The sequence below is a fragment of the Cupriavidus sp. GW823-FHT06D04 genome, from assembly GCF_058795055.1.
Map to the genome: position 1 here is coordinate 55,710 of NZ_JBXAHL010000014.1, position 54,929 is coordinate 110,638.

The window sequence follows — 54,929 nt, forward strand, 5'->3', positions numbered from 1 at the left end:
TGCTACGACCTGCGCTTCCCCGAGCTTTACCGCGGACTGGCCGCCGGCGACGGCACCAGCTTGATTCTGATGCCGGCCGCCTTCACCTACACCACGGGGCAGGCGCACTGGGAGATCCTGCTGCGCGCCCGCGCCATTGAAAACCAATGCTATGTGCTGGCCGCGGCACAGGGCGGCAAGCATGAGAACGGCCGGCGCACCTGGGGCCATTCGATGCTGGTCGATCCGTGGGGCGAGGTCCTGGCAACGCTGCCTGAAGGCGAAGGCGTGGTCGGCGGCGTGATCGACCCCGCGCGCCTGGCAGAGGTCCGGCAGAACCTGCCGGCACTGCGACACCGGGTGCTGTAGCATGTACGCAACCGCGGGGGCCGCCACCGGCGCCCGCCCAGAGAATTTTTTGCCGCGCCGGCCGCAAGCCGGCGCGTTCCCAGGAAGAAAGGACATCTCATGAACGCCGGCGATCTCGGAATCCGCAACCTGGCCACTGCGCAGCAACTGCTGCTGACACCGTACGGCCTGGACGAGGCTAAGCTCCAGCGCGTGCTGGCCGATATCTTCACGCACAAGGTCGACTATGCCGACCTGTACTTCCAGTACACCCGCAACGAGGCCTGGAGCCTGGAAGAAGGCATCGTCAAGTCGGGCAGCTTCAGCATCGACCAGGGCGTGGGCGTGCGCGCGGTCTCGGGCGACCGCACCGCCTTCGCCTATTCGGACGACATCAGCCTGGCGGCGCTGTCGCAGGCCGCGGCGGCCACGCGCACCATCGGCCGTGCCGGCAGCGGCCGCGTCAAGGTGGCCGGCGAGCTGGCCACGCACGCCGGGCGCAACCTGTACACGCCCAACGACCCGCTCGACTCCATGAGCGCGGCCGAGAAGGTGGCGCTGCTGGAGCGCGTCGAGCGCATGGCGCGCGCCAAGGATCCGCGCGTGGTGCAAGTGATGGCAGGCCTGGCCGGCGAATACGACGTGGTGCTGGTGGCGCGCAGCGACGGCGTGATCGCCGCCGACGTGCGTCCGCTGGTGCGGGTCTCGGTCACGGTGATCGCCGAACACGGCGGGCGCCGCGAGGTCGGCTCTTCCGGCGGCGGCGGCCGCTATGCCTATGGCTACTTCACCGACGAGCTGCTGCAGAAGTATGTGGACGAGGCCGTCTCTTCGGCCCTGGTCAACCTGGACGCGCGCCCGGCCCCGGCCGGCGCGATGACCGTGGTGCTGGGCCCGGGCTGGCCTGGCGTGCTGCTGCATGAAGCCGTCGGCCACGGCCTGGAGGGCGACTTCAACCGCAAGGGCTCGTCGGCCTTTGCCGGCCGCATGGGCGAACGCGTCGCGGCCAAGGGCGTGACCGTGGTCGACGACGGCACGCTGGCCAACCGCCGCGGCTCGCTCAACCTGGACGACGAAGGCAACCCGACCCAGTGCACCACGCTGATCGAGGACGGCATCCTGCGCGGCTATATCCAGGACACGCTCAACGCGCGCCTGATGAAGATGCCGGTCACCGGCAACGCGCGCCGCGAAAGCTATGCCGCGCTGCCGATGCCGCGCATGACCAACACCTACATGCTCAACGGCGACAGGGATCCGCAGGAAATCATCGCCAGCGTCAAGCGCGGCCTGTATGCGGTCAACTTCGGCGGCGGCCAGGTGGACATCACCAACGGCAAGTTCGTGTTCTCGGCCAGCGAGGCCTACATGATCGAGGATGGCAAGATCACCTATCCGGTCAAGGGCGCGACGCTGGTCGGCAACGGCCCGGAATCGCTGAAGGACGTCACCATGATCGGCAACGACATGCGCCTGGACTCGGGCGTCGGCGTCTGCGGCAAGGAGGGCCAGAGCGTGCCGGTGGGCGTGGGCCAGCCGACGCTGCGCATCGAGAACATGACGGTGGGCGGCACCGCCTGAGCGGTCCGGCGATGACGAAGACGGGACCCCGCGGGGTCCCGTTTTTCATGGGATCGTCCCAGCCTTACGGCCGCACTTCATACACCAAATTGAACGGCGTCTGCGCCGCGCGGCGAAAACTGCGGAAGCCGGCCTGCTCAACCACCGCGCGCATGCGCGTCTCGCCCGCCTGCGCGCCCAGGCACAGGCCAACTTCCTGCGCGCGCGACGCCGGCGTGCAGATGAAGGTGGACGCGGAATAGAACACCCGGCCGACCGGGTTGAGGTTCTGCTCCAGCGTGTCGTTGGCAAACGGCTCCACGATCATCCAGGCGCCATCGGCACGCAGGGTCTCGCGCACGTGGCGCGCCGCGCCGACCGGATCGCCCATGTCGTGCAGGCAGTCGAACACCGCCACCAGGTCATAGTCCTTGCCGCCGTAGTCCTTGGCGGTGGCCACTTCGAAGCGCACGCGCTCGGCCACGCCGGCGCGGCGCGCGGCTTCGGCGGCATGGCGCACCGAAGGCTCGTGGTAGTCGAAACCGACAAAGCGCGAGGCCGGATACGCCTGCGCCATGATGATGGTCGACGCGCCGTGGCCGCAGCCCACGTCCGCCACCGACGCGCCCGCCTTGAGCCGCGCCTCCACGCCGTCCAGCGCGGGAATCCATTCGGAGACCAGGTGCGCCGCGTAGCCGGGCCGGAAGAAGCGCTCGGTGCCGTGGAACAGCGCGGGATCGTGCTCGTGCCAGCCCAGCCCGCGGCCGTTGCGGAAGATATCGATCATCTTCGGGATGGCGCGGAACTGCGCCACCGCGATCTGGAACGCGCCCGGGATAAATGCGAGGCTGCCCTCCTGCGCCAGCGCATAGGCCTGCTCTTCGTTCAGGCTGAACTGCCCGGTTGCCGGGTCATAGTCGACATAGCCGCTGGCCGCCTGAGCCGACAGCCATTCGCGCAGGTAGCGCACGTCGGTATGGGTTTTTGCCGCCAGCACTTCTGCGGTCATGGCTTTTTCCGCCATCGCCTTGTACAGGCCGAGTTCATCGCCCACGACCACGGTCGCGGCATGCATCACCGCGCCGATATCGTTGATGAATTTTTCCATGAAGGCATTCAGCCTCGCTTCATCGACGCTCATGATGCACCTCCCCGTGCTCACCGCTCCCCGGTTCCAATATAGCCCCCGGTTATGTTGGGAAAAGCCGAAAAGCGGCGGCGGGACAAGGCTTGCGCGGCAAGGCTGCAAGCCGCCGGAGATCGGTGCGCCAGCGCACCGCATGGCCTCGTCGACACTTGCCAACCCTGGCAAAAGGCGCTATAAAGATGCTTCGCCGCGCGATAAGCAACGGACGCACGCCGAAAATTGACCGACCGGCGCGCAATTTCCTGCCTTTCTGCTACGCAGTGCAGCATAAATTCGGCGCCCACGACGATAATCGATTCAAGCTGACCCAAGCCAACGCCTTTTTCCGCCATGTCCGCCAAGTTTTACTTTTACTTTTTTAGCGATCTCACACCGCTGGCGGATAGGGAGGGACGGCTGTAAGCAGCGCCCCGAATACAAAAAAGACCGCCAGCGACCCTGGCGGTTTTTTTATACCTGTTTGTTACCCCACACACTCACGACCTCACAAGATTCCTGGAGCCATCATGCTGAAGAACACCGACGACCTGCGCATTCGCGAACTCAAGGAACTGCTGCCGCCCGCGCACCTGATCCGCGAGTTCGGCTGCTCCGAACAGGCTTCGGACGTGATCTACGGCGCGCGCCAGGCCATGCACCGCATCCTGCACGGCATGGATGACCGCCTGATCGTCATCATCGGCCCGTGCTCGATCCACGATACCCGCGCCGCGCTGGACTACGCCAAGCTGCTCAAGGTCCAGCGCGACCGCTTCGCCGGCGAGCTGGAGGTGGTGATGCGCGTGTACTTCGAGAAGCCGCGCACCACGGTGGGCTGGAAGGGGCTGATCAACGATCCGCACATGGATGGCAGCTTCAAGATCAACGATGGCCTGCGCACCGCGCGCGAGCTGCTGCTGAACATCAGCGAGATGGGCGTGCCCACCGGCACCGAGTACCTCGACATGATCAGCCCGCAATACATCGCCGACCTGGTCAGCTGGGGCGCGATCGGCGCCCGCACCACCGAGTCGCAGGTGCACCGCGAACTCGCTTCCGGGCTGTCGTGCCCGGTGGGCTTCAAGAACGGCACCGACGGCAACGTCAAGATCGCGGTCGATGCGATCAAGGCCGCGTCGCAGCCGCACCATTTCCTGTCGGTGACCAAGGGCGGCCACTCGGCAATCGTGTCGACCTCGGGCAACGAGGACTGCCACGTGATCCTGCGCGGCGGCAAGGCGCCCAACTACGACGCAGCCAGCGTGCAGGAAGCGTGCGACGCCATCGCCAAGGCCGGCCTGGCCTCGCGCCTGATGGTCGATGCCTCGCACGCCAACAGCAGCAAGCGGCATGAGAACCAGATCCCGGTGTGCGAGGACATCGGCCGCCAGATCGCCGGCGGCGACCAGCGCATCATCGGCGTGATGGTGGAATCGCACCTGGTGGCGGGCCGCCAGGACCACGTGCAGGGCCAGCCGGTCGAGGAACTGACCTACGGCCAGTCCGTGACCGATGCCTGCATCGGCTGGGACGACTCGGTCAAGGTGCTCGAGGGCCTGGCCGAGTCGGTGCGCCAGCGCCGGCTGGCCTCGGGCAGCGGCAACTGATGCCGCGGCGGGGCCCGGGCCCCGCGCTGCCGCACACAACAAAAAGCCGCTTCCAGGGAAGCGGCTTTTTGGCATCGGCACGGCAGCCGCCGCGCGTTCTTACTTCTTGAGCACCAGGTCGCCAGGCAGCGACTCGATGTAGGCGGCGATGTCCTTCAGCTCCTTGCGGGTGAACGGGCGCGGCTTGCCGTCCTTGTCGGTCACGGCCGGATTGGCGTTGACCTGACCGGCCATGATGGCGTTGGAGCGGCCCACCAGGGCGTTGCCCGACACCTGGTACGACGCCAGCGCGTGGTACAGGTAGTCGGCGTGCTGACCCGCCAGCTTGGGGTAGTCCGGCGAGATCGGGGCGTTCAGGCCCGCGCCATGGCAGGCCACGCAGGCGCCCTTTTCCACCAGCGCCTTGCCGGCGGCAAGGTCGGCGGCCGAGGCCGGCATCGCGGCAGCACCCAGCACGAGTGCGCCGAGCGCGAACGAAAGCGTCTTGAGCGTATTCATGAGGGTCTCTTACTTGAGGGAATTGTTCTGCGTACCGGCCTTCTGCTGCGAGTAGTAGGCCGCCACGTTGGCGATGTCCTGCTCGGTCAGCGTCGCGGCGATGCTGCGCATGGTCGGGTGCTTGCGCTCGCCCTTCTGGTAGGCCTTGAGCGCGTTCTCGATGTACTTGGCGCTCTGGCCGCCCAGCATCGGCACTTCATAGATTTCGGGGAATGACGCACGGTAGCCCGGAATGCCGTGGCATCCGATGCACATTGCAACCTTGTCCTTGGCAGCGTCTCCATTGCCCTTGACTTCCTGTGCCTGCGCAGCCGTTGCAGCCGCGCCCAGCACCACCATCGTGAGGAGCTTTTTCATTGTCTTTGCGGATTGGAAGTTAAACCGTGTGACCTGCCCTGCCGGGCGGAGACGGTTTCAGAATGCTTCTGCGGGGAAAACCAGGGCAGCCGGACGGATTGCCGAGGTGCAACCCGCCAGACATGTCGCATCCGCTCTGTTGCAGGGATGTGGAACACCATTCTGGAACCACCTCTCGCAATCGCCGCGACCCGGAAGGGCCGCTGGGACTTCTGAACGCGGACTGCCGGATGCTGGAGAACTGGACGTGGGGGCGCGTCAAACCGCCGCATTGTACCGCAGCCGGCACCTGCCAGTCCAGCAACCGGCCCGGACCACCGACGGCCTGTCAGCGTGCCCCAACACGAACCGCAAAGGTCTTTTATACTGGCTGATCCCGGGAATCTGCACGACCGTTCGCGAATGCTGCCGCCAGCAGCTTGCGGGCGCCCTGCACCGGACCCTGTTTCCATAATGAAAGCGCGCATGACAGCGCGAAGAGACCGCGCCAAGCACGCCAACCCGGCCCTCGATCCGAGGCCGTCACCTCAGGTTGCCTCATGTCAAACACCGCCAACGCTTCCGCCCAAGCTTCCATCGCCCAGCAGGCCCGTTTCGAGGGCAGCGACCAGTATGTCGCCACCGACGACCTCAAGCTGGCCGTCAATGCCGCGCGCACGCTGCAGCGCCCGCTGCTGATCAAGGGCGAGCCCGGCACCGGCAAGACCATGCTGGCCGAGGAAGTCGCCGCCGCGCTGGGCATGCCGCTGCTGCAGTGGCATATCAAGTCGACCACCAAGGCGCAGCAGGGCCTGTATGAGTACGACGCGGTGTCGCGCCTGCGCGACTCGCAACTGGGCGATGACCGAGTCCACGACATCCGCAACTACATCGTCAAGGGCGTGCTGTGGCAGGCCTTTGATGGCGACGAGCAGGTCGTGCTGCTGATCGACGAGATCGACAAGGCCGACATCGAATTCCCCAACGACCTGCTGCGCGAACTCGACCGCATGGAGTTCTATGTCTACGAGACGCGCGAACTGGTCAAGGCGAAGCATCGCCCGCTGGTGATCATCACCTCGAACAACGAGAAGGAGCTGCCCGACGCCTTCCTGCGCCGCTGCTTCTTCCACTACATCAAGTTCCCCGATGCCGAGACGATGCAGCAGATCGTCGACGTGCACTACCCCGGCATCAAGCGCGAGCTGGTAGCTGCCGCGCTGGAATCGTTCTACGAGATGCGCAACCTGCCGGGCCTGAAGAAGAAGCCGTCCACCTCCGAACTGATCGACTGGCTCAAGCTGCTGATGTCCGAGGACATCCCGCCCGAGGCGCTGAAGAGCCCGGACAAGAAGGCCGCGATTCCGCCGCTGCATGGCGCGCTGCTGAAGAACGAGCAGGACGTGCACCTGTTCGAGCGCCTGGTGTTCATGAACCGCGCCAACCGCTGAGGCACCGCCCGCCATGACTGCGTTCGTCAAACCCGTCACGCTGGTGGGCCGGCACGTCACGCTGGAGCCGCTGCGCGCCGAGCATGCGGATGGCCTGCGCAGCGCCTGCGCCGACGGCGAGCTGTGGAAGCTCTGGTACACCAGCGTGCCCGCGCCCGAGCGGATCGAAACCGAGATCGCGCGGCGCCTGGCGCTGCAGGAACAGGGCTCGATGCTGCCGTTCGCGGTGCGCGACGCCGCCGGCGAGCTGGCGGGCATGACCACCTACATGAATGTCGACGCGACCCACCGGCGCGTGGAGATCGGCTCCACCTGGTATGCGCGCCGCGTCCAGCGCACGCCGCTGAACACGGAATGCAAGCTGATGCTGCTGGGCCATGCCTTCGAGCATCTCGACTGCATCGCCGTGGAATTCCGCACGCACTGGATGAACCAGCAGAGCCGCGCCGCCATCGCGCGCCTGGGCGCCAAGCAGGACGGCGTGCTGCGCAACCACCAGCGCATGCCGGACGGCTCCTTGCGCGACACCGTGGTGTTCTCGATCATCGCCAGCGAATGGCCGGCGGTGCGGCAACACCTGCAATTCCAGCTCGACCGTCCGCGCTGAAGCGGCCGCCGACTGAAAGCGAGGCATCATGCTGATCGATTTCTTCTTCTCGCTGCGCCACGCCAAGCTGCCGGTCTCGGTCAAGGAATACCTGACCATGCTGGAAGCACTCAAGGCGCAGGTCATCTCGCCGTCGATCGACGAGTTCTACTACCTGTCGCGCATGACGCTGGTCAAGGACGAGAAGCACTTCGACAAGTTCGACCAGACCTTCGCCGCCTACTTCAAGGGGGTCGAGAGCCTGGTCGACTGGAAGTCCGACATCCCGCTCGACTGGCTGCAGAAGACGCTGGAGCGCGAACTCTCGCCCGAGGAAAAAGCCAAGATCGAGGCCATGGGCGGCCTCGACAAGCTGATGGAGCGCCTCAAGCAGCTGCTGGAGGAGCAAAAGGAAAAGCACGAGGGCGGCAACAAGTGGATCGGCACGGGCGGCACCTCGCCCTTCGGCCACGGCGGCTACAACCCCGAGGGCATCCGCATCGGCGGCCCGTCCAAGGGCAACCGCACCGCCATCAAGGTGTGGGAGGCGCGCGCCTACAAGGACTATGACGACCAGGTCGAACTGGGCACGCGCAATATCAAGGTGGCGCTGCGCCGGCTGCGCCGCTTCGCCCGCGAAGGCGCCGACACCGAGCTGGACCTGGACGACACCATCCACTCCACCGCGGCCAACGCCGGCCTGCTCGACATCAAGCTGCGGCCCGAGCGCCACAACAAGGTCAAGGTGCTGATGCTGATGGACGTGGGCGGCTCGATGGACGACCACATCAAGCGCGTGGAAGAGCTGTTCTCGGCCACCAAGACCGAGTTCAAGCACCTGGAGTACTACTACTTCCACAACTGCCTGTACGACTACGTGTGGAAGAACAACCGCCGCCGCCACGCCGAGAAGCTGGCCACGTGGGACCTGCTGCACAAGTACACGCCCGACTACAAGATCATCTTCGTCGGCGACGCCACCATGAGCCCGTATGAGATCCTGCAGCCGGGCGGCTCGGTGGAGTACAACAACACCGAGGCCGGCGCGGTATGGCTGAACCGGATGACCGAGCAGTTCCCGCACTTCGTCTGGCTCAACCCGGAGCCGGAAGGCCTGTGGCAGTACCGGCAGTCGATCACGGTCATCAACCAGCTGATGAAGGGACGGATGTATCCGGTGACGCTGGCGGGGCTGGAACAGGCGATGAAGGTGCTGTCGAAGTAAGGCGGCGCTGGCTGCTGAAGCGCGCAAAGGGCGGCATCGACATGCCGCCCTTTTTCATGGGTCAGTCCACGGTGATGCCCGCCTGCCGGATGAACCTGCCATAGCGCGCGCGATCCACGTTCTGCCGCTCGGCAAACGCCTGGATGCTCAGCGGCGCCACCGCACCGCCCAGCTTGTTGACGTTGTCCTGCAGCTGCACGCCGGCGAGCGCGCGGTTGATCTCGCGGTTCATGCGCTCGACGATGGCCGGCGGCGTGCCGGCGGGCGCATAGACGCCGAAGGTCGAGTCGCCGTCGACGTCCTGCAGGCCGGCCTCGGCCAGCGTCGGCACGTCCGGGTATTGCGCCGCGCGCTTGGCGCTGGCCACCGCCAGCAGCCTGAGCTTGCCGCTGGCCACGTGCTGCAGGCCGGGGCCGGGATCGAACATGAACTGCACCTGCCCTGCCAGCAGGTCGCTCAGGGCCGGGGCCGCGCCCTTGTACGGCACGTGCACGGCGTCCAGCTTGCCGGCGCGCTTGAACATCTCGGCAGCGATATGCGGCGTGCTGCCGTTGCCGGCCGAGCCGTAGCTGAGCTTGCCCGGATGCTCGCGCACATAGGCGATGAACGCGTCCAGCGTCTTCGCCGGCACCGACGGATGCACCAGCAGGTAGACCCGCACAAGCGCCACCGATGCGACCGGGGTCAGGTCCTTGAGCGGGTCGTATGGCATCTTCTTGTAGAGGAAGGGGTCGATGGCCACCGCGCCGCCCGAGGTCAGCAGGAAGGTATAGCCATCGGCCGGCGCCTTGGCCACGGCATCGCCGCCAACGATGCCGTTGGCGCCCGGGCGGTTGTCGATCACCACCGGACGCTTCAGCGCCTCGGACAGACCGGGCGAGATGCCGCGCGCCAGCGTATCCGCGGCCCCGCCGGCGGGGAAGTTGACGACCAGCCGGATCGGCTTGTCCGGCCACGGCTGCGCGGCGGCCGGCGCGCTCACGCCAGCCAGCAGGCCCGGCGCGCACAGTGCGGCGCAAAGGGCGCGCGCGATACGGTGGGGGAATCGCATAATGGTTGTCTCCTGTCTTATGTTTTGCTACTGCCTGCCGCAGCGCTCCGCGGCGCCACTCAGAACGGATATTGCCGTGGCGTGGTCTGCACCGTGATCCAGCGCAGCTCGGTGAAGGCATCGATCCCGGCCTTGCCACCGAAGCGGCCATAGCCACTCGCCTTGACGCCGCCGAACGGCATCTGCGCCTCGTCTTGCACGGTCGGGCCATTGACGTGGCAGATGCCCGATTCGATGCGGCCGGCCACCCGCATCGCGCGCGCCACATCGCCGCCGAACACGGCCGCCGACAGCCCATAGGCGGAATCATTGGCACAGGCAATGGCCGCTTCCACGCCATCCACGCGCACCACGGCCTTGACCGGCCCGAACGATTCCTCGCGATAGATCTCCATGTCCGGCATCACGTGATCCAGCACCGTGGCCCGCATCAGCGTGTCGGTCGCCTTGCCGCCGCAGACCAGCCGCGCGCCCTTGGCCAGCGCGTCGTCGATCATCACGTTGCAGCGCTCGACGGTGCTCATGTCGACCACGGAGCCCAGAACCGCCGGGCCGGTGCGCGGATCCGCCAGCGGCAAGGCGCCGGCACGCGCGGCAAAGCGTGCCACGAAGGCGTCCGCGATGCTGGCATCCACCACGATGCGCTCGGTGGACATGCAGATCTGGCCCGAGTTGGCGAAGGCGCCGAAGATGGCACCGTCCACCGCGGCGTCCAGGTCCGCATCGTCGAGCACCACCAGCGGCGCCTTGCCGCCCAGCTCCAGCACCACGGGCTTCAGGTGGCGCGCGCAGGTCTGCGCGATCAGACGCCCCACGCGCGTGGAGCCGGTGAAGTTGATGCGGCGCACGGCCGGGTGGGCGATGATGGTCTCGACCACCGCGGCGGCATCGGCCGGGGCGTTGGTGACAAAGTTGACCACGCCCGCCGGGAAGCCCGCCTCCGCCAGCGCATCGACGATCAGGCCATGCGTGGCCGGACAGATCTCCGAACCCTTCAGGATGACCGTATTGCCGCACGCCAGCGCCGTGGCCACAGCGCGCACGCCCAGGATCACCGGTGCGTTCCACGGCGCGATGCCCAGCACCACGCCCGCGCCCTGCCGCACCGCCATCGCCAGGCTGCCCGGCACGTCGGAGGGGATCACCTCGCCGTTGATCTGCGTGGTCAGCGCGGCGGCCTCCTGCAGCATGCCGACGGCAAGGTGCACATTGAAGCCGGCCCACATCGCCGACGCACCGGTCTCCGCCGCCATCGCGGCGGTGAGTGCCCCGGCCTTGCCTTCGAGTGCCTGCGCCGCGCGCATGAGCAAGGCGCGCCGTTCGCCCGGACCGGTGTCGCGCCAGGCCGGGAAGGCGCGCGCGGCAGCGTCGGCCGCGGCCAGCGCATCGGCGCTCGTGGCTGCCGGCGCCCGCGTGGCCACGCTGTGGTCAAGCGGGTTGCGGCGCTCGAAGGTGGCACCGTTGGCGGCCTGCGTGCGCTCGCCGTTGATCAGCATGGTGATGTTTTGCATCCTGGAGTCTCCTGGAAGGGGTACTTCGTCTGTCGTCTGGCGCTGCGGCTCAGGCCACCTCGATCTCCACCACGGTCGGCACACGCATGCGCAGGGCTGTCGCCAGCGCTTCGCGCAATGCAGCAGGATGAGTCACCCGTGATGCCTCGCAACCATGCCCGAGCGCAATCGACACGAAATCCAGATCGGGCAATGCCGTGCCGACCAGCGGATCATCGCTGCCAAAGCCGAAGGTCGGCGCAAACTCCTGCAGGGCGGCATAGCGCCGGTTGTTGAGCACGATGAACGTGATCGGCAGGCCCAGTTGCGCGGCGCTCCACAGCGCCTGGATCGAATACATGCTGGAGCCGTCGCCGACCAGGCCGATCACCTTGCGCCCCGGCTTGCCCAGCGCGACGCCCACTGCCGCGGGCAGGCCGTAGCCAAGCCCGCCGCTGCACATCGTATAGAAGGTCTCGCTGCGCAGGATGGGCAGGTAGCGATGCATCACCGGGCGCGCGCTGGGCGCTTCCTCGACCACGATGGAATCGGGGTCGCGCAGCTCCGCCAGCGTCTGCAGGACATAGGCGACGGTCATCGGCGTGCCGGGCTCGGCGCGCGGTGCCGGCACGCGCGGGCGCGGGGCTTCGCGCCGCGGCGGCGCCGGGCGCGCCAGCAGGTCGGCCACGCCCTGGCGGATGCTGCCGACTGCGGCAGTGCCCACCGGCGCCCATGCGGCGATATTCGGATCGTCGATCAGCTGCACCACCTGCGCCCCGGGCGGCGCATGGGGGCCAAACCCCTCGACGTGATAGGTGAAGGCCGCCGCGCCCAGCGCGAAAACAAGGTCGTGGCCCGTGAGCAGCCCGACGATCTTCTCGCGCATCGCCAGCAGAAAGCCGGCAAACAGCGGATGGTCTTCCGGAAAGCCGCAGCGCCCCGACATCGGCGCCACCCACACCGCCGCCTGGTGCCGTTCCGCCAGCCGCACCACGTCGTCCCAGGCGCCATCGCGGTCCACGGCCGCGCCCACCACGAACGCCGGCCGGCGGCTGGCATCGAGAGCGTCGCCGATCTGCGCCAGCAGTGCCGGCTGCACGCGGCTTTCAGTGCTGACCGTGCGCGGCAGCACCGGCTCGCATGGCCGGGCCCAGTCATCGGCGGGAATCGAGATCAGCACCGGCCCGCGCGGCGGCTGCATGGCGATGTAGTAACCGCGCGCAATCGCCAGCGGCACGTCTTCGGCCCGCGCCGGCTCGCAACTCCACTTCACGTAGGGCTTGGGCAGTTCGGTGGCCTGAGCCGAGAACAAGAAGGGCTCGAACGGCAGGATCGAGCGCGCCTGCTGCCCGGCCGTGATCACCATCGGGGTGCGGTTCTTGTGGGCGGTGAAGATGCTGCCCATGGCATGGCCGACGCCGGCCGCCGAGTGCAGGTTGACGAAGGCCGCATTGCGGGTGGCCTGGGCATAGCCATCGGCCATCCCCACCACCACGGATTCCTGCAGGCCGAGGATGTAGCGGAAGTCGTCGGGGAAATCGAGGAACAGCGGCAGCTCGGTCGAGCCGGGATTGCCGAAGATGGTGGTCATGCCGAACGCGCGCACCAGGTCCAGCACCGCGGTGCGCACGGTGGTGGGAGTGGCGGAGGCGGCAGGCGAGGCAGAACTGGCCATGGTCGAGGAAGCTCCAGTGCGGAATTAGAGACAAAGCTTGCCGACCAGTATGGACAATCAGGCCTTGCCCAGAAATTGCCGTTTCGGGGCAAAGTCATTACGATTCGGCATGACCCTCGATCTGCGCCAGCTTCTTGCCTTCCTTGCGGTGTGCGAACACGGCAGCCTGGGCCGTGCGGCCACACAGCTGAACGTGACCCAGCCGGCACTGAGCCGCACCATCCAGCGGCTGGAAGCCCAGCTGGACGCGCCGCTGTTCGAACGCTATGCCACCGGCATGGTGCTGACCGCCTGCGGCGAGGCCCTGCTGCCGCACGCCAACCTTTTGCGCCACGAGGCCGAGCACGCCACCGAGGCCGTGCGCGCGCTGCGCGGGCTGGCCGCCGGCACCATCCGCGTGGGCACCGTCGCCAGCGTGGCCAGCGTGGTGCTGCCGGAGGCGATCGAGGCGGTGCTGGCACGCTGGCCCGGGCTGCGCGTGCGCATCGTCGAAGGGGTGGGAGATTTCCTGGCCGATGCGCTGCTGCGCCGCGAGATCGACCTGGTTATCGGCATCGCCTTGCCGGAGAACGAGGAAATCTGCGCCGTGGCGGATGTGGGCTGGAGCGACAGCAGCTTCGTGGTCGCCGCCGCCGGGCATCCGCTGATGGGCCGGCCGGCGCTGCGGCTGGCGGATACGGTCGGCTGCCGCTGGGTCATGCCGCCGCGCGGCACAGCGCCATTCGACGAACTGCAGCGGCTGTTTGCACGGGCCGGGCTGCCGCCGCCGGAGATCGTCGCCGAAACCCGCTCGATCATTGCGCTCAAGGCGCTGGTGGCACGCGCGGGCTTCCTCAGCTGGATGGCCGCGCCGATGTACGAGGCCGAGCAAAAGGCGGGCATGATCCAGCCGCTGCCCATTGAAGGCGCCCAGGCGCCGCGCCGGCTGGCGGTGTACCGGCGCCGCCAGGGCATCCTGCCGGCGCCGGCAGCGAAGCTGCTGGAGCAGTTGCGCCAGTTGACATCGGACGTGGGCTGAACGTCAGGCGGGCCGCGCCAGGTCGGCCCCTTCCATCACCCATGCGCGGAATGTGCGCAGCGCCGGCAGGTGCTGCTTCTGCTCCGGATAGCACAGGTAATAGCCCTTCTTGGCCAGCACCTGGGCCGGATGCGCCACCACCAGCGCCCCGGTGGCCAGTTCTTCCTCGATCAGGCAGCGCGGGATCAGCGCGATGCCCAGACCCGACAGCGCGGCTTGCGTGAGCAGCGAAAACTGGTCGAAGCGCGCGCCGCTCCAGGCCTCGCGGGTCGGCACGCCCAGCGTGGCGAACCAGTCGGGCCAGGCTTCGGGAACGGTGGTGTGGTGCAGCAGCGGATAGCGCAGCAGCGCGGCGGGCGTGGGCGCCACGCCGCCGGGCTCGGACGCCAGCAGGCCCGGGCGGCACACCGGCAGCACCTCGCGCCCGGTCATGTAGTCGGCCAGGCTGCCGGGCCAGACGCCGTCGCCGAAACGGATCGCGGCGTCCAGGTCCGGCTCGGAAAAATCGTAGCCCTGCGCGTGCGGCACGAATTCCAGCGTCACCTCCGGATGGCGCGCGAAAAACTGCGGCAGGCGCGGGATCAGCCACTTGGCGCCCAGCGTCGGCATGCTGGCGATATGCAGCACGCCGCCCCGCCCCTGCCGCGCCATCAGCTCGACGGTGGCGGCCTCCAGCTCGTTCAGGCTGGGGCCGATGCGCTCGAGGTAGCGCTCGCCCGCCTTGGTCAGCATCAGGCGCTGGCGCACGCGCTGGAACAGCTCCACGCCCAGGTAAGCCTCCAGGCTGCGCACCTGCTTGCTGACCGCGCCTTGCGTGACATGCAGTTCACGCGCGGCTACGGTAAAACTGTTATGACGCGCCGCAGCCTCGAAGGCCTGCAACTCGGTCAGCGACGGACATAGGCGTCGCATAAATCACCTCTACTTTACGACCAAATGGAATGAGCTAAGGATTTTATTTCGTTTGCGGCACGCTTGCCCGGGCGCGCAGAATCGTGAAATCCACTTTATTCCTCCCCTTCCCCTGGACCCCGTCATGCAACGTCGCCATCTTCTCCGACTCCTGGCCGCCGCTTCGGCCGCCGCCGCTGCCGGCATCTCCTTCAGCGCCTTCGCCCAGGCCGGCTACCCGACCAAGCCGATCACGCTGGTGGTGCCCTTCCCCGCAGGCGGCACCACCGACATCGTCGCGCGCATCGTCGCCGACAAGCTCGGCCAGCAACTGGGCCAGGCCGTGGTGGTGGACAACCGCGGCGGCGCCGGCGGCAGCATCGGCACCGCTTTCCTGTCCAAGGCGGCGCCGGACGGCTACACGCTGGGCATTGCCACGGCCTCGACCCATGGCATCAATCCGGCGGTCTACCCGCGCCTGTCCTACGATGCAACCAAGGACTTCACCACCATCACCAACCTGGCCTCGGTGCCCAACGTGATGAGCATCAACCCGGCGGTCAAGGCCACCGACATGAAGTCCTTCATCGCGCTGGCGCAGTCGCAGCCCAACAAGCTTGCCTATGGCTCGGCGGGCAACGGCAGCGTCTCGCACATGATGGGGGAACTGTTCAAGATGAGCAGCAAGACTGAACTGCTGCACGTGCCCTACAAGGGCGTGGGCCCGGCGCTGAACGACGCGCTGGCCGGCCAGGTGCAGGTGCTGTTCGACAACCTGCCGTCGTCGCTGCCGTTCATCGAAGGCGGCAAGCTGCGTGCGCTCGCCGTGGCAGCGCCCAAGCGCGTGGCCGCGCTGCCCAACGTGCCGACCTTTGCCGAACTGGGCCTGGGCGAAGTCAACGACGCCGCCTGGTTCGGCCTGATCGCACCGGCCAACCTGCCGGCGGATATCCAGACCAGGCTCCACACCGCCGCGGTCAAGGTGCTGGCACTGCCGGAAGTGAAGGCCAAGCTCGAGAAGCTGGGCGCGACCCCGGTGGGCGATACGCCGGCGCACTTTGCCGCCCAGATCAAGAGCGAAGTGGCCAAGAACAAGCGCGTGGCCGCCGCCGCCAAGATCTCGCTCGACTGATTCCACAGCAACACCATGACCGACACCGACCGAACCACCGCGGACAGTCCGTTCTACCTGTACCAGCCCGAGGGCGAGCCCGCGGCGCTGTTCCTGGACTCGCCGCACAGCGCGACGACCTACCCGACGGACTTCCGCCCCGACCCCGCGCTACCGCTGGAACTGCTGCGCCAGGCCGAAGACACCTTTGTCGACGAGCTCTACGCCGGCGCCCCGGCGCGCGGCATCCCGCTGCTGTGCGCGGGCTTCCCGCGCAGCTATCTGGACGCCAACCGCGCGCTGGAAGAAATCGACGAAGCCCTGCTCGACACACCGTGGCCCGGCGCCAGGCAGGAGACCTCCAAGACCCGGCTGGGCAAGGGCCTGGTCTGGCGCGTGCTGGACACTGGCGAGGCCATCTACGACCGCAAGCTGAGCGTGGAAGAAGTGCAGGCGCGCATCAACCGCTGCTACCTGCCCTATTACGCGCAGCTGCAGAAGCTGGCCGACCGCGCCGTCGCCAGCCACGGCAGCGCCTGGCATATCAACTGTCATTCGATGCCGAGCCACGCCGCGCCATTCGCCACCGAGTTCCCGGGGCTGGAGCATCCGGACTTCGTGGTGGGTGACCGCGACGGCACCACCTGCGACAAGCGCTTCACCGACCGGGTCGAGGGCGTGCTCAAGGAGATGGGCTACGACGTCTGGCGCAACCACCCGTACAAGGGCGTGGAGATCGTGCGCGTGGTGGGACAGCCCCAGGCCGGCTGCCACAGCCTGCAGCTGGAGGTCAACCGCAAGCTCTATATGGACGAGGTGGGCCTGACGCATACCGCGGGCTTTGCCAGGCTGCGCCATGACCTGAACCTGCTGCTCGACGAGCTGCTGCGCTTTACGCGCTCGATGCCGTCGCGCGTGGCCTGACCCGGGCCGGGGCTGCGCCACGCAGCCCCGCATACGCTGCGGGTTCACCGCAGTTGTGCGAGAGAAGGGATTCCTGCTAGTGCACAAGTCACTTGCTGCACGACCTCAAGCCTTGGAAGAATGGGTAACAAGATTTAGGAACTTTGTCAGATAGGTTTCCTCTATCATGGCATTCCTTGCGAACCCATCTTGCCTGCCGGCCCCTGCGGCCCCGCGGGCAAAACCCAAGAACGCACACACCGCTCACACCGTGATCCGACGAATCTCCGAACTGCTCGGCAGCCGGCTCCGCATGGTGGCTGCCGCAGTGGCCGGTGCGATCGCGCTGGCAGGCTGCGCCAATATGCCGGCCGATGATGCCAGCGCCGGCCCTGCCCCGGCACCCACCGCCGCGCCCGCCCGACCTGCCGCCGCCCCGGCACCCGCCACTTCCACTCCGCCCACCAAGACCGTCACCCTGCCCGACCGTGGCCGCGTCAGCCTGTCCGAGTACCGGACCCGCATGCGCGAACAACTGATGAAGACCGAGAACGCCACCAGCGACGTGGCGGACTGCGCCGCCCACGCCAGCTGGGTGGTGCCGCGCTCGGCCAGCTACGATGCATTGAAGATCCCCACCGGCGCGCTCGCCGCGGGACAGGCCACGACCGAGCCATGGAACGGACGCTTCTCGCCCGGCAAGCAGGCCGTGCCGGTCAGCTCGGTGGTCACCTTCGCCGCTACCGCGCACAAGCGCCGCGGCAGCGACGACTGGCAGCCGGTGAAGGTGCGCTGCGGTTATGACGACGGCATGATGCTGGCGTATGAGCTGCTGGACAGCGGCGGCGCCACCATCAGCGAACCGGCTGCCGAGCCGGCCGTGCCTGCTGCTACGCACACTTCGGCAAGCAAGAGCCGCAAGGGGGCCAAAGGCAAGAGCACGGCGTCGAAGTCGGACAAGGCGTCGGCGTCCAAGTCGTCGAAGTCAACGACCGCCAAGTCCACCTCCGGCCCGGCCAAGACGACCAGCAAGACCAAGAAGAAGCAATAGGCGCAAAGCGGGCGCACCGCGTCCGCGCCAAGGCCGTTCCGGCCCACCCGGTTTCGTCCGGTTGGGCCGTTTGCGCTGGCTCAGCCCAGGTAGTCCAGGATCGCCTGCAGCATCGCCGTCCCCAGCAGCGCGCTGCGCGCGCCGTTCCAGCCGACCGCCGGATCCGGCAGATCGGCATTGTCCTTGAACGGCATCTCCAGCGTCAGCGCCAGGCAGCCGAAGGTATGGCCGATGTACTTGGACGCCAGCTTGAGTGCATCCGCGTTGTACTTGCTGGCCGCGTAGCCGTGCACATCCTGGAAATCCGGCGAGGCCCGCTTGAAGGCCTCGATAAAGCGCTGCTGCTCGCGCCGGCGCGCCTCGGTAAAGCCCGGCAGCATCTCGCTGCCGGCGACGAAGTTGTACGGCAGTCCCTCGTCACCATGGATGTCGAAGAACATGTCGCAGCCGCTGGCCTCGATGGCGCGGCGCACGTGGTAGACCTCGGGGCTGGTATCCGGGCTCGGCGCCATCCACTCGCGGTTCAGGTTGGCGCCGGCGGCATTGGTGCGCAGGTTGCCGCGCGCCGAACCGTCCGGGTTCATGTTCGGCACGATATGGAAGACCGCGCGCTCCAGCAGCTTGCGCGCGACCGGGTCGCCCGCCCACATGCCGGTGCCGGTCAGGCGCTGCAGCACGCCTTCGACAAACCATTCGGCCATGCTCTCGCCCGGGTGCTGGCGCGCGATCATCCAGACGGTCTTCTTGCCGGGGCCGGGCTGGCCCAGCGTGACGCGGGTCATGTCGCGCCCGTCCACGGTGCTGCCCAGGTGCGACAGCCGCGCCAGCGGCGAGCGCTGGCAACTGGCCAGCAGCGACAGGTGGCGCTCATCCGGATACGGCTCGAAATACGCAAACCAGATGCTGTCGTGCTCGGGCGTGCATTCCACCGTCATCACCTGGCCGTCGAAGCGCGTCGGCACGCGGAACCAGTTGGCGCGGTCGTACGAGGCCACCGCGCGGTAGTCGCGCCATCCATCCGGATAGGTGCAGTCGCCGGCGTTCAGGAAGTGCATCCGGCACGCCTGCCCCGCCGCGCCCTGCAGGCGGAAATGGAACCACTGGCGGAAGTCGGCGTGCGAGTCGGCGCGGATGCGCAGGCGGATATCGTCGGCGCGGTCGAGTGCCTCGACCTCGATGGCGCCGGAGTCGAATTGCGAAGAGATATGCATGTCGGCAGGCATGGCTGGCAGTCTCGTGGCGATGGGTTTCAGTCTTCCAGGCGGCGGCGGAACACCCAGCGGGTGGCATCCGAGGCCGCGGCGTCGAAGGCGTAGCCGTCCTCGGCAAAGCGCTTGAGCTTTTCCGGCTCGGTCACGCGCTGCGTCACCGCGTAGCGTGCCATGGTGCCGCGCGCGCGCTTGGCGTGGAACGAAATGATCTTGTAGCGGCCGCCCTTCCAGTCCTCGAACACCGGCGTGACGATGCGCGCCTGCAGCACCTTGGCCCGCACCACCTTGAAATACTCTTCCGAGGCCAGGTTGACCAGCACCGGCGCGCCTTCCTGCTTGAGCGCGGCCATGTCGGCGTTGATCATCTGCGTAACATCGTCGCCCCAGAACGCGTACAGGTCCTTGCCGGCAACGTTATCGAGGCGCGTCCCCATCTCCAGACGGTAGGGCTGCATCCAGTCCAGCGGGCGCAGCACGCCGTACAGGCCGGACAGGATGCGGATGTGCTTCTGCGCAAAGCCGAGGTCATCGGCCGACAGCGTCTTCGCGTCCAGGCCATCGTAGACGTCGCCATTGAAGGCCAGCACCGCCTGCTTGCTGTTGGCCGCGGTGAACTCCGGCGACCAGTCGCCGTAGCGCGTCACATTGAGCACCGCGAGCTTGTCGGAGATGTCCATCAGCGCGCCCACATCCTGCGGCGCCAGCTTGCGCAGGCGCTCGATCAGCGTGGCGGAACGGTCGATAAAGCGCGGCAGCGTATGGGTCTTGAGGCGCGGAGGAGTCTCATAGTCCAGCGACTTGGCGGGAGACAAAACGATGAGCATGGCAAAATCGCGGCAGTAGCCAAGGACAAACAAGCCAAGATTGTAGCGAATGCGCCTCGACACCACCGGAACCACCCTCTTCGCCAGCCCCGCCGGCGTCACATCAGCGCCGCGCGTGGTGCTCGACTCCAACATCTGGGTGGACCTGCTGGTCTTCCGCGACCCCCATGTGGAGCCGATCCGCACCGCGCTTGAGGCCGGCACCATCGCCCCGGTGATCCGCGCCGACTGCCGCGAGGAACTGCGCCGGGTGCTGGCCTATCCGCAATTTGCCCGCTTTGACGTCGATATCGATGCCGCGCTGGCCACTGTCGACCGCCTCGCCAGCCTGGAAGCCGCGCCGCCGCAGGCCGACTACGACGCCATCAGCCTGCCGCGCTGCAAGGACACCGACGACCAGAAGTTCATCGAGCTGGCCCACTTTGCCGGCGCCGCCTGCCTGGTATCGAAGGACAAGGCCGTGCTCAAGCTGCGCAGCCGCCTGCGCCGCAGCAGCGGCGTGGAAGTGATGACGCCACCGGCCTTCGGCGCCTGGCTGGCCGCGCTTGGCGCCGCCAGCGCCGCCGATCCGCTTTAGAATGTCGGCTCCCGGCGCCGCCTACGTGGTGGCGCCGCACGCCTGATCGCACCCCGTCCCCACCGCATCGACACGTTCGCATCATGTCCGCAGACACCACCCACACCCAGTTGACGCCGCTGACCCCGCCGCCTTCGCGCCTGCCCGCCGTCGGCACCACCATCTTCACCGTGATGTCCGCGCTGGCCACCGAGAAGAACGCCGTCAACCTGGGCCAGGGCTTCCCAGACTTCGACTGCGACCCCAGGATCGTCGATGCCGTGACCGCTGCCATGCGTGCCGGCCATAACCAGTACCCGCCGATGGCTGGCGTGCCGCGCCTGCGCCAGGCCATCGCCGCCAAGATCGCCAGCCTCTATGGCCACCAGTACAGCTGGGACACCGAGATCACCGTCACCGCCGGCGCCACCCAGGGCATCCTGACCGCGATCCTGTGCGCGGTGCATCCGGGCGACGAGGTGATCGTGCTGGAGCCGTGCTACGACAGCTACCTGCCCGCGATCGAGCTGGCCGGCGCCACCGCCGTGCCGGTCACGCTGGAAGCGCCGGAATTCCGCGTGCCCTTCGACAAGCTGGCCGCCGCGATCACGCCGCGCACGCGCATGGTCCTGATCAACACGCCGCACAACCCCACCGGCACGATCTTGCGCGCGGCCGACATGGACCAGCTGGCGCAGATCCTGGCCGGCACCGACATCCTGCTGCTCTCGGACGAGGTCTACGAGCACATGGTCTACGACGGCCAGCAGCACGCCTCGGTCTCGCGCCATCCTGAGCTTGCGCGCCGCAGCTTCGTGATCTCGAGCTTCGGCAAGACCTACCACGTGACCGGCTGGAAGGTCGGCTACGTGGCCGCGCCGGCCGCGCTGATGGCCGAGTTCCGCAAGGTGCACCAGTTCAACGTGTTCACCGTGAACACGCCGGTGCAGCACGGCCTGGCCGACTACATGGCCGATCCCGCGCCCTACCTGCAGCTGTCGGCGTTCTACCAGGCCAAGCGCGACTTCTTCCGCGCCGGGCTGGCCAACAGCCGCTTCAAGCTGCTGCCGTCGGACGGCACCTACTTCCAGTGCGTCGACTACTCGGCCATTTCCGACCTGAGCGAGGCCGACTTCGCCATGTGGCTGACGCGCGAGATCGGCGTGGCCGCGATCCCGGTCTCGGCCTTCTACACGCAGCCGCGTGAATCGGGCGTGGTGCGTTTCTGCTTTGCGAAGAAGGAAGAGACACTGGCGCTGGCGCTGGAGCGGCTGGGCAAGCTGTAGGCGCAGGCCTGGCCTCTGCGCCAACGAAAAACGCCCGCGATCCAATCGCGGGCGTTTTACCTTGTGCCGCCGGTTTTGTGGCCGGCTTGTTGCCGGTTACTTGTTGCTGCGGCTCGCCATCAGCTCAAGATTGGCCTTGCGGTCGGCATTGACCTTCTGCACCGATTCGCGCGCCGACAGCGTCTTCAGGTAGTCCTTGACCGGCAGGTCGGCCAGCAGATCGGTGCCGTAGATGATCTTGGTGCACGACGACACCAGCGGCAGGTGCGCCGCGGCGGCGCAGTCGGCCAGCGTGAAGGTGTCGCCGGCGATATACGGCGAGAACTTCGCCAGCTTGGCGAAGGCGGGGACATAGCGCGTCAGCAGCTTGTGCTGGCGTTCCTTGACGCCATCGCTGACCTTGCCGCCGAAGAATGCCTCGGGGTACAGTTCGCGCGCGGTCAGCTCCAGGTACAGTTCCATGAAGACGACGATCTCGCGCACCTTGGCGGCCTGGTACGGGTCGCCCGGCAGCAGCGGCGTCTGCGGATAGGCCGCCTCTACGTAGTCGACGATGGCTTCGGACTCGCACAGCGGGCCGGATTCGGTGATGATGTAGGGCACCTTGCCCGCGGGCGTGGCTGCCGGGTCGGTCTGGCCGATCCAGGCCAGCACCTCTTCGAACGGCACGTTCTTTTCCAGCAGCGCCAGCTTCACTTTGTTGTAGTAGTTGCTGGCGGCAAAACCGCAGAGCTTCAGCATGTCGTCTCTCTCCGTTATTGGAATGATCCCCGCATCGCCCGGTGCGGATGTCGGGTGATTGTGGACCATCCGGGGTCTGCAGTGTACCGGCTGGCCGATCAGCGCACGCCGCCTGCCCCGCTGGACTGTCGCGGAAGGTGCAAAAAACGTACGATCGTGCTAATTTAACCACAACTTCTGGGACGAATGATGAGCACTTTCACCATCGATACGCTGGGTATCGTCGGCACCGGCGCCATGGGCCGGGGCATCGCGCAGATCGCCGCGCAGGCGGGCCTGACCGTCAACCTGTACGACACCAACCCGCAAGCGGTGGCCGCCGCGCGCCAGTACCTGCAGGACACGCTGGCGAAGCTCGCCGACAAGGGCAAGATCAGCGCTGCCGACGCCGAGGCCACGCTGGCCCGCGTCAAGCCCTGCGGCACGCTGGAAGACCTGGCCGGCTGCGACATGGTGCTGGAAGCCATCGTCGAGAAACTGGAAGTCAAGCGCGACCTGATCGCCAAGCTCGAAGCGGTCCTGCGTGAAGACGCCGTCATTGCCTCCAACACGTCGTCGCTGTCGATCACTGCCATCGCAGTCGGCGCCAGGCACCCGGGCCGTATCGCCGGCTACCACTTCTTCAACCCGGTGCCGCTGATGAAGGTGGTCGAGGTCATCGACGGCCTGTCGGGCAACCCCGCGGTGGGCGACGCGCTGATGGCATTGTCGCGCCGCATGGGCCATACGCCGGTGCGCTGCAAGGACATGCCGGGCTTTATCGTCAACCATGCCGGCCGCGGCATGAATATCGAAGGCCTGAAGGTCGCGCAGGAAGGCGTGGCCGGGTTTTCCGACATCGACAACATCATGCGCGAGCAGGCCGGCTTCCGCATGGGGCCGTTTGAGCTGATGGACCTGACCGGGCTGGACGTGTCGCACCCGGTGATGGAATCGATCTACAACCAGTTCTACCAAGAACCGCGCTACCGCCCCTCGCCGATCACCGCGATCCGCGCGGTCGGCGGGCTGATCGGCCGCAAGGCGGGTGCTGGTTTCTATTCGTACGCCGATGGCCAGAAGAAAGTGCCGGCCGCTGCCGCGGTGCCGGGCGCGCGCCCGTCGAGCGTGTGGGTCAGCCACGCCAGCGAGCGCGGCCACGCCATGGTGAGCAAGCTGCTGGGCGCGCTGGGCGTGACCCCGGAAGGCGGCAACAAGCCGTCGGCCGATGCGCTGATCATCGTCACCCCGCTCGGCCTGGACGCCACCACCAGCGCGCTGCAACAGGGCCTGGACCCGGCCCGCACCGTCGCCATCGACACGCTGCTGCCGTTCGAGGCCACCAAGCGCCGCACGCTGATGACCACGCCGGCCACCAGCGCCGCCGCCCGTGATGCCGCGCACGGCCTGTTTGGCAGCGACGGCGTGCCGGTCACGGTGATCCGCGACTCGGCCGGCTTCGTCGCGCAGCGCGTGCTCTGCTGCATCATCAATATCGCCAGCGATATCGCGCAGCAACGCATCGCCACGCCGTCGGACATCGACCTCGCCGTCAACCTGGGCCTGGGCTATCCCAAGGGCCCGCTGGCGCTGGGCGATGCGGTCGGCCCGCAACTGGTGCTGGAGACGCTGCGCAACATGGAAGCGCTCACCGGCGACATGCGCTACCGCCCGAGCCCGTGGCTGTGGCGCCGTGCCGGCCTGGGCCTGTCGCTGCTGGCCGAAGAGCAGTAAGCCCGCCACCGCCCCACCGACCGAGCCACGCCCATGCCCGCACAGTTGCTTTCCCACCGCGTCGATTCGACGCTGGTGCTGACCATCTCGAACCCCGAGGCACGCAATGCGCTGCACCCGGACATCTACGCGGCCTCGCAGCAGGCGCTGGATCAGGCTGCGGCCGATGACTCGGTGCGCGCAGTCATCATCACCGGCGCCGACGGCATTTTCTGCGCCGGCGGCAACCTGAACCGGCTGCTCGGCAACCGCAGCCAGCCGCAGGAGGTGCAGGCCGCCAGCATCGCCCTGCTGAACGGCTGGGTCGAGTCGCTGCACGCCTTTCCCAAGCCGATCATCGCGGCGGTGGAAGGCGCGGCCGCGGGCGCGGGCTTCTCGGTGGTGCTGGCGTGCGACTTTGTAGTGGCGGCCAGCAATGCCAAGTTCGTGATGGCCTATGTTTCCGTGGGGCTCACGCCCGACGGCGGCGGTTCGTACGAGATCGCACGCGCGCTGCCGCGCCCGCTGGCCAGCGAACTGATGATGGAAGGCAAGCCGGTGGACGCGGCGCGGCTGGCGCAGTTCGGGCTGGTCAACCGCGTCACCGAGCCGGGCCAGGCCCTGGACGAGGCCCTGCGCCTGGCCGCCGGCCTTGCCCGCCAGTCGCCGCACGCCGTGGGCCGCATCAAGGATCTGATCAACCACGCGGCCACCGCATCGCGCGCCGAACACCTGCTGGCCGAGCGCGACAGCTTCGTCGCCGCGCTGCATCACCCCGACGGCGGCGAAGGCATCAGCGCCTTCCTGGAAAAGCGCAAGCCGCAGTACCGCTGAAGCCGGGCGCCGGACGCCTGGCTTTACCCGAACGGCCAGCCCGCGGCAGACGGGCATGCCGGCACAATGCAAGGAGACAACGCATGGAATTGCCGCCGTCCTCGCGTCGCCGCATCTACCTGATGCGGCATGGTGCCGTTTCATATTTTGACGAGGCCGGGCGCCCTGCCCTGCCCGAGATGGTGCCCCTGAACGAGACCGGCCGCATGCAGGCCACCGCCGCCGGGCGCGCCTTTGCCGCCGAACAGATTCGCTTCGACCGCGTCATCGTCAGCGGCCTGCCGCGCACCGTCGAGACGGCTGAGCGCGTGCTGGCCGAACTGCCCGGGATGGACGACGTGGTGCCGGAAGTCTGGCCCGCGCTGCAGGAAATCCGTGGCGGCGACCTGTCCACCATCGCCGACCACGACCTGCGCGACGCCTTCGTCGGCGCCTTCGAGGGCGAAGTCCCCGAAGACAAGCGCTTCCTCAACGGCGAGACCATCGGCCAGTTCCTCGACCGCGTGCTGCCCGCGCTGGAGCGCCTGCGCGCCGATCCCGACTGGGACACCGCGCTGATGGTGCTGCATGGCGGCACCAACCGCGCCATCCTGTCGCAGGCCATCACCTGCGGACGGCGCGTGTTCTTCGGCTCGCTGCTGCAGACCGCGGGCTGCATCAATGTGCTCGACATGGGCGACGATCCGCTCGACTGGGTGGTGCGCATGACCAACTACTCGCCGCCCACGCCCGTTCACAGCGGCACGCGCCACACCACCATGGAAGTGCTGCTGCACCAGTATTTGCGCGGACGCCAGCCGCAGGGCTGAGTGCGCCGCGGACTTGATCGAATCCCAACCGATACCGAACAGAAAACCAACGGAGACAGCATGACGAGCAACGTATCGCACTTCGAGGGCACGCGCCCGGTGGCGGACCAGCAGCGCTTCGACACCGACGCGCTGGAAGCCTGGATGCGCCAGCACGTGGAGGGCTTTGCCGGCCCGCTGACCGTGGAGCAGTTCAAGGGCGGCCAGTCCAACCCGACCTTCAAGCTGGTCACGCCGGGCCAGACCTACGTGATGCGCGCCAAGCCCGGCCCCAAGAGCAAGCTGCTGCCTTCGGCGCACGCGATCGAGCGCGAGTACCGCGTGATGGCCGCGCTGGCCGGCAGCGACGTGCCGGTGGCGCGCATGTACGCGCTGTGCGAGGACGAGTCCGTGATCGGCCGCGCCTTCTACATCATGGAGTTCGTCGCCGGCCGCGTGCTGTGGGACCAGTCGCTGCCGGGCATGAGCACCGCCGAACGCAGCGCCATCTACGACGAGATGAACCGCGTCATCGCCGCGCTGCACACGGTCGACTACAACGCCATCGGCCTGGGCGACTACGGCAAGCCCGGCAACTACTTCCAGCGCCAGATCGAGCGCTGGACCAAGCAGTACAAGCTGTCCGAGACCGAATCGATCCCGTCAATGGACGCGCTGATGGACTGGCTGCCGCAGCATATCCCGCAGGAAGACGCCGACCTGACCTCGATCGTGCATGGCGACTACCGGCTGGACAACCTGATGTTCCACCCGACCGAGCCGCGCGTGCTGGCGGTGCTGGACTGGGAACTGTCCACGCTGGGCCACCCGATGGCGGACTTCAGCTATCACTGCATGAGCTGGCATATCGCCCCGGGCCAGTTCCGCGGCATTGCAGGCGTGGACTTCGCCGCACTGGGCATCCCCGACGAAGCCAGCTACCGCCGCCTGTACGAGCAGCGCACCGGCCGCCCGATCACCGGCGACTGGAACTTCTACCTGGCCTTCAGCATGTTCCGCATCGCCGGCATCCTGCAGGGGATCATGAAGCGCGTGGTGGACGGTACCGCGTCGTCGGCGCAGGCGCTGGACGCGGGCAAGCGCGCGCGGCCGATGGCGGAGATGGGGTGGCAGTACGCGCAGAAGGCGAAGGGCTGACGCAGCAACGGCTGCGGCAAGAAAACGGGCGCCGAGGCGCCCGTTTTTCATCCGCGTCGCGCGGCGCTCAATCCCCCAGCGCCACCCCTTCCCGCCGCGGGTCCGCACCACCCGCCCACACCGCCTTGCCGTCAGGCCCCTGCTTGCGCATGATGGCCTGCGTGCCGCTGGTCATCTCGATCTCGGCCACCTGGTGGCCGCGCTGCTGCAGTGCCTGCACCAGGCCCGGCGACACCAGCCCCTTCTCCACCTCGGTCGGGCCGTTGCGGCTGCCGAAGTTGCCCATGCCGATGGCGGCCTGCACGTCCATGTTCCAGTCCAGCATGCCGACCAGGGTCTTGGACACGTACTCGATGATCTGCGAGCCGCCCGGCGAACCGACCGTGGCGACCAGCTGGCCGCTCTCGCGGTCGAACACCAGCGTCGGCGCCATCGACGAGCGCGGGCGCTTGCCCGGCTCCACGCGGTTGGCCACCGGCTTGCCGTTCTCGCTCGGCACGAAGGAGAAGTCGGTCAGCTGGTTGTTCAGCATGAAACCGCGCACCATCAGATGCGAGCCGAAGTACGACTCGATCGTGGTGGTCATCGAAATCGCCCCGCCGCGGTCATCGACCGCAACGATCTGCGAGGTGGAAACGCGCGGCGGCGAACGGTCGGGCGCGTAAGCCATCGCCGTGCCCGGCGGCACCCCTGGCTGGGCCTTGCCCATGCTCTTGTCGCCGATCAGCTCCGCGCGCGTGGCAAGGTAGGACGGGCTGACCAGGCCGGTCACGTTGACCGGCACGAAGTCGGTATCGGCCACGTACAGGCCACGGTCGGCATAGGCCAGGCGGTCAGCTTCGGAGATCGCGTGGACCGCGTCGGGATTGGCCTCCATCACCGCCGGCGTGTTCACGCCCTGTGGCTTGAGCGCGGCCAGCGCGTACTTGGGATTCTTGGTTTCGAGCGCCTGCAGCGTGCCCAGGATCTGCGCGATGGCGATGCCGCCCGACGACGGCGGCGGCATGCCGCAGATCTTCCAGCGCTTGTAGTCGGTGCAGACCGGCACGCGCTGCTTGGCCCGGTAGCTGCCCAGGTCAGCCAGCGACAGCGAGCCGGCATTGCTGCCATCGTTCACCTTGGCGACGATATCGCGCGCGATCGGTCCGCTGTAGAGCACGCCGGCACCGCGCCGGGCGACATCGCGCAGGGTCTGCGCCAGCTTCGGGTTCTTCAGCACCGTGCCGGCCGGCTTGGGCTTGCCCTGTGCATCCAGGAAGTACGCGGCCATCTCCGGCGAATTGGCCAGGAACTTGTCGGCCGCCACTTGCGTGTACAGCCGCTCCGAGATCGGGAAGCCCTTCTCCGCCAGGTCGATGGCGGGCTGGAACAGCTTGGCCCAGGGCAGGCGGCCGTGCTTCCGGTGCGCCATTTCCAGCGCGCGCATCACGCCGGGCGTGCCGACGGAGCGTCCGCCAATCTGGGCCTCGCTGAACTCCATGGGCTTGCCGTCGGAACGCAGGAACAGGTTTTCGGTGGCGCCGGCAGGGGCGGTCTCGCGGCCGTCGAAGGCCTGAACGTTCTTGCCATCCCAGTACATGATGAAGGCGCCGCCGCCGATGCCGGTGGCCTGCGGCTCGACCAGCGTCAGCACGGCCTGCATCGCGATGGCGGCATCGATGGCCGAGCCGCCCTGGCGCAGGATGGCGCGCCCGGCCTCGCTCGCGAGCGGGTTGGCCGCGGCCGCCATATGGCGCTGCGCGTAGGCCGTGGACATGCCGGGGCGATAGCCGGACGACACTTCCGGTGCCGGCGGCATGGCGGCCGGTGGCGTGGTCGCGGTCGGGGCGGCAGGCGCGGCCGGCGTGGCGGTCCCTCCGCCCTGGGTACCACAAGCACCGAGCAGCGCCGTCAGGGCAAGGGCCAGCGCGCCGCGCCACGCCATCGAAGAGAGGTCAGGGTGAGCCATGCGATATCTCCTGGGGGAAGGATCAAACGATTGTAGTGGCGATCGGCGCATTCTGGGGCAAGAAAGTCTGACTGCCGCCACATGCGGGGGCCACATGAAGGCGCAGCAAAAAATTCTCCCGGTTTAACCCCGATCGCTAATCTGCGCCGTTTCATCGACAGGCCGTCATGACCGGGAACCCGCCCCGCGGCCGCTCAGGAGAAAAACATGCAACTTCGCGCACCGGCCGTCATTTCCAGTCTTGCTGCCGCACTGGCGCTGTCGGCCTGCGGCGGGCATTCGCCGTCGCTTCCCCAGGAAGTGGCACAGCCTGTGCCGCCACCCGCAGCGCCGGCGCCCACGCACGACCAGGCCGCCAAGGCTGGCCAGGCAACGCCCGCCATGGAATTGCATGCCGTCGCCCCGCGCGCCGCGCTGGCCATGCCCTACCACCTGCCGCCGCCTGCGCCGGCCGAGCGCGAACGCTACGGCGTCATCGAGGAAAACGGCGTCAGGCTGGTGGCGCAGGCGCCGGTATCCACCTTCAGCATCGATGTCGATACCGGTAGCTACAGCAATATGCGCCGCATGCTCAATGCCGGGCGCGTGCCGCCGGCCGATGCGGTGCGCGTGGAAGAACTGCTGAACTACTTCCCCTATGACTATGCCCAGCCCGCCGACGGTCGCCCGTTCGCCGTGCATGCCGCGCTGGCGCCCGCGCCCTGGCACCCGGCCAATGTGCTGCTGCGCATCGGCATCAAGGGCAAGGACATGGCCAGCGGCGCGTTGCCGCCTGCCAACCTGGTATTCCTGGTGGATGTATCGGGTTCGATGAACTCGCCGGACAAGCTGCCGCTGCTGAAGTCTTCGCTGACGCTGCTGGTGAACAAGCTGCGCCCGCAGGACCGCATCACGCTGGTCACCTATGCCAGCGGCACGCGCGTGGCGCTGCCGCCCACGCCGGGCAGCGACAAGACCGCCATCAGCGCCGCCGTCGACCAGCTCGTGGCCGGGGGCAGCACCGCCGGCGCCAGTGGCATCGCGCTGGCCTACCAGGCCGCGCAACAGAGCTTTATCGCCGGCGGCATCAACCGCGTGCTGCTGGCCACCGACGGCGACTTCAACGTGGGCGTGACCGACTTCCGGCAGCTCAAGAGCATGGTGGAAGAGAAGCGCAAGTCCGGCGTGTCGCTGTCCACGCTCGGCTTCGGCACCGGCAACTACAACGAGCAGCTGATGGAGCAGCTGGCCGATGCCGGCGACGGCGCCTATTCGTATATCGACAACCTGATGGAAGGCAACAAGGTGCTGGTCAGCGAGATCAGCTCGACGCTGGCCACCATCGCGCGCGACGTGAAGATCCAGGTGGAATTCAATCCGGCAACGGTGAAGGAGTATCGCCTGATCGGCTACGAGAACCGCATGCTGGCGCGCGAGGACTTCAACAACGACAAGGTCGATGCCGGCGATATCGGCGCGGGCCACACCGTGACGGCGCTGTATGAGCTGACGCTGGCCGGCCAGCCCGGGCTGGTCGATCCGCTGCGCTACCAGCTGGCCGCACCCGTGCCGGGGCGCGACGGCGAACTGGCGCACATCAAGCTGCGCTACAAGCTGCCCGCCGCCAGCACCAGCCAGTTGATGGACATCACCGTCGCGCGGCAGGCCATCCGCCCGCTGGCGCAAGGCGATGACGACTTCCGCTTTGCCGCGGCGGTGGCCGGTTTCGGCCAGGTGCTGCGCGGCGGCAAGTTCACCGGCGACTGGCGCTACGCAGATGCCCGCGCGCTGGCCCAGGGCGCCCGCGGCACCGACCGCTTTGGCTATCGGGGCGAGTTCCTCAAGCTGGTGGACCTGGCACAGAGCCTGGGCACGGCCAGTCCGACCGGCGCCAGCAGCGGCGGGCCGGCCGAGCATGCGGCACGCTGACACCAGCCCGGGCCGCGAGCCGGCGCAAGGCGGCGCGGCAGACTGTCGCGCCGCCTTGCGCTCTCCTATACTCGGGCGCATGCAGGCACCCGACCCCGTCCCTTCCGCCGCGCCCACAGCCGCCACGCCCGGCGCAGCGCTGTCGGCGCTGCCCGACCATGACCTGATGCTGCTGGTGGCGGGCGGCATCATCGAGCAGCCCGTCACCGAGCTGTTCCGCCGCCATAACGCCGGCCTCTACAACTACGTGGCCTGGCTGTGCCAGGGCAACCGCGGCGAAGCGGAAGACATCGCGCAGAAGACCTGGGTCAAGCTGATGACCCGCTGCGGCGACTACCAGCCGGACGCGGCGTTCCGCACCTTCCTGTTCCAGATCGCGCGCAATACCTGGCTCGACCAGGTGCGCAGCGCCGATGCGCGCCAGCGCGAAGCCCTGGACGACCAGCCAGCGGAGATGCCGGCCGACGACCTGTCGCCGGAAGCGGAGCTGCAGTTGCGCCAGCACGCGCACCACGTGCATCGCGCGCTGCTGCAGTTGCCCGTCGCCCAGCGCGAGGTGGTGGTGCTGCGCTTCTTCAGCGACATGAGCGTCGAAGAGATTGCGCAGATGCTCGGCGAGAAGTTCGAGACGGTGAAGAGCCGGCTGCGCTATGCGTTTGCGCGCCTGCGCGCAGACCTGGCCGGCAGCGTGCCGGGCTCGCAGGAGACGCCGTCGTGAACGCGGCCGACCGATTTATCGACGGCAAGGACCGGCTTTCGGCACTGCTGCGGGAGCTGCCCGCTTACGCGTCGTCCGCTGCGCTGGCGGAGTCGGTGCACGCGGCCGCACGTGCGGCACAACAGGAAGCGGATCGCCTGCGGGCCGGCGCGGCGGCCTTGCCCTTCGCCGCGCCGCCAACGCTTGCCACGGCGGTGTTGGAAGAAGCCGCGCGCCTGCAGGCGGCGCAGGCTGCGCGACGCGATGCGCTGCTTGCGCGCGTGGCGTCAGGCGAGCCCGCAGCGGAGATTCTGGGTGCCCCGGTCGGTGCCGCTGCCAGCGCATGGCTGCAGGCACAGGCGGCGGAGGCGGCAACACCAGCACGGGCAACACGGACCACAGCGCAGTCCATGGCTGCGCGCGCCGCGCGCGCGCGGCGCTGGTGGCGCTCGCTGGGGCTCGTGGCCAGCGTCGCGGCGGTGGCCGGGCTGACCACCAGCATCGTACTGCGGCAGATCGATGACGGCGCACTGCTGCCGGCATCGGCGCCTGAACAGGTGTCCGCCCCGGCCGCGGCACCCGCCGCAGAGATGGCAGCAGCGCCCGCACCACAAGCTGCGGCGGAGTCTGGGACCGCCGCGCCGGCAAACCCGCCGCCAGCCCCGAAAGCTGCCCCGGCCGCGCGGCGGGAAGAGCGGCCTGCCCCGGCGCACGCCGGGCAGCTCAGCCGCGCGCCGGCAACGGCCCGGGGCACGGCGCCACGCGAGGCCGCCACGCAAGCACCGCCGCAGGCGACCGAAAGCTTATCCGCCCAGGCGCCGGCTGTGGCCGCCGCACCGGCCGCTCCCGCGTATCCGGCCATGGCAGAGGCAGTCCCGCAGCCGGCAATGCCGGCACCCGCGGCACCGCCGGCGGCCGCGCCGCAGGCAGACTTCGCCCGCAAGGCGGCGCCGCCGATGGCGGCCGCACGCGCCCCCGCCGCGCACACCGCATCCAGCATGGTCGTGTCCATCCAGGACGACCCCGCCGCCACGGCTGCGCGCATGCCGGCGGCGGCATCGGTCACGCTGCTGGCGGCCGAACCGGACAGTGAGGCAATCAGGGAATGGGCAGGACGGCTCTGGCAGTCGATGCCGGCGGCACAACGCCCGCCGGTGCCATTTGCCGTGCAGGCCGACCGCACGCTGGCCCCGGGCCAGGTGCGCATCGAACTGCGCCACGGCGCGCCGCAATGAGCGCGCCGGTGCGTTGGCGAGTGCTGGTCAGCGCGTGGTGAACGACCAGCTCAGGTCCACGGGCTGCGAACCCAGCCGGCCGGTGACCCGCACGCTGTAGCGCTGCTGGCTGGCCAGCGGCGCCACCGGCGTGCAGATCGCCAGGCCGCGTGCCGCGCTGGAGAGGCCCGACGAACGGCTGTCAACCTTGAGGCAGCTGACATTGTTGCCTTGCGCGTCGGTGATGACGAAGTTGTCGGCATCGAACTGCAGCGAGGTGTTGATGGCCTGCAGCGATACCGGATAGCCCACGGTCTTGCCCTCGTAGCCCGGCGCGGGATTGGGGCTTTCCGAGTTGACCCAGCTGGCCGGCACGTCGGCCTGACCGTTGTACGGGTAGGCCACCATCTGGTTGTCGCTGCCGCCCTTCGATGCATCGGCCAGGTCGATGGTCTGGTAGTAGCTGGCCGAGGTGCCGCTGCCGTCCGGGCCCACGCGCTCGGCAAAGCCGCTGCCGGCCGAGCCGTAGCTGCCCAGCAGCGCGGCGCGGTGGAACGGCGCGTTGACCAGGTCCGACACCAGCGCGTCCTTGGGCGACATCGACAGCTGCGCATTGGCAACCGAAGTCCAGCGGTTGGCACCGGCCACGACTTCCGCGGTGGCATTGGTCGGATAGGCGGCCTGGATGCGCTCGTTGGGCGTGGCGCCGGTATAGCCCGGCTTGCCGCTGGTCTCGTCGTGCGTCAGCGTGGCGTTGGCCAGCATGTAGGCAGTGTGGTTCTGCGCCACGGTATTGAGCGGATCGCGTGCCGCCAGCGGCGGCAGGCCCACCTGCTCGCGCCGATAGTTGGCGTAGCACAGGCCGGCGGTGCGCGGCTCTTCCAGCACGCGGTAATTGCTGACCGCACTGCCGCGCGCCGGCAGCAGCGAGACGCCGCCGCCCGCCGCGGGTGCCGGCGCCGTGCCGCTGACGGTATAGCAGGCACCTGCGGTGGATGGCGTGGTCGAGCCCGAGCCGGACGGCGCGCTGGCCTGCCCGTTCGCTTGCGATGCGTTCGACGAAGTACCGCCGCCGCCCCCATCGCCCCCATCGCCACCACCGCCGCCACATGCGGACAGTGCCAGCGCCGCAGCGGCGCAAAAGGTGGTCAGGGCGAGCGTGGTGCGCCGCGCGCGTCGCGGAGGCATGGGTTGGTGATCAGCAAGCAAGCGTTTCCCGGTCATCGTTCTGAATCGTCGTGGTCATCGGAGGAAGGAACCTGCCCCGGGGGATCCGCAGGCGCGGACAGCCGGCGCGGCAACCATCGCCAGCACCGTGTGGACACGGGCTCGCGGCGGCGGCGCCGGGGGCAGAAAGACCGGACGATGGTATGGGCGCGGACCGGGAGGGTCTAGCCCATGAACAATTCCTTACGTGTGACCCGCGCGCGCCGCACCGGGGCGCCGCGCGGGGTGCTTGCGGTGCCAGCCATGCGGGCGCGGGCGCACTTAGCTGGCGGCAGCCACGTCGGCCATGCCGGTGCCGAGCGCGGCCATCACGGCCATCAGCTGCTCGCGCAGCCAGCGGTTGGCACCGTCGTTTTCGCCGCCCGCATGCCAGTACAGGTGCAGTTCCAGCGACGGCACCTTGAACGGCAGCGACAGCAGGCGGTTGGCATAGGGCTCATTGGCGATGCGCGCATAGCGCAGCGGCAGCGTGGCCAGCAGGTCGGTGCAGCTGACCACGCGGCACGCGGCCGCATAGTGCTGGCAACGCAGGCGCACGCGCCGCGTCAGGCCCATGCGGTGCAGGGCCTGGTCTTCCAGCCCGGCGCCGCGGCGGCGCGACGACACGTGCACATGCTCGGCCGCCAGGTAGCGCTCAAGCGTCAGTTCCTTCTTCACCAGCGGATGGTCGCGCCGCGCCAGCACCACCATCGGATCGGCCATGAACGGCGCGTGGTGGATGGCGGGCGAGACCGGCAGCAAGATGTCCAGCGCGGCGTCCAGCGTGCCGGCCAGCAACTCGGACTCCATCTCGCGGCGGTCGAAGCGGATCGCGGCGATCTCCACCTGCGGCGCCATTGCCGTGACACGCGCCATCAGCGGCGGCAGCAGCGTGGATTCCAGCGCGTCGCGCATGCCGATGGTGAAACGCCGCACGGTATTGGTGGGATCGAAGTGCGGCGTATCCTGCAGCGTGCGCGCGAACGATTGCAGCGCGCTGCGCACCTCGGCGGCGAGCGAGCGCGCCAGCGGCGTGGGCGCCATGCCCTGCCCGCGCCGCTCGAACAGCGGGTCGTCGAACAGCGTGCGCATCCGGCCCAGCGCATGGCTGACCGCGGGCTGCGTCAGGTTGAGCTGGCGCGCGGCCGCGGTGATGCTGCCTTCGCTGTAGATGGCGTCGAACACCACGAAGAGATTCAGGTCGATGCGGGAGAGCTGCATGCCGAAGATTCTGGCACGGAATGCAGGGAATTGATACTGGCAAATCCAGAAAATTCATTTTTCTTATTACCGGCTTTCAGATAGAGTGCATTCCATCGGCCCATGCCGCACTGATGCCGGGGCCTGCCGAGGCCAACGAGGCGCCGCCACCCACCCCGGCGTCCACTGATTCCGTAGCGAGGAGACCACATGGATTTCGAATACAGCCCGAAGGTCAAGGAAATGCAGGCCAAGCTGCTGGCCTTCTTCGACCAGCACATCTACCCGAACGAAAAGCGTTTCGCGGAGGAAATCGACGCCAATCGCCGCGCGGGCAACGCCTGGGTACCGACCAAGGTGATCGAGGAACTGAAGCCGCTGGCGCGTGCAGCCGGGCTGTGGAACCTGTTCCTGCCGCGCTCGCCGCGTGCGCCGCAAGGCCTGTCGAACCTGGAGTACGCCACGCTGTGCGAAATCATGGGCCGGGTGCCCTGGTCGGCCGAGGTCTTCAACTGCGCGGCCCCCGACACCGGCAACATGGAGACGCTGGAGCGCTATGCCTCCGAGGAACTGAAGGACAAGTGGCTCGAGCCGCTGCTGGCCGGCGAGATCCGCTCGGCCTTCCTGATGACCGAGCCGGCCGTGGCCTCGTCGGACGCGACCAATATCGAATGCCGCATCGAGCGCGACGGTGACCACTACGTGATCAACGGCACCAAGTGGTGGTCGTCGGGCGCAGGCGACCCGCGCTGCAAGGTCTACATCGTGATGGGCAAGACCAATCCCGACGCCGGCCGCCATGAGCAGCAGTCGATGATCGTGGTGCCGGCCGATACCGCGGGCATCACCATCAAGCGCTTCCTGCCGGTGTTCGGCTACGACGACGCGCCGCACGGCCATATGGAGATCGAGCTGAAGAACGTGCGCGTGCCGGCTTCGAACATCCTGCTGGGCGAAGGCCGCGGCTTCGAGATCGCGCAGGGCCGCCTGGGCCCGGGCCGCATCCACCACTGCATGCGCAGCATCGGCGTGGCCGAGCGCGCGCTGGAACTGATGTGCAAGCGCGCGCTGTCGCGCGTGGCCTTCGGCAAGCCGGTGTCCAGCCAGGGCGTGACGCAGGAACGCATCGCCGAAGCCCGCTGCGAGATCGAGATGGCGCGCCTGTTGACGCTCAAGGCAGCGTACATGATGGACACCGTGGGCAACAAGGTGGCCAAGGCCGAGATCGCCATGATCAAGGTGATCGCCCCGAACGTGGCGCTGAAGGTGATCGACTGGGCCATCCAGGTCCATGGCGCCGCCGGCGTCTCCAGCGACTTCCCGCTGGCCAACTGGTGGGCGCACCAGCGCACGCTGCGCCTGGCCGACGGCCCGGACGAGGTGCACCGCAACGCCATCGCCAAGCTGGAGCTGGCCAAGCACATGAATCTGAACCCGGACGACATCAGGATGCCGGTGGCACGCGGGTTCTGACCGCCTGGCAACGCCGCGGGGCTTCGGCCCTGCCGGCAGTATGGAAAACGCGCAGCCAGTCTGCGCGTTTTTTTCTTCTGTGCTTAAATCGCCCGGTTCGCCACGTCAGTGGTTGATGTGGCCATCCCCAACGATCGCAGCCAGGAGATCTTTTGCGATGATCGACGTCTACACCTGGGCCACGCCCAACGGCCACAAAGTCCACATCATGCTGGAAGAATGCGGCCTGGAGTACAAGGTCCATCCGATCAATATCGGCGCCGGCGACCAGTTCGGCGAGGACTTCCTGAAGATCAGCCCCAACAACAAGATCCCCGCCATCGTCGACCCCGACGGCCCGGACGGCAAGCCGATCTCGCTGTTCGAATCGGGCGCCATCCTGCTCTACCTGGCCGGCAAGACCGGCAAGTTCCTGCCCGAGGACGTGCGCGGCAAGTACGAGGCGCTGCAGTGGCTGATGTTCCAGATGGGCGGCGTGGGCCCGATGCTGGGCCAGGCGCACCACTTCCGCATGTACGCGCCCGAGAAGATCGAGTACGCGGTCAACCGCTACACCAACGAGGCCAGGCGCCTGTACGGAGTGATCGACACGCAGTTGTCAAAGCACGCCTACCTGGCCGGCGAGCAGTACACCATCGCCGACATCGCCACCTTCCCGTGGCTGCGCAGCTGGCAGAACCAGGGCGTGGACCTGGACGACTACCCGCACCTGAAGCGCTGGTTCAACGAGATCGCAGAGCGCCCCGCGGTCAAGCGCGGCGTGGAGGTGCTGGCCAGCGCGCGCAAGGCGCTGCAGGACGACAAGGCACGCGAGGTGCTGTTCGGCGCCACGCAATACAAGCGGCACTGAGCCTGGTATTGCAGCAGCCGGGACCCTGGCCCCGGCTGCCTCGCCTGGCATCAGGCCGGCGCCAGCGCGTGGCACGCAACGGCATATCCGTCCGCGCGCCGGCCGCCGCGGGCCGCAACGCCAAGGTCCGCGTCATCGCCCGGTCCGAAGCAGCACAGCAGGCCGGTGCCCGGCAACAGCCGGCATGACTCGTGCGGGTCCGGCGCGTAGAGCGTGCCGGGCTGCAGGAAGGCCATGTCCCCGCCGGCCCGCACCAGCGCGCCATGCCAGTGCAGGCCGATGGCGCCGCGGTAGCACAGCGCCCAGCGCAGCCCGCGCGCCTGCAGCCGCTGCGCCCAGTCTTCGCCTGACTGGTCGAGCCGGATGAACTCCGGCCGCATGCCCTGCTCCGGCTGCGGGTCCTGTGCCCGCACCACCTCGGCTGGCAATACGTGCATGCCGGCCATCCCCTCTGCGCCATTGGCCTCGACCGCGGCAATGCCGCCCAGCGCGCAGTGCCATCCGCCCGCAGGCAGCGCCACCGGCCGCGAGGCATCGGCAGGCCCTTGCGGCACGGTGCGCACCAGGATGGTGTCGACCATTGCCTGCACCTGCATCGGCACGCCTGGCGCCGGCGCAAAATAGCTCGCCGCCGCCCAGCAGCAGGCAGCCGCGCCCGGGCGACCACAGCCGCAGGCCCCCGCGCAGGCAGCCCCACCATTCATGGCGGTCCGCGGCAAATTCAGCCTGGGTCTCGCCTGCGCAGAGAAAGAAGACGCCAGCCAGCTGCAGGTGGAACAATCGCGCGCGCCCTTCGGCAACCGCCAGCGCGCGGCGATCGAGGCCACCGTGCGCCATATGGCGGAGCTGACCGAGCCCGAGCTGAACCTGATGGCCGCGGTGGCACGGGCGCTGGCGGGCAAGGGCAGCTTCCGCCCGTCGCTGACTCACACCCCCAGCGCCGCATCCGATGCCAAGGGCGACAACAAAGACTAGACGCCCAGCATGCCCTGCCGTTCGATAAAGCGGATCACCTCGTCCAGGCCCTGCCCGGACTTGACGCTGCCCATCACGAACGGCCGGGCGCCGCGCATCTTGCGTGCATCGCTCTCCATCACTTCCAGCGATGCCCCGACGTATGGCGCCAGGTCCGTCTTGTTGATCACCAGCAAGTCGGACTTGGTGATGCCCGGCCCACCCTTTCTCGGAATCTTCTCACCGCCGGCTACGTCGATGACGTAGATCGTCAAATCAGAAAGTTCTGGACTGAAGGTGGCGGCGAGGTTGTCGCCGCCGGACTCGATGAAGACCACGTCAGCATCCGGGAAGCGCGCCAGCATGCGGTCCACCGCCTCCAGGTTGATCGAGGCGTCTTCGCGGATCGCGGTGTGCGGACAGCCGCCCGTTTCCACGCCCATGATGCGTTCCGCCGGCAGCGCGCCGGAGATCGTCAGGAGGCGCTGGTCTTCCTTGGTGTAGATGTCGTTGGTGATGGCGACCAGGTCATAGCGGTCGCGCATCGCCTTGCACAGCATCTCCAGCAGCGTGGTCTTGCCGGAGCCAACCGGGCCGCCGACGCCGACGCGCAGCGGAGGGTTCTTCTTGGTACGGGCCTGGGTCATGGTGCGGTATGAGTTCAGGATCGGAACAGCCGGGAGTACTGCGTTTCGTGGCGCGCGGAAAGCAGGCCCAGCATCGGGGAAAAGGTGGAGAGTTGCGGCGGCGTGGCTTCGGCGCGGCGCGCGGCTTCATCGACCGTGTCGAGCACCGCGCCGTGCAGGCGCCGCAGCATGTGCTGCCCCGCCACCTGGCCCAGCGGCACCGCCTTGATCGCCGCGGCGACCTGGTTCTCGGCCCAGTTAAAGCAGTAGGCGGCGAGGCCATCGCGCGCCTCGACCTGAAGCGCCACGCATGCCGCAGTGAACGCCGTCGGCAGGCAGACCGGTGACAGCGCCGCCAGCGTCTCGCGTAGCACCGGCGCGCCCCACTCCATCTGCGCAATCAGCCTGGACAGCGACCAGCCCATCTGCTCGGTCTCAAGCCGCAACTCGGAAGTCTCGCGCGTGGCGCGGAACCAGTCGTTCCACGTCCGTACTTGCCCAGCGTCGCCGGCCAGCCAGTGACGATGCAGCAGCAGCCACAGTGGCGCTTCGCATTGCGCCTGCACATGCAGCAGGTTGTCGCGAATCCAGCGTTCGGCGCTCGGCGCATCGTGCACGCTGCCACAATCGATCGCAGCTTCCAGTCCTTGTGAATAGCTGAAGCCGCCGATCGGCAGGGATGGCGATGCCAGATGTAGCAGCGAGATCAGTTGGGGCAGGCCGGTCATGGCACGCAATCAATGCTTGTGTCCGCAATGCTCATCGTGGACATGGTGCGGATCACCGTGATCGTGGGAATGACCATGTCCGTGCGAAGGTCCATGCGAATGCCCGTGGTCGTGCCCATGATGCTCATGAAACACCGCCTGCGCCGCCGCATAGTCCTCCGCAAACGTCGCATCGTGCCCATGCTTGTGCCCGCCGCCATAGGCCCCCGCCTCCGGCTCGAACGGCAGCTCGGCACGCTCGGCGCGCACGCCCAGGCGCTGCAGCATGTCGGCAAGCACCGGGTCGTATTCCAGCCGCAGGTAGTCGCGCCCGATCTCCACCGGCGTATGGCGGTTGCCGAGGTGATAGGCCGCACGCATCAGCGCATGCGGGTCTTGCGCGCGCACTTCCAGCACTGCCTCGGTAGCGGCCTGCACTTCCACGAAGCTGCCGTCTTCAGTCACCAGCAGGTCGCCGCCGCGCAGCACGGTGCCGCGCGGCAGGAACAGCGCGGCTTCGTCGCCGTTGTCGAGCACCGCGCGCAGGCGGCTCTTGCTGCGTTCGGCGAAGGGCAGGATCAGCTTGGGCGCGCGGCGCACCAGCACGGGCGCGATGCCGTGCGGGGCGCTCAGGAGTTTGTCGATCTTCAGCATGGGCGATGCGGGGCGCGGGCGCCGGCCAGTCAGAACAGGAAATAGCGTTGCGCCATGGGCAGCTCGGTGGCGGGCTCGCAGGTCAGCAACTGGCCGTCGGCAACGACCTGGTAGGTCTCCGGATCGACCGTGACATGCGGCTGCCAGTCATTGTGCACCATGTCGCGCTTGCTTACCGTGCGCGTGCCGCGCACCGCCGACAGCGTCTTGGCCAGCCCGTAGCGCTCGCCGATGCCGGCCGCCAGCGCCGCCTGCGACACAAAGGTCAACGACGAACGGTGCAGCGCCCCGCCGGCCGAAGCAAACATCGGCCGGTAGTGCACCGGCTGCGGTGTCGGGATCGACGCATTGGGATCGCCCATCGCGGCCGCGGCAATCATGCCGCCCTTCAGGATCAGGCTGGGCTTGACGCCGAAGAACGCCGGACGCCACAACACCAGGTCGGCCCACTTGCCGACTTCAACCGAGCCCACTTCATGGGCGATGCCGTGCGTCAGCGCCGGGTTGATGGTGTACTTGGCGACATAGCGCTTGACGCGGAAATTGTCGTGCCCGCCGCGCGCATCGTTGGGATCGCCCGGCAGCTTGCCGCGCTGCAGCGCCATCTTGTGCGCGGTCTGCCACGTGCGGATGATGACCTCGCCGACGCGCCCCATGGCCTGCGAGTCGCTGGAGATCATCGAGAACGCGCCCAGGTCGTGCAGGATGTCTTCGGCGGCGATGGTTTCGCGGCGGATGCGGCTTTCGGCAAAGGCAATGTCCTCGGCAATCGACGGGTCCAGGTGGTGGCACACCATCAGCATGTCGAGGTGCTCGTCCAGCGTATTGACCGTGTACGGGCGCGTCGGGTTGGTCGACGACGGCAGCACGTTGGCCTCGCCGCACACCTTGATGATGTCGGGCGCATGGCCGCCGCCCGCGCCTTCGGTGTGGTACGTATGGATGGTGCGGCCCTTGAACGCGGCGATGGTGGCCTCGACAAAGCCGGCTTCGTTGAGCGTGTCGGTATGGATCGCCACCTGGGTGTCGGTCGCGTCCGCCACCGACAGGCAGGTGTCGATCGCCGCCGGCGTGGTGCCCCAGTCCTCGTGCAGTTTCAGGCCGATGGCGCCGGCTTCCACTTGCTCCAGGAGCGGCCCCTGCTGGCTGGCGTTGCCCTTGCCCAGCAGGCCGATATTCATTGGATAGGCATCGGCCGCCTGCAGCATGCGCTCCATATACCACGGCCCCGGCGTCACGGTGGTGGCGAAGGTGCCGGTGGCCGGCCCGGTGCCGCCGCCGATCATGGTGGTGACGCCGCTCATCAGCGCCTCTTCGATCTGCTGCGGGCAGATAAAGTGGATATGGCTGTCGATGCCGCCGGCGGTGACGATCATGCCCTCGCCCGCGATCACCTCGGTGCCCGGTCCGACCACGATGGTCACGCCCGGCTGGATATCCGGATTGCCGGCCTTGCCGATCGCCGCGATGCGCCCGCCCTTCAGGCCGATATCGGCCTTGACAATACCCCAGTGGTCAACGATCAGCGCATTGGTGATGACGGTGTCGACGCAGTCCTTCGCCATGCGCTGGCTCTGCCCCATGCCGTCGCGGATCACCTTGCCGCCGCCGAACTTCACTTCCTCGCCATAGATGGTGAAGTCTTTCTCGACCTCGATGATAAGCCCGGTATCGGCCAGCCGCAGGCGGTCGCCGGTGGTCGGGCCGAACATCTCGGCATAGGCCTGCCTGGAGATCTTTGCCATCACAGCGCTCCCATGATCTTGCCGTTGAAGCCGTAGACGATGCGGTCGCCGTCCAGTGCCACCAGTTCCACCGTGCGCGTCTGGCCGGGCTCGAAGCGCACCGCGGTGCCGGCGGCGATATTCAGCCGGAAGCCGCGTGCGGCTTCGCGGTCGAACGCGAGCGCGGTGTTGGTCTCGTAGAAATGGAAGTGCGAGCCGACCTGGATCGGCCGGTCGCCGGTATTGGCCACCGTCACGCTGACCGTGGCGCGGCCGGCATTCAGTTCGATCTCGCCGTCGGCGGGCATCAGTTCACCGGGGATCATGACCATTCTCCTCAGGCCACCAGCAGGCTGGCGCCGTACAGCGCCACGCCGGCACCGGCCGCGCGGGCCAGCCAGCCGGCATGGCGGCGCAACAGCGTGCCGGCGCCGATGCCCAGCAGGTGCAGCGCCATGGTGGCGGCGGCAAACCCGCCTACGTATGCGAGTACCGCAGGCAGCGCGCCAGCGGTGGCGGGCAGTTCGGCCCCGTGGGCATAGCCGTGGAACACGGCAAAGCCGCCGACCAGCAGCGTACCGGCCCACGCCGGCAACTTCGCGCGCAGCGCCAGCAGCAACCCGATCACCAGCAATGAGGCCGCGATCATCGGTTCGACTGCGGGCAGCGCCACACCGGACAGGCCGATTGCAGCCCCCACCAGCATCAGCGCCACGAAGGCCAGCGGCAGGCGCAGCGTATCGGCAGCCGAGCGGGCAATCAAGGCGCTCCACACGCCCACCGCCGCCATCGCCAGCAAATGGTCGGCGCCGGTGAAGGGGTGCGCCAGGCCGGCCCACAGGCTGGCACTGACGGTGGCGGCATCGTGGCCTGGATGTGCCAGGGCGGCGCCGGCGGCAACGGTCAGGGAAGTGCCCAGGGCAAGACGCAGGCAGGCGGTACGGTTCATGTCGGCTCTCGGGTTGGTCTTGTTATCGTGGTCAAAATCGGGGAACGGTCATGTTCAGACAATGGGATGGTGGACGGTCACCAGCTTGGTGCCGTCCGGAAAAGTGGCCTCCACCTGGATCTCGGGGATCATCTCGGCCACGCCATCCATCACGTCCTCGCGGCTCAGCACGGTGGTGCCCTCATGCATCAACTCGGCCACGGTGCGGCCATCGCGCGCGCCTTCCATGATGGCGGCGGTGATCAGCGCCACCGCTTCCGGGTAGTTCAGCTTCAGCCCGCGTGCCTTGCGCCGCTCGGCCAGCAGCGCGGCGGTGAAGATCAGCAGCTTGTCTTTCTCTCGCGGCGTCAGTTCCATCTCTTGTTCCTGGTTCTTGGGTTCGGTTGTCTCTGTTGGCCGCCTACGTGGCCCACAGCCGCAGCGGCCGCGCCGCGACACCGTGGATCGGCATGCGCAGCGCCTGCCAGCTGTCGACCATGACGTGGCGCACGGCTTCCATCTGCCGGCCCAGCACGCGCAGCAGCAGCATCGACTGGCCGTTGGCGGCCAGGCAGGTCACGCCGGCGCGCAGCTCCGGCCGATAGGGCAGCTGTTCGGCCAGCGCTTCGGCCAGTTCCTGCGTCGCGCCCTCGCCTACCGCCCACAGCGTGCCCAGCACATTGAGTCCGTCGAGCCCGGCCACCGCGGTGCGCAGTGGCGACGCGGCCTCAAGATGCGATTGTTCGATCCACAGCGCGCGTTCACCGGCGCCGATGCGGGTATCCAGCCACAGCGCGCCGCTGGCCCACTGCTCGCCAGATGCCTGCCGGCCCAGCACCACCGCATCCCAGCCGATCGCGCTGCCGCCGGGCGCGACGTCGAGCACGGTCGAAATCCGCGCACGGGCGTCGTCGAAGACGATGTTCTCCTGCGGCAGCCAGTCCAGCCGCGCGCCTGCGCCCACCGACAGGCGCACATGCTGCGCCGCCTCGCGGCCAAGCGACTTGTACCACTTGGTGGCGCCCGGCGTGGCCAGCACGGCGTGCGCGCCAGCCTCCACTGTCACGTCGATATCCAGGCTGTCGCCGCCTGCCACGCCCGCTGGCGGATGCAGGATCACCGCATGGCAGATGCCTCCTTCCGGGTACAGAGGCTTCTGCACCAGCAGCGGCCCCTGGTGGCACCGCTCGGTCAGCGCGGTGCGTTCGCCGCGCTGCGCAAAGCGCAGCCGCAGGGTGGCCTGCCATGCGGCGGGCACGGCGAGGGCGGAAGGAAAATCGGGATGGCGCATGGCAAGGACAGCCGGCGGTGGGGACGCGCGCAAGGGCGGGAGTTGCAAGCAATCATAGCGCGCTGTCCGCCTTGGCGGAAGCAGCGTATGGCCCACAAATCCCGGCGCTGCCGCGCAGCCGCCCTACACGGCGATCAGCTCCCGCACGCCGTCCTGCTCCATGCTGGCGCCGGCACCCCGCGCCACCACTTCGCCGCGGCTCATCACCACGTAGTGGTCGGCAATATGCCGCGCGAACTCGTAGTACTGCTCGACCAGCAGCACTGTCATGCCGAACTCGTCAACCAGCAGGCGCAGCGCCCGGCCGATGTCCTGGATGATGGAAGGCTGGATGCCCTCGGTGGGCTCGTCCAGGATCAGCAGGCCCGGCTCGCTCATCAGCGCGCGCCCGATCGCCAGTTGCTGCTGCTGGCCGCCGGACAGGTCGCCGCCGCGGCGCAGCCGCATGGTGCGCAGCACCGGGAACAACTGGTAGATCCGGTCCGGCACGCCGGACGGCCGCGCCCGGCTGGCGGCGCCGATCAGCAGGTTTTCTTCCACCGTCAGCCGCGGGAAGATCTCCCGGCCCTGCGGCACATAGGCCAGCCCGGCAGACACGCGTTCATACGGCGCCTTCTTCTCCAGCGCCTGCCCTTCCCATTGGATGCTGCCGCTGCGCGTGGGCACCACGCCCATCAGGCACTTGAGCAGCGTGCTCTTGCCCACGCCATTGCGGCCCAGCAGCGTGGTCAGCTTGCCGGCGGGCACGTCGAAGCTGACATTGCGCAGGATATGGCTGCCGCCGTAGAACTGGTTCAGTGCATTGACCTGCAGCATGCTTATCTTCCCAGGTAGGATTCGATCACGCGCTCGTCGCGCTTGACGCTGTCGAGCGTGCCTTCGGCCAGCACGCTGCCCTCGGCCAGCACCGTGACCTGGCCGGCATCGCCTGCGAGCGCGGCGACGAACTCCATGTCGTGCTCGACCACCATCATCGAGCAGCTGCCGCGCAGGCCGTTGAGCAGCGCCGCCAGTTGCATGGTCTCTTCATCGGTCATGCCGGCCACCGGCTCGTCCAGCAACAGCAGCTGCGGCTGCTGCATCAGCAACATGCCGATCTCCAGGCGCTGCTTCTGCCCGTGCGACAGCAGCCCGGCGGGCCGGTAGGCCTCGGCCTCCAGTCCGGTCAGCGCCAGCGTTTCCTCGATGCGGCGATGCCCCTCTGCCGTCAGCCGCGCGCGCAGCGACGACCACCAGCGCTTGTCGGCCTTCATCGCCAGTTCCAGGTTCTCCCACACCGCGTGCTGCTCGAATACCGTCGGCTTCTGGAACTTGCGGCCGATGCCCACCTGCGCGATGCGCGGCTCGGTCATCCGCATCAGGTCGATGGTCTGGCCCAGGAACACGCGCCCGCTGACATTGGCATTGCGCGGCCCGGTCTTGCCGGTGATGACATCCATCATCGTGGTCTTGCCGGCACCGTTGGGGCCGATCACGCAGCGCAGCTCGCCATGGTCGATCGACAAGGTCAGCTTGTTCAGCGCGCGGAAGCCGTCGAACTGCACCGTCAGGTCTTCCAGGTACAGGATCGGCCCGTGCGAGACATCGATGGTGCCAGGCTCGACGATGCGGCCCAGGCCGGTGGCATCGCCGCTTTCGGCCTGGCCGTGCTGGAGTGCGGCATTCATGCTTCACCTCCGGTGCGGCCTGCCACGGCAGGCGCGGAAACAGGGTCTGCAGCGGCTGGCGGTGCGGCCGCACGCCGCTCGCGCAGCCGGCTCCACAGCCCGGTCACGCCATCGGGCAGGTACAAGGTCACCAGCACGAACATCGCACCCAGCAGGAACAGCCAGTATTCGGCGAAGTGGGCGGTGAACAGGGTCTTGGCGCCATTGACCAGGAATGCGCCGATCACCGGCCCGATCAGCGTGCCGCGCCCGCCCACGGCAACCCACACCGCCATCTCGATCGAGTTGCCGGGCGACATCTCGCCAGGGTTGATGATGCCCACCTGCGGCACATACAGCGCACCCGCGATGCCGCACAGCACTGCCGAGAAAGTCCACACGAACAGCTTGTAGCCCAGCGGGTTGTAGCCGGAGAACATCACCCGCATCTCGGCATCGCGCACTGCGGTGACCACGCGCCCGAGCTTGGACGTGACGATGTAGCGGCAGGCGATGAAGCCCGCCAGCAGCGCCAGGAAGGTCAGCACGAACAGCGCCGTGCGCGTCTGCGGCGCCGCAATCGCAAAGCCGGCAATGCGCTTGAAGTCCGTGAAGCCGTTGTTGCCGCCGAAACCGGTCTCGTTGCGGAAGAACAGCAGCATCGCCGCATACGTCATCGCCTGCGTGATGATCGACAGGTACACGCCCTTGATGCGCGAGCGGAAGGCAAAGAAGCCGAACAGCCACGCCAGCACGCCCGGCACCAGCACCACCAGCAGCAGCGCGTAGCCCAGGTGCTCTGTGCCGTGCCAGAACCAGGGCAGCTCCTTCCAGTCGAGAAACACCATGAAGTCCGGCAGCTCGCTCTTGTACACGCCCTCGCGCCCGATCGCCCGCATCAGGTACATGCCCATGGCGTAGCCGCCCAGCGCGAAGAACAGCCCGTGGCCCAGGCTCAGGATGCCGCAGTAGCCCCACACCAGGTCCAGCGCGATCGCGGCCAGCGCAAAGCACATGATCTTGCCGACCAGCGTCAGCGCATAGGCCGACAGGTGCAGCGGATGGCCCTCCGGCAACACCAGCGCGCACACCGGCACGCCGATGCCGACGATCACCGCCAGCGCCGCCAGCGCCATCCAGCCGCGCCGCGAGAACAGCGCCTGGCGCTCAGGCACGGCAAGCCGGAACGGGGTAGCGGAAGAATTCGATTGGAATCGCTGCATCATGCCTCCGCGCTGCGCCCCTTGAGCGCGAAAAGTCCCTGCGGCCGCTTCTGGATAAACAGCACGATCAGCACCAGGACAAAGATCTTGGCCAGCACCGCGCCATAGAAGGGCTCGATGAACTTGTTGATGATGCCCAGCCCGAAAGCGCCGACGATGGTGCCCGCCAGCTGCCCCACCCCGCCCAGCACCACCACCATGAAGGAATCGATGATGTAGGCCTGGCCCAGGTCGGGACCGACATTGCCGATCTGCGACAGCGCGCAGCCGCCCAGCCCGGCAATGCCGGCGCCAAAGGCAAAGGCGTAGCTGTCGACCTTCCAGGTGCGCACGCCGACGCAGGCCGCCATGGTGCGGTTCTGCGTGGTGGCGCGCACGAACAGCCCGAGCCGCGTGCGGTTCAGCACCGCCCACGCCACCGCCACCACCGCCAGCGCGAACAGGATGATGACGATGCGGTTGTAGGGAATCACCAGGCCCGGCATCCACTCGATGCCGCCGCTCATCCACGCCGGGTTGGCCACTTCCACGTTCTGCGCGCCGAACAGCGTGCGCACTGCCTGCATCAGCAGCAGGCTCACGCCGAAGGTGGCCAGCAGCGTTTCCAGCGGGCGGCCGTACAGGTGGCGCAGCACCAGCCGCTCCAGCACGAAGCCCACCACGGCTGCCGCCAGGAACGAGGCCGGCAGCGCCGCCGGCAGGTACCAGTCGAACGCACCCGGCGCGTAGGCGCGGAACAGCGACTGCACCACGTAGGTGGCATAGGCGCCGATCATCAGGAATTCACCGTGCGCCATGTTGATGACGCCGATCAGGCCATAGGTAATTGCCAGCCCCAGCGCGGCCAGCAGCAGCACGCTGCCCAGGCTCAGCCCGGCGAACAGGTTGCCGATCAGCTCGGCGCGGCGCTGGTCGCTGCGCAGCGTGTCCAGCGCCTGCTGCGCGGCCAGGCGCACGTCGGCATCGGGCTCGCGGTAGTTGCCGGCACTGTCGCGCTCCACCAGCGGCGCCAGCTTCTGGCGGCTCTGCGGGTTGCTGTCGCTGCCGAGGATGCGGATGGCTTCAAGCCGCGCGTCATGCGCTGCCGGATCGGCCGGCTCGGCCAGCACCAGGTTGGCCCAGATCACGTCCAGGCTGGTGCGCAGGCCGGCATCGGCCTCGTTCTTGCGCGCGGCTTCGACCGCGGCGCGCGAGGCGCTTTCCGGCTGGGCGCGCAGCGTGGCGACCGCCTGCGCACGCACCGCGATGTCGGGTGACTGCAGCAGCAGGCTGCTGGCGGCGCTGTCGACCAGCGCACGCAGGCTGTTGTTCAGGGTCAGGGACTCCAGTTCGTCGGCTTTCACCGCGACCGGCTTGCCGGTAATGGCATCGACGGTCTTGTCGCCGTCCTGGCGCACCATGCCGACCGATGGTGCATATTGCAGCGCGTCGTCCTGCAAGGCTTTCAGGATCGGGCCGGCTTCCGCCGGGGGTGCCTTGGCTAGTGCGGCCAGCGCGGCGGTCTTGGCATCGAAATCGTCTTCGGCCAGCGGCTTCAGGTCGGCCTGCGTCAGCGCCGCGGCCCACGGCGCAGCCGCCAGCAGCAGCGCCGCCAGCAAGGCGCGCAGCCATGGCATGGCCATTGTCGGAAGTAGTTTGGGCATAGTGGCTGGCGCAGTGGCGGCGCTTCAGCGCCTTGTTGTTCTGGGTGTGCGAAAGGGGGCGATGCGCTCCCCTCCCCCGCCTTGCGGGAGAAGGAAGCCATCGTCAGGGGCCGGACTGGCGTCCGCTTACATCACCTTGTCCGGCTTGCCTTCATTACCCGCGATGAACGGGCTCCACGGCTGCGCACGCACCGCCTTCGGCGTCTTCCACACCACCGAGAACTGGCCATCACCCTTCACTTCGCCGATCATCACCGGCTTGTACAGGTGGTGGTTCTCGCCCATGGTCAGGGTGAAGCCGTCCGGTGCCTTGAAGGTCTGGCCGTACATGGCGGCGCGCACCTTGTCGGTGTCGGTGGTGCCGGCCTTCTTCACGGCCTGCGCCCACATGTGAATGCCGACGTAGGTGGCTTCCATCGGATCGTTGGTCACGCGTTTGTCGCCGCCGGGCAGATTGTTGGCCTTGACCCATGCCGCCCACTGCTTGCGGAAGGCATCGTTCTCGGGGTTCTTGACCGACATGAAGTAGTTCCATGCGGCCAGGTGGCCCACCAGCGGCTTGGTATCGATGCCGCGCAGTTCCTCTTCACCCACCGAGAACGCCACCACCGGCACGTCCTTGGCCTTCAGCCCGGCGTTGCCCAGCTCCTTGTAGAACGGCACGTTGGAGTCGCCGTTGATAGTGGAGATCACCGCGGTCTTGCCGCCCTGCGAGAACTTCTTGATATTGGCGACGATGGTCTGGTAGTCGCTGTGGCCGAACGGGGTGTAGACCTCTTCGATGTCCTTGTCGGCCACGCCCTTGCTCTTCAGGAAGGCGCGCAGGATCTTGTTGGTGGTGCGCGGGTAGACGTAGTCCGTGCCCAGCAGGTAGAAGCGCTTGGCGCCGCCGCCTTCCTTACTCATCAGGTATTCCACCGCCGGGATCGCCTGCTGGTTGGGCGCTGCACCGGTGTAGAAGACGTTCTTCGACATCTCTTCGCCTTCATACTGCACCGGGTAGAACAGCAGCGAGTTCAGTTCCTCATAGACCGGGAGCACCGACTTGCGCGACACCGAGGTCCAGCAGCCGAAGGTCACTGCGACCTTGTCCTTGGTGATCAGCTGGCGCGCCTTTTCCGCGAACAGCGGCCAGTTCGAGGCCGGGTCCACCACCACCGGCTCCAGCTTGCGTCCCAGCACGCCGCCGCTCTTGTTGATCTCATCAATGGTCATCAGGGCCACGTCCTTCAGCGACGTCTCCGAAATGGCCATGGTGCCGGACAGCGAATGCAGGATGCCGACCTTGATCGGCTCCTTGGACTGCGCCAGCGCCAGCGGGCTGGTACCGATCATCGCCGCGGCGGCTATCGCCGACAGCTTCAGCATGTCACGTCGTTGCATTTTGCAGCTCCCGTTTATGGTGTTGGTCAGGGACTACGCTCCCCGGGTGATGCTTCTGCAACTAGCGTGCCATGGAGGCAAACGGCCTGATACCCACCGCGCCGGCGGCAGACGGCCTGCTGGCGCGGCGCGCAGGCGCTACCGCTGCCGGCGATCGCGTATCCGCACCAGGGCAGTGCGGGCGGCGCGCGCACCACTCCCGTGCATCGGTGCAATTCCGTGCGGGCGGCATGCGAAAGGCGCCAGGCGCTGCGCGCCCCGCACCAGGGCCGGGCACCATGCCCCAAGGCTGGCATGGGCAAAAAAAAGGGCCCCTTCCGGGGCCCCGCTTTCGATGCCAGGACGCTGGGTCCTTACATCACCATCATGTTGGCGTTCAGGTTGTGCATGATCCACAGCGAACCCGCCACCACGATCACCAGGATCAGCGCGGTGAACAGCAGCGCGATCACGTTGCTGCGCTGCTCAGACGACGTGTCCAGGTGCAGGAAGTACTTCAGGTGGACCAGCATCTGGACCACGGCCATGCCGAGGATGATCCAGAGGATGGTGCCCTTGTCCATGCTGCCGTCCATCACAAGCTTGAACGGGATCACGGTCAGGATCACGGCCAGGATGAAGCCGATCGCGTACGACTTGAAGCTGGCGTGGGTGTCGTGGCCCGCGTGCGAATCGTGCGAGTCGTGGGCGCCGTGCGCCGCCGGTGCGTTGTGTTGTGCCATCACAGATGTCCCATCAGGTAGACCACGGTAAACACGCCGATCCAGACCACGTCCAGGAAGTGCCAGAACAGCGACAGGCAGGTCAGGCGCTTGGTCAGGGTCGGGGTGATGCCCTTCTTCGACAGTTGCCACATCAGCACGATCATCCACAGCATGCCGCTGGCAACGTGCAGGCCGTGGGTGCCGACCAGGGTGAAGAATGACGACAGGAACGCGCTGCGGCCCGGGCCGGCACCTTCGGCGATCAGGTGATGGAACTCGTTGATTTCCATCGCCATGAAGGCCAGGCCCAGCAGGAACGTGACGCCGAGCCACACCTGCACGCGGCTCAGGCTGCGGTTCTGCAGCGAGATCATCGCCATGCCGTACGTGATCGAGGAGAACAGCAGGATGAAGGTCTCCACCAGCACGTAGTTGAGCTCGAACAGCTCCTTCGCCGACGGGCCGCCTGCCAGCTCGCCGCGCAGCACGGCGAAAGCCGCGAACAGTCCGGCGAAGATGATGCAGTCGCTCATCAGGTAGATCCAGAAGCCATACACCGTATTGGCACTGGTATCGTGGTGCGCATGGTCATGGCCGTGCGCGTCGGCGTGAGCCGAGGCGCCTGCCTGCGCGGGGATGCGGTCTAGGACTTGAGTCGACATGGTTCTCAGGCTTGCGAAGCAATGCGCTGCAGTTGGCGCGTTTCGATCTGCTCGACCTCGGTGGCCGGCACGTAGTAGTCGATGTGGTCGTCGTTGCTGCGGTGGATGAACGCCCAGATCATGCCCACCAGGCCAACCGCGGCCATCCACCAGATATGCCAGGTCAGGGCAAAGCCGAACACCAGGCTGAAGGCGCCGATGATGAAGCCCGCGCCCGTGTTCTTGGGCATGTGGATCTTCTCGTAGCCTTCGGTCGGCAGGGTCTCGCCGCGGGCCTTCATGTCGGCGAACGCGTCCAGGTCACGCACCACAGGGGTGTGCGCGAAGTTGTAGAACGGCGGCGGCGACGAGGTGGCCCACTCCAGGGTGCGGCCGCCCCACGGGTCGCCGGTCACGTCGGCCAGCTTCTTGCGGTCGCGGATCGACACCACGATCTGCAGCACCTGGAAGAAGATGCCCAGCGCCACGAACACCACGCCGACCACGGCCAGGTACAGCCACGGCGTCCAGGCCGGGTTGTCGGTGTGGTTCAGGCGGCGGGTCATGCCCATCAGGCCCAGCACGTACAGCGGCATGAAGGCGAAGTAGAAGCCCACCAGCCAGCACCAGAAGGCGTACTTGCCCAGGCGCTCGTTCAGCTTGAAGCCGAACGCCTTCGGCCACCAGTAGGTGATGCCGGCCAGGTAGCCGAACAGCACGCCGCCGATGATCACGTTGTGGAAGTGGGCGATCAGGAACAGGCTGTTGTGCAGCACGAAGTCAGCAGCCGGCACGGCCATCAGCACGCCGGTCATGCCGCCGATCACGAAGGTGATCATGAAGCCCAGCGTCCACAGCACCGGCGTGGTCATCTGGACCCGGCCGCGGTACATGGTGAACAGCCAGTTGAAGATCTTCACCCCGGTCGGGATGGAGATGATCATGGTGGTGATGCCGAAGAACGCGTTGACGTTGGCGCCCGAACCCATCGTGAAGAAGTGGTGCAGCCACACGATGAACGACAGCACCATGATGGCGGCGGTCGCGTACACCATGCCCTTGTAGCCGAACAGCTTCTTGCCCGAGAACGTGGCGATCACTTCAGAGAAGATGCCGAACGCCGGCAGGATCAGGATGTACACCTCGGGGTGGCCCCAGATCCAGATCAGGTTCACGTACATCATGGCATTGCCGCCACCATCGTTCGTGAAGAAGTGCATGCCGAGGTAGCGGTCCAGGCCCAGCAGCGCCAGGGTCACGGTCAGCACCGGGAAGGCGGCCACGATCAGCACGTTGGTGCACAGCGCGGTCCAGGTGAACACCGGCATGCGCATCAGGGTCATGCCCGGGGCGCGCATGCGCAGGATCGTCACCAGGAAGTTCACGCCGGTCAGCAGCGTGCCCAGGCCTGAGATCTGCAAGCTCCACAGGTAGTAGTCCACGCCCACGCCCGGGCTGAAGTCCAGGCCCGACAGCGGCGGGTAGGCCAGCCAGCCGGTCTTGGCGAATTCACCGACGCCCAGCGAGATATTGACCAGCATGGCGCCCGCGACGAACAGCCAGAACGAGAGCGTGTTCAGGAACGGGAAGGCCACGTCGCGCGCGCCGATCTGCAGCGGCACGACCAGGTTCATCAGGCCGGTCATGAGCGGCATGGCCACGAAGAAGATCATGATCACGCCGTGGGCGGTGAAGATCTGGTCGTAGTGCTCAGGCGGCAGCACGCCGGTCGCGCCATTGGTGGCGAGCGCCAGCTGGGCGCGCATCATGATCGCGTCGGAAAAGCCGCGCAGCAGCATGATCAGGGCGACCAGGCAGTACATCACGCCGATCTTCTTGTGGTCGACCGAGGTGAACCACTCGTTCCAGAGGTAGCCCCACTTCTTGAAATAGGTGATCGCGCCTAGCAGCGCGGCCCCGCCCACGGCGACGCCGGCCAGAACGACCATGATGATCGGCTCATGAAACGGAATCGCCGACAAACTCAACTTGCCAAACATCATTGCTCCTAGGATTGCGCGCCCAGCGCCAGCTTGGCCGGCGTGGTCATCGACAGCTGCTCTTCACCGAGGGTGTTGCGCGACGTGCAGATCGGGCCGCCCTTGAACCCGTCGGCGGCGACAGCCGTGCCGCTGTGGTCCATGTACTTGTGCAGGATGTTGCGGAAGAGCTGGTCTTCCACCTTGCCGTAGTACGTGACCGGCTCCTTCTCGCTGGGTTGTGCCAGCGTCTTGTAGCCTTCAACGCCCAGTTCGGTGGACGAGGCGCGAACCTTGGCGACCCACTGGTCGAACTCGTAGTTCGACATGGCCATCGCCTTGAACTTCATGCCCGAAAAACCACCGCCGCTGTAGTTGGCGGACACGCCGTCGTAAGAACCGGCTTCGTTGGCGATCAGGTGGAGCTTGGTCTCCATCCCTGCCATGGCGTACACCTGGCTGCCCAGTTGCGGGATGAAGAACGAATTCATGATCGAATCCGAGGTGATCTTGAAGTTCACCGGGGTGTCGACCGGGAAGGCGATCTGGTTGACCGTGGCGATCTTCAGTTCCGGATAGATGAACAGCCACTTCCAGTTCAGCGCCACCACCTCGACGGTGACCGGCTTCTTGCTGGATTCAAGCGGCTTGTACGGGTCCAGATCGTGCGAGGACTTCCAGGTGATGATGCCCAGCGCAATGATGATCAGGCAGGGGATCAGCCATACCACCACTTCGATCGCGGTGGAGTGCGACCAGTCCGGCTCATAGCGCGCCGAGGTATTGGACGCGCGGTACTTCCAGGCGAACACCAGCGTGAGCACGATCACCGGCAGCACCACCAGCAGCATGAGCCACGTAGCGATCAGGATGATGTTCTTGATGTCGACGCCGACCTGCCCTTTCGGGTCGAGCAGCGTCATGTTGCAGCCGGCGAGCAGGAGCAGGCCAAGGCAAGGCAGGAACCGCGTCCAACGCGGCAGTATGGGTTTCTTCATGTCACGACTGGTTTGGTTACACCGCGCTTCGGGCAAAAGCGCGGCTAAACCGCCTGATGCTCGCGCAAGAGGCGTGGGGCTGAGGGAAAACCGGAAGGACGTGTCCTTAGCTGGCGTTGCGGTCGGGCGGCGGATCGATCGCCGAGGGACCATGCGGCCTTGCAACGCCATGAACACGGAAGGACAACTGACTGCGTGCGCTGCAGGCCCTGTAGGACCTTGCCGGCGCTGCGGCACCTGGCCGAAACCGCGAACGGTCCCGGCTCAGTACAGCGGCCGGGTAGCGTTGGAATACGAAGTTTTTGCACTTCCCGACGGACTTGCCTTCATGGCAAG

The 54,929-nt window shown here is 67.5% G+C and carries 54 protein-coding genes (1 of these 54 only partly in view); 23 read left to right on the forward strand and 31 right to left on the reverse strand.

Features of this window, described 5'->3' with window-relative positions:
• Positions 1-348, forward strand: the 3' end of a protein-coding gene (locus AC1Q7H_RS18655) for a carbon-nitrogen hydrolase family protein (protein WP_013956084.1). The gene continues 483 nt to the left of window position 1, outside the view; only the last 348 of its 831 coding nucleotides appear in the window; its start codon lies off the left edge, out of view; the stop codon is at positions 346-348.
• A 99-nt stretch (positions 349-447) separates the two neighbouring features.
• Positions 448-1,908 carry a metalloprotease TldD gene (tldD, locus tag AC1Q7H_RS18660; RefSeq protein WP_211980872.1) on the forward strand — a complete coding sequence of 487 codons (1,461 nt, stop codon included), beginning with the start codon at positions 448-450 and terminating at the stop codon, positions 1,906-1,908.
• 64 nt (positions 1,909-1,972) lie between these two features.
• On the opposite strand, the gene AC1Q7H_RS18665 is transcribed toward tldD, so the two are convergent.
• Entirely contained in the window at positions 1,973-3,028 is a 1,056-nt protein-coding gene (locus tag AC1Q7H_RS18665) for a class I SAM-dependent methyltransferase (protein WP_013956082.1), read from the reverse strand.
• 122 nt (positions 3,029-3,150) lie between these two features.
• Here AC1Q7H_RS18665 and AC1Q7H_RS18670 point away from each other — a divergent pair, with 122 nt between their 5' ends.
• Together AC1Q7H_RS18670 and aroG are read left to right on the forward strand one after the other, a co-directional pair.
• Positions 3,151-3,396: a hypothetical protein gene (locus AC1Q7H_RS18670; RefSeq protein ID WP_148271560.1), complete on the forward strand. Its 246-nt coding sequence runs from the start codon at positions 3,151-3,153 to the stop codon at positions 3,394-3,396.
• 144 nt (positions 3,397-3,540) lie between these two features.
• Positions 3,541-4,620 (forward strand): 3-deoxy-7-phosphoheptulonate synthase AroG, encoded by a 1,080-nt coding sequence (aroG, locus tag AC1Q7H_RS18675; RefSeq protein ID WP_013956081.1) that lies wholly within the window; start codon positions 3,541-3,543, stop codon positions 4,618-4,620.
• A 99-nt stretch (positions 4,621-4,719) separates the two neighbouring features.
• Here the strand turns inward: aroG and AC1Q7H_RS18680 are convergent, their stop codons facing one another.
• Positions 4,720-5,118: a c-type cytochrome gene (locus tag AC1Q7H_RS18680; protein WP_013956080.1), complete on the reverse strand. Its 399-nt coding sequence runs from the start codon at positions 5,116-5,118 to the stop codon at positions 4,720-4,722.
• A gap of 9 nt (positions 5,119-5,127) precedes the next feature.
• The gene (locus AC1Q7H_RS18685; protein WP_013956079.1) at positions 5,128-5,475 is read right to left on the reverse strand and encodes a c-type cytochrome; all 348 of its coding nucleotides are present in this window, start codon (positions 5,473-5,475) and stop codon (positions 5,128-5,130) included.
• Between the two features lie 539 nt (positions 5,476-6,014).
• Between AC1Q7H_RS18685 and AC1Q7H_RS18690 the strand changes: the two genes are divergently transcribed.
• From AC1Q7H_RS18690 to AC1Q7H_RS18700, 3 genes are read left to right on the forward strand one after another with little or no spacing between them, the layout of a single operon-like run.
• The gene (locus AC1Q7H_RS18690; protein ID WP_013956078.1) at positions 6,015-6,905 is read left to right on the forward strand and encodes an AAA family ATPase; all 891 of its coding nucleotides are present in this window, start codon (positions 6,015-6,017) and stop codon (positions 6,903-6,905) included.
• Between the two features lie 13 nt (positions 6,906-6,918).
• The gene (locus AC1Q7H_RS18695; protein ID WP_013956077.1) at positions 6,919-7,512 is read left to right on the forward strand and encodes a GNAT family N-acetyltransferase; all 594 of its coding nucleotides are present in this window, start codon (positions 6,919-6,921) and stop codon (positions 7,510-7,512) included.
• A 28-nt stretch (positions 7,513-7,540) separates the two neighbouring features.
• Positions 7,541-8,716, forward strand: coding sequence for a vWA domain-containing protein (locus tag AC1Q7H_RS18700; protein ID WP_013956076.1), 1,176 nt, complete (start codon positions 7,541-7,543; stop codon positions 8,714-8,716).
• 61 nt (positions 8,717-8,777) lie between these two features.
• Here the strand turns inward: AC1Q7H_RS18700 and AC1Q7H_RS18705 are convergent, their stop codons facing one another.
• Genes AC1Q7H_RS18705 through mdlC form a run of 3 tightly spaced genes read right to left on the reverse strand, consistent with a single transcriptional unit; the run spans position 8,778 to position 12,932 of the window.
• Complete coding sequence (locus tag AC1Q7H_RS18705) at positions 8,778-9,767, reverse strand: Bug family tripartite tricarboxylate transporter substrate binding protein (protein ID WP_013956075.1); 990 nt, start codon at positions 9,765-9,767, stop codon at positions 8,778-8,780.
• A gap of 59 nt (positions 9,768-9,826) precedes the next feature.
• Entirely contained in the window at positions 9,827-11,278 is a 1,452-nt protein-coding gene (locus AC1Q7H_RS18710) for an aldehyde dehydrogenase (RefSeq protein ID WP_013956074.1), read from the reverse strand.
• Positions 11,279-11,327: 49 nt separating this feature from the next.
• Positions 11,328-12,932 (reverse strand): benzoylformate decarboxylase, encoded by a 1,605-nt coding sequence (gene mdlC / locus AC1Q7H_RS18715; RefSeq protein WP_492381544.1) that lies wholly within the window; start codon positions 12,930-12,932, stop codon positions 11,328-11,330.
• A 109-nt stretch (positions 12,933-13,041) separates the two neighbouring features.
• On the opposite strand from mdlC, the gene AC1Q7H_RS18720 reads away from it, so the two are divergent.
• Entirely contained in the window at positions 13,042-13,950 is a 909-nt protein-coding gene (locus AC1Q7H_RS18720) for a LysR family transcriptional regulator (protein WP_249221257.1), read from the forward strand.
• 3 nt (positions 13,951-13,953) lie between these two features.
• Here AC1Q7H_RS18720 and AC1Q7H_RS18725 read toward each other — a convergent pair whose 3' ends face one another.
• Positions 13,954-14,862 carry a LysR substrate-binding domain-containing protein gene (locus AC1Q7H_RS18725; protein WP_013956071.1) on the reverse strand — a complete coding sequence of 303 codons (909 nt, stop codon included), beginning with the start codon at positions 14,860-14,862 and terminating at the stop codon, positions 13,954-13,956.
• A gap of 124 nt (positions 14,863-14,986) precedes the next feature.
• On the opposite strand from AC1Q7H_RS18725, the gene AC1Q7H_RS18730 reads away from it, so the two are divergent.
• From AC1Q7H_RS18730 to AC1Q7H_RS18740, 3 genes are all read left to right on the forward strand, one after another.
• Complete coding sequence (locus AC1Q7H_RS18730; protein ID WP_013956070.1) at positions 14,987-15,973, forward strand: Bug family tripartite tricarboxylate transporter substrate binding protein; 987 nt, start codon at positions 14,987-14,989, stop codon at positions 15,971-15,973.
• A gap of 15 nt (positions 15,974-15,988) precedes the next feature.
• Positions 15,989-16,876, forward strand: coding sequence for an N-formylglutamate amidohydrolase (locus tag AC1Q7H_RS18735; RefSeq protein ID WP_013956069.1), 888 nt, complete (start codon positions 15,989-15,991; stop codon positions 16,874-16,876).
• A 250-nt stretch (positions 16,877-17,126) separates the two neighbouring features.
• Entirely contained in the window at positions 17,127-17,906 is a 780-nt protein-coding gene (locus tag AC1Q7H_RS18740; protein WP_371827391.1) for a BspC domain-containing protein, read from the forward strand.
• Between the two features lie 80 nt (positions 17,907-17,986).
• On the opposite strand, the gene AC1Q7H_RS18745 is transcribed toward AC1Q7H_RS18740, so the two are convergent.
• On the reverse strand, positions 17,987-19,129 hold the full coding sequence (locus AC1Q7H_RS18745) for a M14 family metallopeptidase (RefSeq protein WP_013956067.1): 1,143 nt from the start codon (positions 19,127-19,129) through the stop codon (positions 17,987-17,989).
• Between the two features lie 26 nt (positions 19,130-19,155).
• Positions 19,156-19,941, reverse strand: a complete 786-nt coding sequence (gene yaaA / locus AC1Q7H_RS18750) for a peroxide stress protein YaaA (RefSeq protein WP_041228327.1) — start codon at positions 19,939-19,941, stop codon at positions 19,156-19,158.
• 49 nt (positions 19,942-19,990) lie between these two features.
• On the opposite strand from yaaA, the gene AC1Q7H_RS18755 reads away from it, so the two are divergent.
• Positions 19,991-20,518 (forward strand): PIN domain-containing protein, encoded by a 528-nt coding sequence (locus AC1Q7H_RS18755; protein ID WP_013956066.1) that lies wholly within the window; start codon positions 19,991-19,993, stop codon positions 20,516-20,518.
• 83 nt (positions 20,519-20,601) lie between these two features.
• A complete protein-coding gene (locus tag AC1Q7H_RS18760) occupies positions 20,602-21,783 on the forward strand; it encodes a pyridoxal phosphate-dependent aminotransferase (RefSeq protein ID WP_153955618.1) in 1,182 nt (393 codons plus the stop codon).
• Between the two features lie 96 nt (positions 21,784-21,879).
• Here the strand turns inward: AC1Q7H_RS18760 and AC1Q7H_RS18765 are convergent, their stop codons facing one another.
• Positions 21,880-22,524 (reverse strand): glutathione S-transferase, encoded by a 645-nt coding sequence (locus tag AC1Q7H_RS18765; protein WP_013956063.1) that lies wholly within the window; start codon positions 22,522-22,524, stop codon positions 21,880-21,882.
• 189 nt (positions 22,525-22,713) lie between these two features.
• Here AC1Q7H_RS18765 and AC1Q7H_RS18770 point away from each other — a divergent pair, with 189 nt between their 5' ends.
• The 4 genes from AC1Q7H_RS18770 (at position 22,714) to AC1Q7H_RS18785 (ending at position 26,996) form a co-directional block, all read left to right on the forward strand.
• On the forward strand, positions 22,714-24,237 hold the full coding sequence (locus AC1Q7H_RS18770) for a 3-hydroxyacyl-CoA dehydrogenase (RefSeq protein ID WP_013956062.1): 1,524 nt from the start codon (positions 22,714-22,716) through the stop codon (positions 24,235-24,237).
• A gap of 33 nt (positions 24,238-24,270) precedes the next feature.
• Positions 24,271-25,050 (forward strand): oxepin-CoA hydrolase, alternative type, encoded by a 780-nt coding sequence (locus tag AC1Q7H_RS18775; protein ID WP_013956061.1) that lies wholly within the window; start codon positions 24,271-24,273, stop codon positions 25,048-25,050.
• A gap of 83 nt (positions 25,051-25,133) precedes the next feature.
• A complete protein-coding gene (locus tag AC1Q7H_RS18780; protein ID WP_013956060.1) occupies positions 25,134-25,859 on the forward strand; it encodes a histidine phosphatase family protein in 726 nt (241 codons plus the stop codon).
• A 60-nt stretch (positions 25,860-25,919) separates the two neighbouring features.
• Positions 25,920-26,996: a phosphotransferase gene (locus AC1Q7H_RS18785; protein WP_010809084.1), complete on the forward strand. Its 1,077-nt coding sequence runs from the start codon at positions 25,920-25,922 to the stop codon at positions 26,994-26,996.
• A gap of 67 nt (positions 26,997-27,063) precedes the next feature.
• Here AC1Q7H_RS18785 and ggt read toward each other — a convergent pair whose 3' ends face one another.
• Positions 27,064-28,944: a gamma-glutamyltransferase gene (gene ggt, locus AC1Q7H_RS18790; RefSeq protein WP_013956059.1), complete on the reverse strand. Its 1,881-nt coding sequence runs from the start codon at positions 28,942-28,944 to the stop codon at positions 27,064-27,066.
• 207 nt (positions 28,945-29,151) lie between these two features.
• Between ggt and AC1Q7H_RS18795 the strand changes: the two genes are divergently transcribed.
• The 3 genes from AC1Q7H_RS18795 to AC1Q7H_RS18805 all read left to right on the forward strand — a co-directional run bounded on the left by AC1Q7H_RS18795 (position 29,152) and on the right by AC1Q7H_RS18805 (position 32,784).
• Complete coding sequence (locus AC1Q7H_RS18795; protein WP_492381545.1) at positions 29,152-30,852, forward strand: vWA domain-containing protein; 1,701 nt, start codon at positions 29,152-29,154, stop codon at positions 30,850-30,852.
• A gap of 79 nt (positions 30,853-30,931) precedes the next feature.
• Positions 30,932-31,570 (forward strand): sigma-70 family RNA polymerase sigma factor, encoded by a 639-nt coding sequence (locus AC1Q7H_RS18800; RefSeq protein WP_013956057.1) that lies wholly within the window; start codon positions 30,932-30,934, stop codon positions 31,568-31,570.
• Complete coding sequence (locus AC1Q7H_RS18805) at positions 31,567-32,784, forward strand: hypothetical protein (protein WP_211980869.1); 1,218 nt, start codon at positions 31,567-31,569, stop codon at positions 32,782-32,784. The genes AC1Q7H_RS18800 and AC1Q7H_RS18805 overlap by 4 nt, the downstream gene beginning before the upstream one ends.
• 27 nt (positions 32,785-32,811) lie before the next feature.
• Here the strand turns inward: AC1Q7H_RS18805 and AC1Q7H_RS18810 are convergent, their stop codons facing one another.
• The gene (locus AC1Q7H_RS18810) at positions 32,812-33,987 is read right to left on the reverse strand and encodes a CAP domain-containing protein (protein WP_153955105.1); all 1,176 of its coding nucleotides are present in this window, start codon (positions 33,985-33,987) and stop codon (positions 32,812-32,814) included.
• A 264-nt stretch (positions 33,988-34,251) separates the two neighbouring features.
• Positions 34,252-35,190 carry a LysR family transcriptional regulator gene (locus AC1Q7H_RS18815; protein WP_013956053.1) on the reverse strand — a complete coding sequence of 313 codons (939 nt, stop codon included), beginning with the start codon at positions 35,188-35,190 and terminating at the stop codon, positions 34,252-34,254.
• A gap of 189 nt (positions 35,191-35,379) precedes the next feature.
• Between AC1Q7H_RS18815 and AC1Q7H_RS18820 the strand changes: the two genes are divergently transcribed.
• Together AC1Q7H_RS18820 and AC1Q7H_RS18825 are read left to right on the forward strand one after the other, a co-directional pair.
• On the forward strand, positions 35,380-36,642 hold the full coding sequence (locus tag AC1Q7H_RS18820) for an acyl-CoA dehydrogenase family protein (RefSeq protein ID WP_013956051.1): 1,263 nt from the start codon (positions 35,380-35,382) through the stop codon (positions 36,640-36,642).
• A 157-nt stretch (positions 36,643-36,799) separates the two neighbouring features.
• The gene (locus AC1Q7H_RS18825; RefSeq protein ID WP_013956050.1) at positions 36,800-37,492 is read left to right on the forward strand and encodes a glutathione binding-like protein; all 693 of its coding nucleotides are present in this window, start codon (positions 36,800-36,802) and stop codon (positions 37,490-37,492) included.
• A 50-nt stretch (positions 37,493-37,542) separates the two neighbouring features.
• Here the strand turns inward: AC1Q7H_RS18825 and AC1Q7H_RS18830 are convergent, their stop codons facing one another.
• A complete protein-coding gene (locus AC1Q7H_RS18830) occupies positions 37,543-38,088 on the reverse strand; it encodes a hypothetical protein (RefSeq protein WP_492378353.1) in 546 nt (181 codons plus the stop codon).
• A 106-nt stretch (positions 38,089-38,194) separates the two neighbouring features.
• On the opposite strand from AC1Q7H_RS18830, the gene AC1Q7H_RS18835 reads away from it, so the two are divergent.
• Positions 38,195-38,467: a hypothetical protein gene (locus tag AC1Q7H_RS18835; protein ID WP_249221255.1), complete on the forward strand. Its 273-nt coding sequence runs from the start codon at positions 38,195-38,197 to the stop codon at positions 38,465-38,467.
• Here AC1Q7H_RS18835 and ureG read toward each other — a convergent pair.
• The 17 genes from ureG to cyoA all read right to left on the reverse strand — a co-directional run bounded on the left by ureG (position 38,464) and on the right by cyoA (position 54,593).
• A complete protein-coding gene (ureG, locus tag AC1Q7H_RS18840) occupies positions 38,464-39,093 on the reverse strand; it encodes an urease accessory protein UreG (RefSeq protein ID WP_013956047.1) in 630 nt (209 codons plus the stop codon). The genes AC1Q7H_RS18835 and ureG overlap by 4 nt on opposite strands.
• Positions 39,094-39,107: 14 nt before the next feature.
• Complete coding sequence (locus AC1Q7H_RS18845) at positions 39,108-39,800, reverse strand: urease accessory protein UreF (protein WP_013956046.1); 693 nt, start codon at positions 39,798-39,800, stop codon at positions 39,108-39,110.
• A gap of 9 nt (positions 39,801-39,809) precedes the next feature.
• Positions 39,810-40,433: an urease accessory protein UreE gene (gene ureE, locus AC1Q7H_RS18850; protein WP_153955104.1), complete on the reverse strand. Its 624-nt coding sequence runs from the start codon at positions 40,431-40,433 to the stop codon at positions 39,810-39,812.
• Between the two features lie 29 nt (positions 40,434-40,462).
• Positions 40,463-42,181: an urease subunit alpha gene (gene ureC / locus AC1Q7H_RS18855; RefSeq protein WP_269148705.1), complete on the reverse strand. Its 1,719-nt coding sequence runs from the start codon at positions 42,179-42,181 to the stop codon at positions 40,463-40,465.
• On the reverse strand, positions 42,178-42,483 hold the full coding sequence (locus AC1Q7H_RS18860; RefSeq protein ID WP_018313224.1) for an urease subunit beta: 306 nt from the start codon (positions 42,481-42,483) through the stop codon (positions 42,178-42,180). The genes ureC and AC1Q7H_RS18860 overlap by 4 nt, the downstream gene beginning before the upstream one ends.
• An 11-nt stretch (positions 42,484-42,494) precedes the next feature.
• Positions 42,495-43,106: a HupE/UreJ family protein gene (locus AC1Q7H_RS18865; RefSeq protein WP_153955102.1), complete on the reverse strand. Its 612-nt coding sequence runs from the start codon at positions 43,104-43,106 to the stop codon at positions 42,495-42,497.
• 54 nt (positions 43,107-43,160) lie between these two features.
• Positions 43,161-43,463, reverse strand: coding sequence for an urease subunit gamma (locus AC1Q7H_RS18870; RefSeq protein WP_013956041.1), 303 nt, complete (start codon positions 43,461-43,463; stop codon positions 43,161-43,163).
• 43 nt (positions 43,464-43,506) lie between these two features.
• Positions 43,507-44,376 carry an urease accessory protein UreD gene (locus AC1Q7H_RS18875; RefSeq protein ID WP_153955101.1) on the reverse strand — a complete coding sequence of 290 codons (870 nt, stop codon included), beginning with the start codon at positions 44,374-44,376 and terminating at the stop codon, positions 43,507-43,509.
• A gap of 123 nt (positions 44,377-44,499) precedes the next feature.
• The gene (gene urtE, locus AC1Q7H_RS18880) at positions 44,500-45,192 is read right to left on the reverse strand and encodes an urea ABC transporter ATP-binding subunit UrtE (RefSeq protein ID WP_013956039.1); all 693 of its coding nucleotides are present in this window, start codon (positions 45,190-45,192) and stop codon (positions 44,500-44,502) included.
• A gap of 2 nt (positions 45,193-45,194) precedes the next feature.
• The gene (urtD, locus tag AC1Q7H_RS18885) at positions 45,195-46,043 is read right to left on the reverse strand and encodes an urea ABC transporter ATP-binding protein UrtD (RefSeq protein ID WP_010809104.1); all 849 of its coding nucleotides are present in this window, start codon (positions 46,041-46,043) and stop codon (positions 45,195-45,197) included.
• Positions 46,040-47,245: an urea ABC transporter permease subunit UrtC gene (urtC, locus tag AC1Q7H_RS18890; protein WP_492381549.1), complete on the reverse strand. Its 1,206-nt coding sequence runs from the start codon at positions 47,243-47,245 to the stop codon at positions 46,040-46,042. The genes urtD and urtC overlap by 4 nt, the downstream gene beginning before the upstream one ends.
• Complete coding sequence (gene urtB / locus AC1Q7H_RS18895; protein ID WP_228772524.1) at positions 47,245-48,867, reverse strand: urea ABC transporter permease subunit UrtB; 1,623 nt, start codon at positions 48,865-48,867, stop codon at positions 47,245-47,247. The genes urtC and urtB overlap by 1 nt, the downstream gene beginning before the upstream one ends.
• A 147-nt stretch (positions 48,868-49,014) precedes the next feature.
• Positions 49,015-50,271 carry an urea ABC transporter substrate-binding protein gene (gene urtA, locus AC1Q7H_RS18900; RefSeq protein WP_013956036.1) on the reverse strand — a complete coding sequence of 419 codons (1,257 nt, stop codon included), beginning with the start codon at positions 50,269-50,271 and terminating at the stop codon, positions 49,015-49,017.
• A gap of 353 nt (positions 50,272-50,624) precedes the next feature.
• On the reverse strand, positions 50,625-50,993 hold the full coding sequence (gene cyoD, locus AC1Q7H_RS18905) for a cytochrome o ubiquinol oxidase subunit IV (protein WP_013956035.1): 369 nt from the start codon (positions 50,991-50,993) through the stop codon (positions 50,625-50,627).
• Complete coding sequence (gene cyoC, locus AC1Q7H_RS18910; RefSeq protein ID WP_013956034.1) at positions 50,993-51,637, reverse strand: cytochrome o ubiquinol oxidase subunit III; 645 nt, start codon at positions 51,635-51,637, stop codon at positions 50,993-50,995. Before cyoC ends, cyoD begins: the two co-directional genes overlap by 1 nt.
• 5 nt (positions 51,638-51,642) lie before the next feature.
• Entirely contained in the window at positions 51,643-53,616 is a 1,974-nt protein-coding gene (cyoB, locus tag AC1Q7H_RS18915) for a cytochrome o ubiquinol oxidase subunit I (RefSeq protein WP_013956033.1), read from the reverse strand.
• 8 nt (positions 53,617-53,624) lie between these two features.
• A complete protein-coding gene (gene cyoA, locus AC1Q7H_RS18920) occupies positions 53,625-54,593 on the reverse strand; it encodes a ubiquinol oxidase subunit II (protein ID WP_013956032.1) in 969 nt (322 codons plus the stop codon).
• Positions 54,594-54,929 lie beyond the last annotated feature (336 nt).

Excerpts from the sequence above, each read along its gene's own strand:
- tldD (WP_211980872.1), top strand. The coding sequence starts at position 448 with ATGAACGCCGGCGATCTCGGAATCCGCAACCTGGCCACTGCGCAGCAA.
- AC1Q7H_RS18665 (WP_013956082.1), bottom strand. The coding sequence starts at position 3,028 with ATGAGCGTCGATGAAGCGAGGCTGAATGCCTTCATGGAAAAATTCATC.
- aroG (WP_013956081.1), top strand. The coding sequence starts at position 3,541 with ATGCTGAAGAACACCGACGACCTGCGCATTCGCGAACTCAAGGAACTG.
- AC1Q7H_RS18680 (WP_013956080.1), bottom strand. The coding sequence starts at position 5,118 with ATGAATACGCTCAAGACGCTTTCGTTCGCGCTCGGCGCACTCGTGCTG.
- AC1Q7H_RS18685 (WP_013956079.1), bottom strand. The coding sequence starts at position 5,475 with ATGAAAAAGCTCCTCACGATGGTGGTGCTGGGCGCGGCTGCAACGGCT.
- AC1Q7H_RS18690 (WP_013956078.1), top strand. The coding sequence starts at position 6,015 with ATGTCAAACACCGCCAACGCTTCCGCCCAAGCTTCCATCGCCCAGCAG.
- AC1Q7H_RS18695 (WP_013956077.1), top strand. The coding sequence starts at position 6,919 with ATGACTGCGTTCGTCAAACCCGTCACGCTGGTGGGCCGGCACGTCACG.
- AC1Q7H_RS18700 (WP_013956076.1), top strand. The coding sequence starts at position 7,541 with ATGCTGATCGATTTCTTCTTCTCGCTGCGCCACGCCAAGCTGCCGGTC.
- AC1Q7H_RS18705 (WP_013956075.1), bottom strand. The coding sequence starts at position 9,767 with ATGCGATTCCCCCACCGTATCGCGCGCGCCCTTTGCGCCGCACTGTGC.
- AC1Q7H_RS18710 (WP_013956074.1), bottom strand. The coding sequence starts at position 11,278 with ATGCAAAACATCACCATGCTGATCAACGGCGAGCGCACGCAGGCCGCC.
- mdlC (WP_492381544.1), bottom strand. The coding sequence starts at position 12,932 with ATGGCCAGTTCTGCCTCGCCTGCCGCCTCCGCCACTCCCACCACCGTG.
- AC1Q7H_RS18720 (WP_249221257.1), top strand. The coding sequence starts at position 13,042 with ATGACCCTCGATCTGCGCCAGCTTCTTGCCTTCCTTGCGGTGTGCGAA.
- AC1Q7H_RS18725 (WP_013956071.1), bottom strand. The coding sequence starts at position 14,862 with ATGCGACGCCTATGTCCGTCGCTGACCGAGTTGCAGGCCTTCGAGGCT.
- AC1Q7H_RS18730 (WP_013956070.1), top strand. The coding sequence starts at position 14,987 with ATGCAACGTCGCCATCTTCTCCGACTCCTGGCCGCCGCTTCGGCCGCC.
- AC1Q7H_RS18735 (WP_013956069.1), top strand. The coding sequence starts at position 15,989 with ATGACCGACACCGACCGAACCACCGCGGACAGTCCGTTCTACCTGTAC.
- AC1Q7H_RS18745 (WP_013956067.1), bottom strand. The coding sequence starts at position 19,129 with ATGCCTGCCGACATGCATATCTCTTCGCAATTCGACTCCGGCGCCATC.
- yaaA (WP_041228327.1), bottom strand. The coding sequence starts at position 19,941 with ATGCTCATCGTTTTGTCTCCCGCCAAGTCGCTGGACTATGAGACTCCT.
- AC1Q7H_RS18755 (WP_013956066.1), top strand. The coding sequence starts at position 19,991 with ATGCGCCTCGACACCACCGGAACCACCCTCTTCGCCAGCCCCGCCGGC.
- AC1Q7H_RS18760 (WP_153955618.1), top strand. The coding sequence starts at position 20,602 with ATGTCCGCAGACACCACCCACACCCAGTTGACGCCGCTGACCCCGCCG.
- AC1Q7H_RS18765 (WP_013956063.1), bottom strand. The coding sequence starts at position 22,524 with ATGCTGAAGCTCTGCGGTTTTGCCGCCAGCAACTACTACAACAAAGTG.
- AC1Q7H_RS18770 (WP_013956062.1), top strand. The coding sequence starts at position 22,714 with ATGAGCACTTTCACCATCGATACGCTGGGTATCGTCGGCACCGGCGCC.
- AC1Q7H_RS18775 (WP_013956061.1), top strand. The coding sequence starts at position 24,271 with ATGCCCGCACAGTTGCTTTCCCACCGCGTCGATTCGACGCTGGTGCTG.
- AC1Q7H_RS18780 (WP_013956060.1), top strand. The coding sequence starts at position 25,134 with ATGGAATTGCCGCCGTCCTCGCGTCGCCGCATCTACCTGATGCGGCAT.
- AC1Q7H_RS18785 (WP_010809084.1), top strand. The coding sequence starts at position 25,920 with ATGACGAGCAACGTATCGCACTTCGAGGGCACGCGCCCGGTGGCGGAC.
- ggt (WP_013956059.1), bottom strand. The coding sequence starts at position 28,944 with ATGGCTCACCCTGACCTCTCTTCGATGGCGTGGCGCGGCGCGCTGGCC.
- AC1Q7H_RS18795 (WP_492381545.1), top strand. The coding sequence starts at position 29,152 with ATGCAACTTCGCGCACCGGCCGTCATTTCCAGTCTTGCTGCCGCACTG.
- AC1Q7H_RS18800 (WP_013956057.1), top strand. The coding sequence starts at position 30,932 with ATGCAGGCACCCGACCCCGTCCCTTCCGCCGCGCCCACAGCCGCCACG.
- AC1Q7H_RS18810 (WP_153955105.1), bottom strand. The coding sequence starts at position 33,987 with ATGACCGGGAAACGCTTGCTTGCTGATCACCAACCCATGCCTCCGCGA.
- AC1Q7H_RS18815 (WP_013956053.1), bottom strand. The coding sequence starts at position 35,190 with ATGCAGCTCTCCCGCATCGACCTGAATCTCTTCGTGGTGTTCGACGCC.
- AC1Q7H_RS18820 (WP_013956051.1), top strand. The coding sequence starts at position 35,380 with ATGGATTTCGAATACAGCCCGAAGGTCAAGGAAATGCAGGCCAAGCTG.
- AC1Q7H_RS18825 (WP_013956050.1), top strand. The coding sequence starts at position 36,800 with ATGATCGACGTCTACACCTGGGCCACGCCCAACGGCCACAAAGTCCAC.
- AC1Q7H_RS18830 (WP_492378353.1), bottom strand. The coding sequence starts at position 38,088 with ATGCAGGTGCAGGCAATGGTCGACACCATCCTGGTGCGCACCGTGCCG.
- AC1Q7H_RS18835 (WP_249221255.1), top strand. The coding sequence starts at position 38,195 with ATGGCGGTCCGCGGCAAATTCAGCCTGGGTCTCGCCTGCGCAGAGAAA.
- ureG (WP_013956047.1), bottom strand. The coding sequence starts at position 39,093 with ATGACCCAGGCCCGTACCAAGAAGAACCCTCCGCTGCGCGTCGGCGTC.
- AC1Q7H_RS18845 (WP_013956046.1), bottom strand. The coding sequence starts at position 39,800 with ATGACCGGCCTGCCCCAACTGATCTCGCTGCTACATCTGGCATCGCCA.
- ureE (WP_153955104.1), bottom strand. The coding sequence starts at position 40,433 with ATGCTGAAGATCGACAAACTCCTGAGCGCCCCGCACGGCATCGCGCCC.
- AC1Q7H_RS18860 (WP_018313224.1), bottom strand. The coding sequence starts at position 42,483 with ATGATCCCCGGTGAACTGATGCCCGCCGACGGCGAGATCGAACTGAAT.
- AC1Q7H_RS18865 (WP_153955102.1), bottom strand. The coding sequence starts at position 43,106 with ATGAACCGTACCGCCTGCCTGCGTCTTGCCCTGGGCACTTCCCTGACC.
- AC1Q7H_RS18870 (WP_013956041.1), bottom strand. The coding sequence starts at position 43,463 with ATGGAACTGACGCCGCGAGAGAAAGACAAGCTGCTGATCTTCACCGCC.
- AC1Q7H_RS18875 (WP_153955101.1), bottom strand. The coding sequence starts at position 44,376 with ATGCGCCATCCCGATTTTCCTTCCGCCCTCGCCGTGCCCGCCGCATGG.
- urtE (WP_013956039.1), bottom strand. The coding sequence starts at position 45,192 with ATGCTGCAGGTCAATGCACTGAACCAGTTCTACGGCGGCAGCCATATC.
- urtD (WP_010809104.1), bottom strand. The coding sequence starts at position 46,043 with ATGAATGCCGCACTCCAGCACGGCCAGGCCGAAAGCGGCGATGCCACC.
- urtC (WP_492381549.1), bottom strand. The coding sequence starts at position 47,245 with ATGCAGCGATTCCAATCGAATTCTTCCGCTACCCCGTTCCGGCTTGCC.
- urtB (WP_228772524.1), bottom strand. The coding sequence starts at position 48,867 with ATGGCCATGCCATGGCTGCGCGCCTTGCTGGCGGCGCTGCTGCTGGCG.
- urtA (WP_013956036.1), bottom strand. The coding sequence starts at position 50,271 with ATGCAACGACGTGACATGCTGAAGCTGTCGGCGATAGCCGCCGCGGCG.
- cyoD (WP_013956035.1), bottom strand. The coding sequence starts at position 50,993 with ATGGCACAACACAACGCACCGGCGGCGCACGGCGCCCACGACTCGCAC.
- cyoC (WP_013956034.1), bottom strand. The coding sequence starts at position 51,637 with ATGTCGACTCAAGTCCTAGACCGCATCCCCGCGCAGGCAGGCGCCTCG.
- cyoB (WP_013956033.1), bottom strand. The coding sequence starts at position 53,616 with ATGTTTGGCAAGTTGAGTTTGTCGGCGATTCCGTTTCATGAGCCGATC.
- cyoA (WP_013956032.1), bottom strand. The coding sequence starts at position 54,593 with ATGAAGAAACCCATACTGCCGCGTTGGACGCGGTTCCTGCCTTGCCTT.